Origin of the sequence: Sphingobium sp. LMA1-1-1.1, from assembly GCF_040676365.1 — a bacterium.
Classification (GTDB): domain Bacteria; phylum Pseudomonadota; class Alphaproteobacteria; order Sphingomonadales; family Sphingomonadaceae; genus Sphingobium.
In genome coordinates this window covers 630,618-686,326 of record NZ_JBEGHS010000012.1, presented here as the reverse complement: position 1 = coordinate 686,326, position 55,709 = coordinate 630,618, and the positions used below count along the sequence as shown (strand labels likewise).

Genomic DNA, 55,709 nt, shown 5'->3' with positions numbered 1-55,709 from the left:
GGCCGACGCCGATGCAGAGCGGCAGCCGATCGTCGTCACGGCGCCCGGCGGCGCGATCGATGCCGATGATGCGTTGCACCTGACCGGCGCGGACATCGGCCGCGCGGGGGCGCCCGACCTGCTGGGCGCACTGACCCGGTCGATCGCGGGCGTGACCCTGCAGGATGCGCAGGGCAATCCGTGGCAGCCCAATCTGGTCTATCGCGGCTTTACCGCTTCCCCCTTGCAGGGGCAGGCGCAGGGGCTGGCGGTCTATCTGGACGGGGCGCGCTTCAACCAGCCCTTTGGCGATACCGTCGCCTTCGATCTGTTGCCGGAGGCGGCGATTCGCGGCGTCACCCTGCTTGACAGCAGCGCTGTCTACGGGCTGAACGCGCTGGGCGGGGCGATGGTGATCGACACCAGGACGGGCGCCAGCGATCCGGGGCTGGAGGCGAGCCTGACCGGCGGCCATTTCGGGTCGCGGGAGGCGAGCGTCGCGGGCGGCCTGAAGAGGGGCGATTTCAGTGCCTTCGGCGCGTTCCAGTACCGCCATGAGGACGGCTGGCGCGACCATTCGCCCTCCACCCTCTATAATGGCTATGCCGACCTGGGCTTCGACACCGCGACGGGCGGGCTGCATCTGAAGTGGATCGGCGCCGACACGGACCTGGCGGGCAATGGCGTCGCGCCGGTCGAATTGCTGGCGGCGGACCGGCGGGCGGTCTTCACCTGGCCCGACAATGCCAGAGCGCGCTATGGCCGGGTCAGCCTGCACCCCTGGGTCGCGTTGGGGGAGGGGACGCGGATCGAGGGCACGTTCTATGCCCAGCGGTTGAAGCTGCGCACCGTGAATGGCGATGCCGCCGACATGGAGGTGTGCGAGGACGAGGATCGCGCCGGGCTGCTCTGCCTGGAGACCGTGGGCGGGACGGAAGAGGCGCTGCTGACCGATGGCGACGGGCGGCCGATTGCCGATGTCCGGGGCGGCGAGGGCTATGGCGTGCTCAACCGTGGCCGGCTCGACAGCCGGGCGATGGGCGCGCTGGTCCAGATGATCGACGAGCGGGCGTTGCCGGGCGGGCGCAATCACCTTGCCATTGGGCTGAGCTATGACACGAGCCGCAGCCGCTTTGGCGCGTCGACCGAACTGGGCGCGCTGACGGAGGATCGCAGCGTCCAGGGGCTGGGGCCGTCCATCGTGCAGGAGGACGGCGCCATCGGGCCGGTCGGCCTGGTCGCGCATGCCAGCTATTGGGGGCTGTTCGCGCAGGACCGGCTGCCGCTGACCCCCCGGCTCTCGGCGGAGATCGGGCTGCGCTACAATCATGTCGCGATCGCGATGCGCGACCGGATCGGCACGGCGCTCAACGGCGATCATCGGTTCGAGCGGCTGAACCCCGGTCTGGAGTTCGATTACCGGCTGTCGCAGGAACTGGACCTGCGCGTCGGCTATGCCGAGAGCAACCGCGCGCCCACGCCCGCCGAACTGTCCTGCGCCGATGAGCATGCGCCGTGCAGCCTCGCCAATTTCTTCATTGCCGATCCGCCGTTGAAGCAGGTCGTCGCCAAAAGCTGGGAAGCGGGCGCGGGCGGGCGGGGCCGGTGGGGCGGGTTCCGGCTGGAATGGCTGTTGTCCGCCTATCGCACGCGCAACCGCGACGACATTCAATTTGTCGCGTCCGACATTCGCGGGCGCGCCTGGTTCCGCAATATCGGCGCCACCCGGCGGCAGGGCGTGGAGTTCACCCTGAAGGCCGTGCGCGGCGGCTTTTCCGGGGCCCTCAGCTATGCCTTCACCGACGCGACCTACCGGCATGAGCTGGCGCTTTCCAGTCCCGCCAATCCCGCGGCGGACGAGGACGGCGTGATCCTTGTCCGGCCCGGAGACCGGCTGCCCGGCATTCCCCGCCACAGTGCGACGCTGTCGCTGGACTATGCCGGGCGGGGCTGGTCGGCCGGCGGCGACCTGATCGCGCGGACGGGACAATATCTGGTGGGTGACGAGGGCAATGACCAGCCGCCGCTGAAGGGCTATGCGCTGGTCAATCTGCGCGCCGGGGTCGATATCCTGCCGGGCGTGACGCTGTTCGGCGAGTTGCGCAATGCGCTGGACTGCAAATATGCGACCTTCGGCACGTTCAGCGACATCGGGGAGGTGGCGATGGCGCAAGCGCCGCATGCGTCCGATCCGCGCGCCTATGGGCCGGGCGCGCCGCGCCGCTGGTATGCGGGGGTGAAGGCTCGATTCTAGAGCCAACCGGCTTGGATCGCCGGCTAATCGCGCCAGATCAGGCTGGCTGGTCGATGCGGGGCAGCAGCCGCGCCTCCAGCCCCGGATAGAGGTGGGAGACGCTGCGTTGCAGTTCGTATCGTGCCGCCGCCATGGTCGCGAAGCGTGGGGGGATTGGCAGTTCGCCCGCCTCCACCATGTCGAGGCCCGATTGCACCGCCCGCGTCAGCGCGTCCTCCAGCCAGTCGATCCAGTCGCGGGTCTGGGCAATGGCGGCCCTGCCGCCCGGATCGAACGGGCCATGGCCGGGGACCAGGCCGTCATGCGGTTCGCTCGCCAGCCGGTCGAGACTGGCGCGCCAGCGGGGAAGGTCGGCGGTCGGCGTGCTGGGTGCGCGATCGTGAAAGACGAGGTCGCCGCCGATCAGCAGGCCGCTTCGTTCGTCCAGCAGCGCCAGGTCCGCGCCGCTGTGGCCGGAAAGCGCCAGCAGCCGCAAGCCGCGCCCGCCGAAATCATCGCGCCCTGTCGTGATCGGCAGGCCGGGAAGGACCAGTTCGGTGCCGCGCATCCAGTCGTTCAGCAACCGGTACATCGCGTCTGAATAGCCGCGTCCCTCGCGGGCGAGCGCTTCGATCGTGCCGGGCAGCGCCGCAACGATCCCGGGATCGAAGGCGGCGATGCCCATGCCGTGATCGGGGTGCAGATGGGTGACATAGACGCGGACCACCCTCTGGCCGGTCAGTTCCTCCGCCACCTTGCGCAGCGCCTGCCCATAGGAGAGCGACGGGCCGCAATCGCACAGCACCGTCCCCGCCGGCGTGGCGATGATCGCGATATTGGCGATGGCGCCGCCATTGGCCGGATCGATCGGGGCGTCCGCGCCGTGGATCATCCATATTCCGTCCGCGACGGCGACGGGATCGATCGCATAGCGGCCGCGCGCCTGCGCGGGCAAGGCGGCGAGCGCCATGCCGCCGGTGATCAGTCCGCGCCGGGTGAGCATCATCGCGGCGGGGGCGACTGGCGCGCGACGGACAGTGCCGCGTGATAATCGCGTCCGTTGGTGTCGCGGGCATCGACCGTCAGCATGTCGCCCGCCGCGGCATGAGGGACCAGGGTGATGGCCGGGTCTTCCGCGACCGAAGCCCAGATCTCCATCCGGCCCAGTTCGCGGCCGGCGCCGTCGCGCACGGTCAGCTGTTCCAGATGATAGGTGGGAATGGCATCGACCAGCCCGGTATCCATCGGGTGCCGGAAGCTGATGCGCAGGCGGCTGGCCGGGGTTGGCCCGGCGACGGGCCAGGCTTCGCCCCTGATTTCGCCCAGATGTTCGGCCCAGTCGCCCTTGACGCGGCTGACCGGCGGCGTCGAGCAGCCGCCGCCCGCCGCGTCGATCCAGCCGCCCGACACCAGCCATTCGCCGCTCGCCAACTGCACCGCGCCGCGCACGGGCGTGCGCTGGTCCAGCTTGATCCGGGTGGCGAGATAGGCGTCGCTGTCCGTCGGGTGATAGTCGATGGCGATGGGGATCGGGTTGAGGTCTGCCATCAGCACGATGCGTCGGACGCCGGCAATGGCGCGGGCGTCGATGGCCACCGGGAAGCTGCGCTGATTTTCCGCGATCTGGGGAAAGCCGACCTTCACCCGCGGGTCGAAGCGGACCGGATCGTCGCCGAACAGCAGCTTCGCATGCGCTTCCCACATCGGCGATTCGAGCGGATCGGCAGGCACGGATGCGTCTGCGCGCGCCGCCAGCGCGAGCAGGGCCAGGGTCATGGCTGCGTATCTTCGCCCTTTCACGTCCTTCTCCCTTGGTGCAGATCTACAGGCTGGCGCAATGCGCTACCATTGGCCCTTGGGTCGGATGGGGAGGGCCGGGAATGAGGATGACTGTATGGGGCGCCGCATTGCTGCTTTGCGCGGCGCCGGTGGGGGCGGAGCCATTGTTCGGCCCCGACGGATATCGCATCGCCGCCTATCGCGCGCCGGTCGCCCGCCCGCCCGACGGGGTTGGCCGGATCGCCCCGGCCGCCGCCGCGGCCCTGCGGCCGGGGCGGGACGCGCTGTTCATCGATGTCCTGCCGGCCGAGGGCGGGCATAGGGAGCGCGACGGGCGCTGGCGGCTGGCGGAGCAGCATGAAAGCGTTCCGGGCGCGCACTGGTTTCCCGAAGCGGGCAGGGGCGTGCCGGAGCCCGGCATCGCGGCCTGGTTCGCAGGTGGCGTGCGGCGGCTGACGGGTGGACGGCGGGATCGCATGCTCCTGGTCTTCTGCCGGGCCGATTGCTGGATGAGCTGGAACGCCGCGCGGCGGCTGCGCGCCATGGGCTATCGCAATGTCTGGTGGCTGGCGGAGGGGACGGACGGCTGGCGCGACCTGGGACAGCCATTGGCGCGGGCGGTGCCGGAGGGAGGCGTCGTGCGCGCGAGCGCTCCGTCCTAGATCAGGCGCGGGTCGTGCCCCGATTTTGTCGTGGCATGCTTTGGTCTGCTCAAGCTCTAGGACCAATGGCCCATTGCGAGGATCCGCCGCGCTGCGCCATCTTTTGCCCAAGCATGTTTGCATGGGAGAGAGAGCCTTGACCGACATTCGCATCACCCTGGGCGCTGTTGGCGCCGTCGCGCTGCTGGCGCTGGCGCCGCTTTCGGCGCAGGCCAGGGACATCATCGTCCATATGAAGAACCAGGGCGCGGATGGCGCCATGGTGTTCGAGCCGTCCTTCGTGAAGGCGGCTGTGGGCGACACCATCCGTTTCCAGCCAAGCAATCCCAGCCATAATGCCGAAACCATGGCGAACATGCTGCCGGCCGGCGCGACCCCGATGAAGGGCGCGATGAACAAGGAGGCAGTGCTGACCGTCACCAAGCCGGGCCTCTACGGCATCAAGTGCATGCCGCATTATTCGATGGGCATGGTCGCCCTGGTGCAGGTGGGCAAGGTAACCCCGGCCGATCTCGCCGCCGCCAAGGCGGTGAAGTTGCCGCCCTTCGCCGCCAAGCGGATGACCGCCGCGCTTGCCAAGGTGAAGTGAGATCCGCCGATGCTGACCACGGCCCCCCTTGTCTATCCCGTGCCGCCGCTCTGGTCGGCGGAGGCGAAGGTCGATGCCGCCGCCTATGCCGCGGGCTATCGCCGATCGATCGATGACGCTGACGCCTATTGGCTGGAGCAGGCGCGGCGGCTGGACTGGCTGCGCGAACCCACCCGCGCCGACGAGAGCAGCTTTGCGGAGCGGAATTTCGGCATAAGCTGGTTCAGCGACGGCATGCTCAACGTGTCGGCCAATTGCCTGGACCGCCATCTGGAGACGCGCGGGGACCAGGTGGCGATCATCTGGGAACCCGACGATCCGGAGGAACCGGCGCGGCGCTTCACCTATCGGCAATTGCATGCGGAGGTGTGTCGCTTCGCCAATGTGCTGAAGGCGGCGGGCGTGGGCCGCGGCGACCGGGTGACGCTCTACCTGCCGATGATTCCGGAGGCCGCCTTCGCCATGCTCGCCTGCGCGCGGATCGGGGCGATCCATTCCGTCGTGTTCGGCGGCTTTTCGCCCGAGGCGCTGGCGGGGCGGATCACCGATTGCGACAGCCGGATCGTCATCACCGCCGATGAGGGGCGGCGCGGCGGCAGGACCGTGCCGCTCAAGCGCAATGTCGACGCGGCGGCGGTTCTGGCGCCGGGGCTGGAGCGCGTGATCGTCGTCCGGGCGACCGGCGGCGATGTTGCAATGGATGCTGGGCGCGACGCCTATTATGACGAGCTGGCCGCCACCGTTTCCGTCGATTGTCCGGCCGAGGCGATGGCGGCGGAAGACCCGCTGTTCCTGCTCTATACCTCCGGATCGACGGGCAAGCCCAAGGGCGTGCTGCATTCGACCGGGGGCTATCTGCTCTGGGCGGCGATGACATTCGACCTGAGCTTCGACCATCGGCCGGGCGAAGTCTTCTGGTCATCCGCCGATGTCGGCTGGGTCACGGGGCACAGCTATATCGTCTATGGGCCGCTGGCCAATGGCGGCACCACGCTGATGTTCGAGGGGGTGCCGAACTGGCCGACGCCCAGCCGCATCTGGGAAGTGGTCGACCGGCATCAGGTGGCGACGCTCTACACCGCGCCGACGGCGCTGCGTTCGCTGATGAAGGAAGGCGACGATTTCGTGACCCGCACCAGCCGCACGTCGCTGCGCCTGCTGGGGACGGTGGGCGAGCCGATCAATCCCGAGGCCTGGCGCTGGTATCATGAGGTGGTAGGCGAGGGGCGCTGCCCCATCGTCGACACCTGGTGGCAGACCGAGACGGGCGGGCACATGATCACGCCGTTGCCGGGCGCGACGGACCTGAAGCCGGGTGCGGCGGCCAGGCCCTTTTTCGGGGTGGAACCCCTGCTGGTCGACGGCAATGGCGTCGCCGTGGACGGCGAAGGGGAGGGCAATCTCTGCATCGCGCGGAGCTGGCCGGGGCAGGCGCGCACTGTCTGGGGCGACCATGAGCGCTTCTTCCAGACCTATTTCACCACCTATCCAGGGCTGTACTTCACCGGCGACGGTTGCCGGCGCGACGCGGACGGAGACTATTGGATCACGGGCCGGGTGGACGACGTCATCAACGTGTCCGGGCACCGCATGGGCACGGCGGAGGTCGAGAGCGCGCTGGTGCTGCACGAAGCGGTGGCCGAGGCGGCGGTCGTGGGCTTTCCGCACGACATCAAGGGCCAGGGCATCTACGCCTATGTGACGCTCAACAGCGGCGAGGAAGCGAGCGACGCGCTGCGCCAGACGCTGGTCAAATGGGTGCGCAGCGAGATCGGGCCGATCGCGACGCCCGACGTGATCCAGTTCGCCCCCGGCCTGCCCAAGACCCGGTCGGGCAAGATCATGCGCCGCATCCTGCGCAAGATCGCGGAGGGTGAAGTGTCCCCGCAGGCGCTGGGAGACATTAGTACACTTGCCGATCCGGCCATCGTGCAGGAGCTGGTCGAAAGCCGCGCCGCATAGAGCAGCGATGGGGCGGGAAGAGGCATGTCCTTCCCGCCGCCGCAGCAGGGTTAAGAAATGGTTGATGACCATCGGTGGCAGGCGAGCGCTAAGCCGTTGATCATAATCGCTTTGTGATCGACCCCGTCCAATGATAGAAAGCTGCGCGGTTTCGATGCAGAAGGTTGTCGATGGACAGGAAACTGGCAAGCGAACGGGGTGCGGAGCAAAAGGCGCTAGCGGCCCGATGGAGCATAGCCGCCGAAGCCATGGAAGCGCTGGCCGGTGCTCGGTCCCTGGAGGCCATCACCCATGTCCTGCGAGCCTTCGCGCGTCGCGCGGTCGGGGCGGACGGCATTGCGGTCGTCCTGCGCGACGAGGACGAGTGTCACTATATCGCGGAAGATTCGATGGAGCCGCTTTGGGCGGGCCAGCGCTTTCCCGCGGCGAGCTGCGTATCGGGCTGGGCGATGGAGAATCACCGGACCGCGGTGATCCCGGACATATTCGACGATCCCCGCGTGCCGGTGGAGGCCTATCGCACCACATTCGTGCGGTCCATGGTGATGGTGCCGATCGGCCGCGTCGAGCCCATAGCCGCTCTGGGCGCCTATTGGTCGGAATTCGCGCAGCCCACAGAAAATGAGATCGCGCTGCTGGAGGCCCTGGCCCGCGCGGCGTCCACCGCGCTGGAAAATGGGCGGCTGTTCGCATCGCTGGAAGCGCTGAACGATCAGCTGGAACGCCGCGTCAGGGAACGCACCACGGAACTGGAGCGGTCGCAGGACAGCCTGCGCCAGGTCCAGAAGCTGGACATGCTGGGCCAGTTGACCGGCCATGTCGCCCATGATTTCAACAATCTGCTGATGCCGATCGTCGGCGGGCTGGACCTGATCCTGTCGGGCAAGCGGACCCCGGAGTCGATCGAGCGGCACGCGACCATCGCGATGCAGGCGGCGGAAAGCGCCCAGACGCTGGTGCAGCGGCTCCTGACCTTTGCCCGCCGCCAGCCCCTGACCGCAAAGGCGGTAGACCTGTCAACCCTGCTCGATGGCATGCAGGCCCTGCTGGCCAGCACGCTGGGCCCGCGGATCGCGCTGTCGCTCGATCTGCAACCGATGCTGCCCGCCGTGCGCGCCGATGCCCACCAGCTTGAGGTCGCGCTGCTCAATCTGGCGGTCAACGCGCGCGATGCCATGCTCGATGGCGGCGCCTTCAGCATAAAGGCGGAGGCCCGGAAGAGCCGCCTGCCCGCCGCTCTGGCGCCGCCTGGTCCCTATGTCTGCCTGACCGTCAGCGATACCGGCACCGGCATGACGCCGTCGGTCCGGGCTGCGGCGATGGAACCCTTTTTCACCACCAAGCCTTCCGGCCACGGTACGGGACTGGGCCTGTCCATGGTCCATGGCCTTGCCACCCAGCTTGGCGGCACAGTGGAGATCGACAGCGCCGTGGGCGAGGGTACGAGCGTCAGGCTCTGGCTGCCGGTCGAGCAGGCCCCTGTCGCGAAAGCCGAACCGCCCGCGGTCGGGGAAGAACCCAAAGCGCGATCGGGCAAGGTGCTGCTGGTGGATGATAATGACCTTGTCCGGAACAGCACACGGGCGATGCTGGTCGACATGGGCTATGAGGTGATCGACACCGACCGCGCCGAACATGCCCTCACGATGATCGAATCAGGCGACCGGCCGGACATCCTGATCACCGACCATATCATGCCGGGCATGACGGGAGTGGAACTGGCGCTGCGCCTGCGTGCCGATCATCCGAAGATCGCGCTGCTGATCATATCGGGTTATGAGGGGGTGGACCTGATCGCGCCCGACATCACCCGCCTGTCAAAGCCGTTCCGGCATCAACATCTGCAGGCCTGCATCTCCGCCGCGCGCGCGCAGACCGCCTGATCCGGGTATATGACGGCTCCCGCCGGGCTGCCTGTTCCGGTCAGGCCGCCTGGGCGATGTCGACCGTGTAATGCGCGCTTGTCCTTTCGGCGACGTCGTCTTCTGTCACGCCCGGAGCGAGCTGGACGAGGCGGAAGGGGCTGTCATGGTCGGGCCGCTGGAAGACGCAGAGGTCGGTGACGATCATGTCGACCACATTCCTGCCGGTCAGCGGCAGGGTGCAGGCCGGGATGAACTTGGGGCTGCCATCCTTGGACGTGTGTTCCATGACGACGATGATCTTCTTGACGCCCGCGACCAGGTCCATCGCGCCGCCCATGCCCTTGATCATCTTGCCGGGGATCATCCAGTTGGCGATGTCGCCATTTTCCGCAACCTCCATCGCGCCCAGAACGGTGAGGTCGATATGCCCGCCCCGGATCATCGCGAAGCTGTCCGCGCTGGAGAAATAGCAGCTCTGCGGCAATTCGCTGATCGTCTGCTTGCCCGCATTGATGAGGTCGGCATCCTCCTCCCCCTCATAGGGAAAGGGGCCGATGCCCAGCATGCCGTTCTCCGACTGCAGCGTCACTTCCACGCCGGCGGGGATATGGTTGGCCACCAGCGTCGGTATGCCGATCCCCAGGTTCACGTAGAAACCGTCGCGCAGTTCCTGCGCCGCGCGCGCGGCCATTTCATCTCTGCTCCAGGGCATCAGACGGCCTCCCTCTGGCGGACGGTGCGGAATTCGATCTTCTTGTCATAGGGCGCGCCCACGATCATGCGCTTGACGTAAATGCCGGGCAGATGGATCGCGTCCGGGTCAAGCGCGCCGGTGGGCACCACCTCCTCCACTTCGGCAACGCAGATCTTCGCCGCCGTCGCCATGGGCTGGTTGAAGTTGCGCGCCGTCTTGCGGAAGATGAGGTTGCCGCTCTCGTCGGCCTTCCAGCCCTTGATGATCGCCACATCGGCAAAAATCCCGCGCTCCAGGATATAATCCTGCCCGTCGAAGACCTTGACCTCCTTGCCCTCGGCCACCGCCGTGCCGACGCCGGTCTTGGTATAGAAGCCCGGAATGCCCGCGCCGCCCGCCCGGCACCGTTCCGCCAGCGTCCCCTGCGGGCAGAATTCCACCTCCAGCTCGCCGGCCAGATATTGCCGCTCGAACTCCTTGTTCTCCCCCACATAGCTGGAGATCATCTTCTTCACCTGCCGCGTGCGCAGCAGCTTGCCCAGACCCTCCCCGTCAATCCCCGCATTGTTCGAGGCAATCGTCAGGTCCTTGACCCCGCTGTCGCGGATCGCGTCGATCAGCCGTTCCGGTATCCCGCACAGCCCAAATCCGCCCGCGCACAAATGCATCCCGTCAAAGAGAAGCCCCTCCAACGCGCGCGCAGCATCGGGGTAAAGCTTCTTGACCATGAGCAAGCCTCTCCTTCGCGGCCTGTTCTGGCGCAGGTGAATTATCATTTCCAATGATTTGTTTTTTGGAATAATAATAAGTGATGTCTATCAATCGCATCGGTCTATTTCATCTGGAAACCCTGTTGTGGATCGACCGGCTCGGCACCTTTGCGGCGGCGGCGGAGCGGCTCAACACCACGCAGCCGGCCATTTCCGCGCGGGTGCGGGAATTGGAAGCGCATCTGGGCGCGCGCCTCTTTCGCCGGGAGGGCCGGACCATGTCCTTCACCCCCGCCGGACGCCAGCTCGTGCGCGATTGCGCGCCGCTCTGGAGTGACCTGCAGAGCGTGCTGCTGCGTTGCGGCGGATTGGCCGAGGCGAGCGGCGTGGTCCGCATCGGTACGGGCGAGATTGCGGCGGCAAGCTGCCTTCCGGACTTTGTGGCGCGACTGAAGGCGCAGATGCCGCATGTCAGCCTGGAGCTGGACATCGACCTGACCGCCAATCTGATCCAGCAATTGCTGGTCGGGCGCGCCGACATCGCCTTCGCGGCCGGGCCGGTGGCGCATCCTGCGCTGCAGTCGAGTCCCATTGGCGGCGTACGGCTCGTCTGGCTTGCCAGTCCGGCGATCGCCGCGTCATTTCGCAACAGCGGAGGGGACCGTACCATTCCGATCTGGTCGCTGGCCAGCCATTCCCCGATCTATGGGCGGATGCGGGACGCGATCGCCGCCTCCCGAATCGCCCACAAATCGCTCAACCTGTGCAACAATGCCCGGATGATGATCGACATCGCCAAGGCGGGCGGCGGCATCGGCATCTTTCCAGAACCTATGGCGCGCGCCGACATGATGAACGGGGCTCTGGTGGAACTGGGCGACATGCCGGACCTGGCGCCGATCGAATTCCATGTCGCCAGACGGGTGTCCGACAATGATCCGGTGGTCGCCGCGATTTTCGAGCAGGCCAGCGCCCTGAGACTGGGGCAGGGTGGGGCAGAGGCGGGCGCGCCGCGGCCCTGGGGCGGGTTTCGATCTGATTGAATCAGATCGCCGCTCTGGATTCCTTGTTTTCCCCGATTTCTTGACCAACGATCGGTTCCGATCGCTTGGAAATCGCTCTAGGAACCGAGTGCCTGATTGGGATCGACGGTTCTGATGGCCCCGGACGTCGCCCCGGTTTCGGGCGGGACGGCGATCGCGGGTTGGGCCGGCGCCGTGCCAGTACCCAGAGACAGCTCCTTGTCCACATAGACCTCGAACTTCGTGCCGGCCGGTAGCTTGACATCCTTGCCGTGCACGAGGACCGCGAGCGGGAGGAAGACGATGCCCGCGCCGACGGCGCCCAGGGTGCCGGACTTGCCCTGCGCATTGCGCTGGCCACGCACGGGCACATCCGTTCCGCCCGCCTTGACGGTGCTGACCTTGATGTCGAGCTTGCCGGAGCGGCCGAGCAGGCCATTGTCCCTGACCCGGCTGACTTCCCCGACTGCCGGGCTGCCCGCAGGGATGAGCGTGACGCCGCCGATGGTCACGGGCCTGGCCACCGCCAGCTCGACCCGCTCCCCGACGCGGGCGGATTTGGAGGATATTTCCTGACGCGTCTCCAGTTGGATCGCCATGCCTTCGGGAAGGATCATCGACTGGGCCAGGGCTGGGCCGGGGGCGGCAGCCAGCAGCAGGGCGGCGGCGCTCCATGAGCCGCTCCAGCGCGTCGGCGACAGGCCAGTCATCGGGTCATCCTCTCCGCTTCGGGCACGGGCTATGCAGTCCATGGCAATTTACGCCTGCCGGGCCGCGGCTTCAAGGAATGAGTCCCGACCCCGGAGCGCGACCTGCCTCTGATCTATCGCAGCGCGCTCTGGCCGGCAGCGGATGCGCCTTGTTCGGATGGCTCGAACGCCTGCGCCAGCGGGCCTGCCATGGCGAGGACGGTCAGTTCCCCGTCCATCAGCATCCGGCCCGCCTGCTTGCGCTGCACCTTGCCGCTGGTCGTCCGGGGGATCGTACTGGCGGACACCAGCACCAGATCGGTGACGGCCAGTTCCAGCCGTTCCATGGCCATGGCGCGCAGCCGGCCAGCCATCTCCTGCACCTTCTCGTCGGACAGGGCGCGGGCGTCGTCGCGCTTCATTTCCGCGATCAGGACGATGTGCTGGGTATCGCCCATCTCGATCTCCACGGCGGCGGCGCTCGCCTGGCCTACCGTTCCGGAGAGTTCCGACCAGATCTGCTCGACGTCGCTGGGCGCATGGTTGCGGCCGCGGACGATGATCAGGTCCTTGAGACGGCTGACGATGAAGAATCCTTCGGCCGTTGCAAAGCCGAGATCGCCGGTGCGCAGGAACGGGGCCCCTTCGTCCAGCCGGCCGAAGCTTGCCTCCGTCGCGGCGGGGTTGTCGATATAGCCGGCGGTGATGTGCGGTCCGCGCAGCCAGATTTCGCCCACCGCGCCGTCGGGGAGCGCTGCGCCGGTCGCAGGATCGACGATCCGCGCCTCCGCCCCCGCCATGGCGGGGCCGCAGCAGGCGAGCTCCAGCACGCCTTCCCTGTCCTTGCTTTCCTCCGCCCGTCCCGCCGCCAGAGCGCGGCTGTCATAGCTTTTGACGATCGGGTCGCTTTGCGGCGGGACCGCGATGGTCACGAGGGTGGATTCGGCCAGGCCGTAGCAGGGCAGGAAGGCGCGTTTGTCGAAGCCCGCATCGGCAAAGCATTCGGCAAAGCGGTCGAGCGTGCCGGGCCGGACCCGTTCCGCGCCGTTGAACGCGACGCGCCAGCCCGACAGGTCGAGATCGTCCGGCATGCCCCGGCGCGTGGCGAAATCGACGCAGAGGTCGTAGCCGAAATTCGGGCCGCCGCTGGTATGCGCGCCGTAGCGGGTGATGAGCTGAAGCCAGAACATCGGCCGGTTGATGAACGCGGCGGGCGAGGTGATCACGCAGGTGGAGCCCAGGAACAGCGGCTGCAGGATATTACCGAACAGGCCCTGGTCGTGATAATGCGGCACCCAGCCGACGAAATGGGAATCCTGGTCATGGCCGAAGGCGACCTGGATCATCGCCTCATTGGCGATGATGTTGCCATGGCTGATCATCACCCCCTTGGGATTGGACGTGGTGCCGGAGGTGAACTGCAGTACGGCAAGCTGGTCGGGCCGGAGCGTCAGTGCCGCAAAGGGGTGCGGTTCGGCCGCGAGCGCGGCAAATTCCAGATAGCGCACCGGGCCGACGGCGAGGGCGGCGGACAGTTCGTCCCCGAACAGCGCGGCCATGCTGTCGTCCAGCAGGATGCAGTCGGGCCGGATGTCGCCCAGCATGTTCAGGATATTCTGGAGCCTTGCTTTGCGCCGGCCGACCGGGGCGAGCGGAATGGCGACGCCGCCGGCCGCAAGGCAGGCGAGCAGCGCGAGTGCGAAATCAGTACCCGCCGAGAAGAGGAGGGCGATCCGCCGACCCGCCAGCCCCCGGGCCGACAGGGCGCCGGCAAGCTGCGTGATCCGCGTCGCCAACTCGGCATAGGTCAGGCTGCTCTGCGCGCCGTCGCCCTGGTCGAATATCAGCGCCGTCCGATCCGGAATGCTGTTGCCATGATCGAGGACGATGTCGACGATCGACCGGCTGAAGTCTATCTGCATTTCTTTATGCGAACCCGATATTCTGGTCATTCCGCGGCGAAGGCTATCCGAAGCAGGCCGATCTTGCGCATGCGGAAACCGGCTGCCGACATGCGCAGATAGCGGGAATATTTCTCGACCGGATGGACCGCGGGATCGACCACGCCGCCGCGCACCGCGCCGCGCAGCCGGTTGCTCCACATCTCGCAGGTGCGCGCATAGTCCAGCCCGTCGTCGCGCAGCCTTTCCATGCGGAACAGCCCCTTGGATGCGACGACGATATCCTCCAGCGTCGGCAGTTCCGCGGCCGGGAAGATCTCGTTCGAAATGAAGGGATTGGCATCCTCCGGCGACATCCTGCCATAGGCGATGGTCTGGAGCGAGAGGCGGCCCTTGCCCTCCATCCAGTCGCGGCAGGCCTGGAAGAATTCACGGTACACGCCGCGACGCTCCTCCACGCTCTGCTGCGGATGGGCGAAATGTTCGAACGCGCCGACGGAGATGATCGCGTCGAACGGCCGGTCGGGGCAATAGTCGTGCCAGTTGGAAAGGACCGCGCTGATGCCGGGATCGCCCAATTGCTCGATATAGGCGAGTTGTTCCTCGCTCAGCGTCAGGCCGACGCATTCGCTGACGCCATGGGTGCTGCGCAGGTTACGCATCATGCCGCCCCAGCCACAGCCGACGTCCAATATGCGCATGCCTTCGCCCGCGCCGACCGATTCCGCATGATAGTCGAGCTTGCGCTGCTGCGCCTCCTCCAGCGGGGCGTCCTTTGGCAGGCCGTCCCACATCGCGCTGGAATAGGTCATGCTGGGGTCGAGCCACGCCGAATAGAAATCGTTGCCGACATCATAATGGTGGCGGATGGCGGCGGCCGAGCCGCCATATTCGATCTGTTCGTCCTGGATCATTGCGGGGCGCCGCCCTGCTGCATCGCCATGTCGCCGACCGCCGCGGCGATGCCCGTCGCCGCGTCGCGGATCGATTCCGCCTCGAACAGCAGTTCCAGCGGCAGTTCGTCGGGCAGGTTCAGCCAGTTTTCCAGCTCCACCATCAGCGAGATCGCCTTGGCGGAATCAATCCCGAAACTGTCGAAAGGCGCATCGGGCGAGATGGCGGCCGGCGCCACATTCACAATTTCGGCGATGTGCGCGACGATCCAGCTTTCGATTTCCTCTGCCGATGCCTGTCGAATAAGGTCGGAATTCATCAATGTCCCCTTGAAGCCGAACGGGATGCCCCGAACCTGCCATAATAGACGTCCGCCCCGGTCGTGGCGGACGGATGTGTGCCGGACTCGATCTCCGGCTGGGCGGCGATCTTCTGCAGTTCCGGATGCTCGCGCGTCAGCCGGGCCGCCGCGACATGCACATTGTCTTCACCTGGAAGCAGCTTGTCGATCAAGATGTGCGAGGGCCGGGGCAGGCCCCACATCTGGCGCATCTCATCGAGCGCCGCCTGCGACACTTCCACCTCATAGGCGACGGCCTCCCCCTGGCCATAGTCCGTGGCGGAGCCGAGCAGGGTCAGTTTCCAGCCGACGCCATAGCAGAAGCTGAGCATGCGCACGTCGGTGAAGCCCACGCAGCGGTCGATCCCGGCCTCATAGGCAAGCTCCAGCGGCGCGATCATGCAGGCGGCCTTGCGCCGCAGATTGTGACGGCGCATGCCCCGCTCGACGCAGAACCCGCGGCTCAGTTCCCAGGTGCGCCCATCGTCGATCGGACGGATGCCAGCCGGCAGGACATGCGAAAAATGGTCGAGCAGCATGGAACAGTCGTCCGTGGGGCGGAAGCGCAGCCCCATGACGACCTGGTTTTCCGCCGAAAACCCTATGATGTTGCTCGCGCGCGCATCATCATATTCGTCATATTCCAATCCGTCCTTGACCGTGAGATCCCAGCCAAGCTGGTTAACGAACACCTCCGCGCGGGCCTGGTGCAAATCTCTGATCTCTTCCTGGTAAAGGGCGGAATTGTCCTTCGAAATCAGATGAATCAAATCCGTTGGTCCCCCGCAAGCAGCGGCAGCGCCTCTAGCATATTATACGCGGCAGGTCATCGGAAAGTTGCGCTGCGCAATCCATCCGAGCGCAAGGAATTCGGATGCTTTCAGGCGCCCTGCTTCTGCCGGGCGCGCTGCACATGGACCTTTATCGCCTGCACGGAGCGGTCGAGCGCTTCTGCAATGTCTAGGTCGCACCATCCGGCCTGCCGCCGGTCGAGGCAGAAAATTTCCGTCTCCGTCAGGTCTGTGGCGGCCGGATCATCCCGCGCGTCGAGCAGGGCGATGCCCCTGCACAGATAGAGCGTCGCCATGGCGTGCAGGTTCGCATGCTCCTGCGGGCTTTCGAGCATGCTGAGCAGGCGGATCTCCACCTCATAGGGCCGCTCGTCCCATCCGGTGATCGGGAAACAGAGCCGGGGAAGGGCATCGGGCTGCGCGATGGGGCCGCGCCAGCCGGCCTCCCCGAACAGGCCGGTTTCCCCGAACAGGAAGCGCCTGCCGCCGTCGCTGACGTCGTAGCAGGCATGGCTGGCGGCCTGAAGGCCCAGCGCCTGGCTGAAGCGGGTCACGAGGCTGTCGATGCTGAGCATGCCGTCGACCCCGGCGATGAAATCGGCGGCGGTCGTCGAGCTTCCGGCGCGAAGCTGGGTGCTGGGGATATATTCGCTCATGGTTCCTCGCGCAGGCTATGCCTGTCGTCATGCAGCGCCAGGTCTTAAAGGCGGGTTAAGCCTGCTCCCCCGCGCCGTGCTTCTTCTTTGCGGCAGGGCGAGCCCTGGGCGGGATGTCGGTCGACCGGCGCTTGACATGGCGACGGAAAGGCAAAAGGTCGGCCACAGACCGGACATCAACGATGGGGACAACATGCTGCCGACATACCGAACCGAACCTTCCGCGGATGATGCGGTCGATGCATGGCTGGCGTCGCATGGACAGGATGAGGGCGCGCCGGCCATCGCGGGCGACACGAGTCGTCCGGAACTCTATTCCCAGGCGCGTTGGGAACTGCTGTTCCGGCAGATGCGCGAGGCGGCGCCACTGAATCGGGTGGAGGGCACGGCCTATGGCGATTATTGGAACGTTTGTTCCCACTCGCTGATCATGGAGGTGGAAGGGAAGCCGGACCTGTTTTCCTCCTCCTGGAAATATGGCGGCATCACCATTGCCGACCCCGCGCCGGGCGAGGAATTCCAGCTTCCGATGTTCATCGCCATGGATGAACCGGAACACAGCGCGCAGCGGAAGACCGTGGCGCCCGCCTTTACGCCCGCGCATATCGCCGAACTGGCGGTGAAGCTGCGCGCGCATACCGCAACGGTGCTGGACAGCCTGCCCGTGGGCAGTCGTTTCGATTGGGTGGAGAAGGTTTCGATCGAGCTTGCCACCAGCATGCTGGCGACGATCCTGGGCTTTCCGTGGGAAGACCGCCATCTGTTGACGTTCTGGTCCGACTGGGCTGGGCATATGGAAGCGGCCCGCATAGCCGAACTGTTCCAGGTGCGGCGCGAGATGCTGACGGAGATGGCGACCTATTTCCACCTGTTGTGGGAACAGCGCCGGGCCAGTCCGGAGGGGACCGACCTGCTGGGCATGATGATCCGCAGCGACAGCATGTCGGAAATGGGGCCCATGGAATTCATCGGCAATCTGGCCCTGCTGATCGTCGGCGGCAATGACACCAGCCGGACCAGCATGTCGGCCGCCATATTGGGGCTGGACCGCTTTCCCGATGAGCGGGCGAAGCTGATCGCGGACGAGAGCCTGTTGCCCAACGCCGTCCAGGAGATCATCCGCTGGCACACGCCCATCGCGCATATGCGGCGGACGGCGACGGCGGATTGCGAACTGGCGGGGCAGAGGATCGCCGCGGGCGACAAGCTGGCGCTGTGGTATATTTCCGCCAATCGCGACGAAGCCGTCTTTCCGGACGCTGATCGGCTGGACCTGTCGCGCGCCAATGCCAGGCGCCATCTTTCCTTCGGGCATGGCATTCATCGTTGCGTGGGCGCCCGCCTGGCGGAATTGCAGCTTCGGATCCTTCTGGAGGAATTGATGAAGCGGCGACTGCAAGTGAATGTGGTTGGCGAGCTGCGCCGCGTTCACGCCAATTTCGTGAATGGTTTCCGGCAGATGGAGGTCGAACTGACGTCCTATTGAACACTGCTCGAACATTGCCGCGCGCGTCCGATCCGGAGAAGGATGGGGATGGCGTTTAACCTGCAATTTACCAAGCCCGGTTACAGGAAAGGATCATCAAGAATATAACGGATCGTGGGCCATGCATATTTGGGGTTATAAGGGGTGTTGGAAGCGGCTGCTTCTCACGTCGGCTGTGTTTGCGATGGCGCCGCCCGGCGCTGCATGGGCGCAGGCCGTTCCTGACGCCGACATATTGGTGACAGCGCGCAAGGTGCCTGAACCGCTGCTCAAGGCGCCCCTCTCCGTCACCAGCGTTTCGGGCGACACGATCGTCGCCGCCGGCCTGCAAAGCATTACCGACCTGACCCGCTTCGCGCCCAATGTCGATATCAGCGGCGGCATTGCGGGCCAGTTGCAGGGGCAGATTTCCATTCGCGGCATTTCCACGCTCGTCCGCAATATCGGGCTGGAAACCGGCGTGGGCATCTATGTCGACGGGGTCTATGTCGGCCGGCCGGAAAATTTCGTCCAGCATCTGCTGGACATCGATCGGGTCGAGATCGCCCGCGGGCCGCAGGCCACGGAATATGGCAAGAACACCATAGCCGGCGTGATCAATGTCCAGACCATCCAGCCGGACGCCGATCCGGGCCTGTCCGTCCGGTTGGACGCGGGCAATTACGACTATCGCCGCGGCGAAGCCGTGCTGGGCGCGCGCCTTGACGACCGCTTTTCGGTGCGCGGGGCGGTCGCCTATGCGCGGCAGGACGGTTTCTACCGGCATCTGTCGGGCGGTCAGGATGCCGGGTCGACCGACCTGTTGACTTGGCGCCTTTCGGCCAAATTCGCGCCGACCGACCAGTTGTCTTTCATTGCGCGCTGGGACGGCCTGCGCGACCGGGGCGTGCCGGCCTTTTTCCAGGCGGATGCGCTGGCGGGCTATCCGGCCGACTTTCCCTCGCGGCAGCCGCTGCATATCAACAACAACCGACCCAACCGGCTGCATCGCGACAGCCAGGGACTTTCGTTGACGGCCGAATGGACGTCCGACACGATGTCGCTGACGTCGATCACGGCCTATCGCGATTCTTCCTATGAAGCGTCGCTGGACGACGATCAGGAACAGGTGGACTTCGTCTCGGCCGACAATTTCAGCGATGATTCGCATTTCTTCAGCCAGGAATTGCGGCTGGCCGGCGGGACGGGGAAGCTACACTATCTGGTCGGCGCCTATTATTTCGACCAGATGGTGCGGACCGACCGGGGACTGGGACTGGGCGCCGACACCGGCGTTCCCGGCAACCCCGTGCTGACCACCATGGGCAGCGTGAAGACGGAGAGCGGTGCGCTGTTCGGGAGGCTCGATTATGCGCTGACCGATCGTCTCTCCCTGTCGGCGGGCCTGCGTTATACGCGGGAGAAGAAGCGCGCCCATTTCGTGCAGGATGACGTTTCCGGCATATTCCCGCTGCTGGGATTCCCCGCGCTGACCTTTGACGGGCATTCGACCGACAATGATCTGTCGCCGAGCGCAACCCTGTCCTATGAGATTGCCCCGGACGCCAATCTTTACGGCCGCTTTTCCAGGGGCTTCAAGAGTGCGGCCTATAATGTCGACATCGCTTCGTCGTTGAGCGGCCTGACCGCCACCCCGGAAAAGGCGACCAGCTATGAGGTCGGCTTCAAGGCGCTGACCTTTGGCAAGCGGTTGCGGCTGAACCTGGCGGCGTTCGTGACGGATTATGAACGGCTGCAGGTCTCGCAGGTGCTGGGCACCGGGCTGGCGCTGACCAATGCCGGACGCGCCCAGATCCAGGGGGTGGAGGGAGAGATGGCCCTTCAAATCTCCTCCCGTCTGCGGATCGAGGGGAATGCGGCGGTGCTCGATGCGCATTACAAGCGGTTCGACAATTGCGGCGTGCCTGCGTCGGTCGGTGGCGGCAGCATGGACTGTTCGGGCAAGGACCTGGTGCTGGCGCCGCATTTTTCGGCATATGGCGCGGTCACCTATGAGGTGCCGGTCGCGTTCGGGACGATCTTCACCCGCGCCGACATGGATTACCGCTCGACCGTCTATTTCGAACCGACCAATTCCGACAGCTTCAAGTCCGGTCCGCGTACCCTGGCCAATCTTCGTCTCGGGCTTCGCCACGACAATTGGGAGGTCGCTGCCTGGGTCAAGAACCTGACCGACAAGATCTACAAGACCTATGCCGACGATCGATCCGGTTTGGGCGTTTTTCGCACGGCCGCCTATGGTGCGCCCCGCACCTACGGCATCAGCCTTTCTTCGACATTTTGAGCATGCTGGCCGCCGGTGCATGAGGGCCGGTCATTAATCAAATCTTAGCCAGCAGATGGTGAATCATTTGCAACGCCCCTGGCGTCGGAACAGCAGGAGTATAATGGCGGACCACATTTCATCGCGGTCACCTGACGAATGGAAAGGCAGGCAAGACCCGATGGATGGCGACCAGAAAATTCTGGCGTCGGCTGGCGTTCTGCGGTGCGTGGTGGATGGCGATGGCCGGCTTCACCCTGATCCCGCCGCTGCGCATCATTTTGGCCTGGCGCCATCGCAACCCCTTTTTAACTGGCTTCGTGGGGTTCGGGGCGCCCTCCGCAAGCCGATCTTTGAGATTATCCGCGTCGTTCGCCAGGAGCAGCAAGCCGAAGCGACTCTTACGTTGCACGGCGGTGCCGGCGACCTCAGGCATATCCGCGTTCTTGCGCAGGCCCGGCATCGGGGGCCGGATCGGCCAGTCGTCGATCTGGTGGCGGTCGACGTGACGTCGGAGCATGCGGAAATCGACCTGCTCCGGCGCAGCATGGAAAATCTGCGGCTGATCGTCGAATATAATCCGCAACTGCCCTGGATAGCCGATGCGGAGGGGCGGATCATCGATTTCACCGATCGGTGGCTGGAGAATACCGGACTTGAGCGGGATGAGGCGGCAGGTTCCGGTTGGCTTTCCGCCACCCATCCCGACGATGTCGAGCCGGTGACGCAACGCGTCGCCCATTCCCATGCGACCGGCGAGCCGTTCGACGTGCGCGTTCGGCTGATGGTCAACGACCAGTATCGCTGGATGCGGGCCCAGGCCTATCCCCGGCGGGACGATGAAGGCCGGATCATCCGCTGGTATGGCTATACCGAGGATATCCACGAAAGCGTGCTGATCGAGGAGCAGATACGCTGGAATGCCGACCATGATTCGCTGACGGAGCTGCCCAACCGCGCGATGTTCAACGCCTGCCTGGACAAGGCGCTGGGAAGGGCGCTGACCGATTTCAAGAAGGTCGGCGTGTTCCTGCTGGACATCGACAATTTCAAGGACGTCAACGACCTGATGGGCCATCATGCCGGTGATGACCTGCTGAAGAGCTTTGCCGCGCGCCTGAAGGCGATCTTCGCCGGCGAGGGAGTGGTGGCGCGTCTGGGCGGCGACGAATTCGCCATATTGATCGAGAATGCCGACAACCGGCAGCAACTGGCAGATCTTGCCGATCGCGCGCTCACCATCCGCGAGACGCTGTTCGCGGCGGGACGTTCGCTGGAATGCCGGGTCAGCGTCGGCGTCGCCGCATTCCCGGAGGACGGGCGCGTGGCGACCGAATTGCTGCGTCATGCCGACCTGGCGCTGTACCGCGCCAAGTCGCTGGGGCGCGGGCGGGTGCAGATGTTCGAGCAGTCGTTGCTGGAGGACATGCAGGAACGGGTGGCGATGATCAACCGGGCCAGGACCGCTGTGCGCGACGGCACTATCATAAGCTATTATCAGCCCAAGGTGTCGTTGCAGACCGGCGAGCTGGTCGGATTTGAAGCGCTGCTGCGGTGGCGCGACAGTTGCGGCACCATCCGGTCGCCGGCCGAGATCTACGCGGCTTTCGACGATCATGACGTGGCCGACATGATCGGCCAGACGATGACCAGCCAGGTCTTTTCCGACATGGCCGCCTGGCGCGCGCGCGGCCTGGCCGTGGGGCATGTCGCCATCAATGTCTCGTCCGCCGAATTGCGGCGGGAGCGCTTTGCCGGACGATTGATCGAGACGATGGAGCGATTTTCGATCGCGCCCGATTCGATCGAGATCGAGATCACGGAGGGCGTGTTCCTGGGCGCCGGATCGGACGCGGTCCGCCGTTCCATCGACGAACTGCACATGTGCAACATCCCGCTGGCGCTCGACGATTTCGGGACCGGCTTCGCTTCGCTCACCCATTTGCGGTCCCTGCCGGTCAGCACGCTGAAGATCGACCGATCTTTCGTCAGCGGGGTCACCGCGCGCGAGAGCGACGGCGCCATCGTATCCGCGCTGATCACGCTGGGCCGGGCGCTCAACATGAAGGTGGTGGCCGAAGGTGTGGAAGAGGCGGACCAGTCGATCAGGCTGCGCGAGATGGGCTGCGATTATGCCCAGGGTTTCTATTTCAGCCGCCCCGCCCCTTCGGAGACCATTCCCGCGTTGATCCAGTCATGGAGCGAAAACAGCGCCGTCATCAGCCTGAACCGGCGGGCGGTCCCCCGGTCTTCACTGGGAAGAGGGGGCGAAGGCTGGGCGGGATCGCGGATCGCCTGAGAGACGGCGCGGCAACCTCCGATCATGCCGGCTAGAGCGATTTCCAAGCGATCGGAACCGATCGCTGGTCAAGAAATCGCGGAAAACAAGGAATCCAGAGCGGCGATCTGAATGAGCAGAAACGCTCCGGTCTTTTGATGCCGCATTTTCCGAGCCGCCGACCGTAAAACGGTCAACTTGAAAATGCTCTAACCGTTGACGATGGTGCCGCCATTGGGGTGCAGCACCTGGCCCGACATGTAGCTGGCGTCGTCGCAGGCGAGGAAGAGGAAGGCGGGGGCGACCTCATTGGGCTGGCCGGGCCTGCCCATGGGCGTGCTCTCCCCGAAATGCGCCAGTTTTTCCGGACTGGCCCCGCCGCTGGGGTTGAGCGGGGTCCAGATCGGCCCCGGCGCGACGGCGTTCACCCTGATGCCGTCGCCCACCAGATTTTCCGACAGGGACCGGGTGAAGGCAGTGATCGCTCCCTTCGTGCTCGAATAGTCGAGCAGTTCCTTCGATCCCTGATACATGGTGACGGAGGTACAGTTGACGATCGCCGCCCCGCGCTTCAGGTGCGGCCGCACCGCCTGCGTCAGGAAGAACATGGCGAAGATGTTGGTCTGAAAGGTCCGGCGCAGCTGTTCCTCGCTGATGTCGGTGATATCGCTGTCGGGATGCTGTTCGCCCGCATTGTTGACGAGAATGTCGATCCGGCCGAGCTCCTTCACCACCTGCGCCACCGCCCGCTGGCAGAAGTCCCGGTCGCCCAGGTCGCCCGCCACGGCCAGCGCCCGCCGTCCCTCCGCGCGGACGATCGCCGCGGTCCGGGCCGCATCGTCATGTTCGCAGAGATAGAATATGGCGACATCGGCGCCTTCGCGGGCGTAGAGAGCGGCAACCGCCCGCCCGATACCGCTGTCGGCGCCGGTGACGATCGCCACCTTGCCCTCCAGACGGCCGGAGCCGGGGTAGCGGGGTTCCCATTCGGGCCTGGGTTCCAGCCGGCTTTCATGACCGGGCAGGCCATCTTCGTGGATCATCTCCTGGATTTCGGGCATTGCAAATCTCCTCTGCCCGAAGAACTCATCCCCCGCCGGGGAGTTCATTGGCCGGAACCCGATTCGCCGTGCGAATGGGGCAGATGGAGATAGGCGATGGTTGTGAAAGCTCTGGCTCTCAATTCTACCCGGAAGGCGGTGGAGGGGCGGTCGAGCTCTACCGATGCGATGATTGCGGACGACGTGGCGCGTGCGGCGCGCCTGTTCCAGTTCGCCCCCTATCCGGGCTGAACGTTCGTGGAGAAGGGTGGTCGCGCCGCGCATGTCCGGGAAAATATCGTCCTTTATGGCGCGCTGCTGGCCAATGTCGGGATAGCAGTCGCCAAATTCATCGCCTCCGCGCTGACCGGCTCCTCCTCCATGCTGACGGAGGGGGTGCATTCGCTGGTCGACAGCGGCAACCAGCTGCTGCTGCTTCATGGTCAGTCCAAGGCGAAGCGGCCGGCCGATGCGGCCCATCCCTTCGGCTATGGGCGCGAACTGTATTTCTGGGCTTTCGTCGTCGCGATCCTGATCTTCGCGGTTGGTGCGGGCGTATCGGTCTATGAGGGCTGGCTGCATGTCGCGCGGCCGGAGCCGCTGCGCGATCCGGCCGTCAATTACGCGGTCCTGGCCATCGCCTTCCTGCTGGAGGGCACGTCCTGGACCATCGCCGTGCGCGAATTCGGGCGCAGCCGGGGGCCGAGCAGCTGGTGGCAGTCGATCCGCCGGTCGAAGGATCCGGCGGGTTTTATCGTCCTGTTCGAAGACAGCGCCGCTCTCATCGGTCTGGTCGTGGCGGCGATCGGCGTCTGGGCGAGCCATTATTTCGGCGATGCCCGACTGGACGGCGTCGCCTCCATCATCATCGGGCTGGTGCTGGGCGGGGTGGCGGTCCTGCTGGCGCGGGAGGCAAAGGGCCTGCTGATCGGGGAGAGCGCTGACCGAGCGATCATCGACACCGTGCGGCTGCTGCTCGACCGGCGGCCGGAGATCACCGCCGTCAATCACATCCGCACCATCCACACCGCGCCCGATGCCGTCTTCGTGGCGATCAGCGCCGATTTCGACGACGACCTGCTCATGGGCCGGGCCGAAAGCCTGATCGAGGAGATGGAGAGCGAGTTGAAGCGCGCCATCCCCGAACTCACCTCCATCTACATCCGTCCGGAAAAGCGGGAGGATGCGGTCATTCAGCCGCCTGCGCGGTAAGACGCTGCACCCGCCAGCGCCGGTTGTTCATGTCCACGGCGCGCCAACTGGCCCCTTGACCATTTGACGATGATCACCATCAAATGCCGGTCTGTCGATCCGGAACCGAGGCCTGCATGCTGTCCGCCATCCTCGCGCGCCATATGGGTGCGCGGCAAATCCATTATGGCTGGGCGGTGCTGGCCGCGACCTTCCTCACCATGCTGGTCGTCGCGGGCGCGGTAGGCGCGCCCGGCGTGTTCATCATCCCGCTGCAGAAGGAATTCGGCTGGAGCGCGGCGGATATTTCCGGGGCGCTGGCCATACGCTTCGTCCTGTTCGGCTGCATGGGGCCGTTTGCCGCCGCCTTCATGAACCGCTTCGGCGTGCGGCGGATGATGCTGATCTCGCTGTCGATCGTCATCGGCGGGCTGCTGCTGTCGATGGGCATGACCCAATTGTGGCAACTGGTCCTGCTATGGGGCGTGGTCATCGGCATAGGCACGGGCCTTACCGCCATGGTGCTGGGCGCCACCGTCGCCACGCGCTGGTTCACCCATCGGCGGGGGCTGGTCATGGGACTGCTGTCCGCCAGCACCGCGACGGGCCAACTGGCCTTCCTGCCGCTGCTTGCCGCGTTGACGGAGCGTTTCGGCTGGCGGGCCGCCATCCTGCTGGTGTGCGGAGCGATCCTGCTGGCGGCGCTGGCCGTGCTGCTGCTGATGCGGGATCGTCCCTCCGACCTCGGCCTGCCGCCCTATGGCGAGAGCGAGGTCCATCCCGTGCCAGCTCAGCCAGCCGGTTTCGGCGCCCTGCTGATCAGCCCGCTTCGCATATTGGCCGACGCCGCGCGGGTGCCGAGCTTCTGGATATTGTTCTTCACCTTCTACATATGCGGCGCCAGCACCAACGGGCTGGTCCAGACGCATTTCATCGCGCTGTGCGGGGATTATGGGCTGGCGGCGGTGGGCGCGGCGTCGATGCTGGCGATGATGGGGCTGTTCGACTTTGCAGGTACGCTCGCGTCGGGCTGGCTGTCGGACCGGTTCGACAATCGCTGGCTGCTGTGCTGTTATTACGGGCTGCGGGGGCTGTCGCTGCTCTATTTGCCGTTCAGCGATTTCTCGCTTTACAGCCTGTCGATCTTCGCGGCCTTCTACGGTCTGGACTGGGTTGCGACCGTGCCGCCGACCGTCAAGCTGACGGCGCAGCGTTTTGGGCCGGAACGGGCCAATGTCGTGTTCGGCTGGATCTTCGCCGGTCACCAGCTGGGCGCCGCGAGTGCGGCGCTGGCGGGCGGTCTTTCCCGGACGGTCTGGCAAAGCTATATGCCCGCCTTCGTCGCGGCGGGGATATTGTGCCTGATCGGCGCTGGGTTGGTGCTGTTCATCAATCGTGGGCGGGGCAAGGCCTTCGCCCTCGCCTGACCGGCTGGTGGAGAAGGTTGAATGTTGCAAGGGAAGATCGCTCTCGTCACCGGGGCCGGGCGCGGCCTGGGACGCGAAATCGCGCTGGGCCTTGCGGGGGCGGGCGCGCATGTCCTGCTCCATGGCCGACGGGCGGCGCAGCTTCAGGACACGGCCGCCGCCATCGCCGCCGCAGGCGGGACGGGCGAGCCGCTGATCTTCGACCTGGAGGATGGGGAGGCGCTTCGGGCGGCGCTCGGTCGCCGCGGCCCGATCGACATATTGGTCAACAATGCCGGCCATCGCGACCGCCGGCCGATCGGAGAGCTGGACAGGCTCGCGGTACGGCGGATGCTGGAAGTCAATCTGGTCGCGCCCTTCGATCTTGTCCGGGTAGTGGCTGGCGACATGAGGGAAGGCGGGCGGATCGTCAACGTCACCTCCATCGCGGGCCAGATCGCCCGATCGGGTGATGCCGCCTACACCATGGCGAAGGGCGGGCTGGACGCGCTGACGCGGGCTCTGGCGGCGGAACTGGGCGTTCGCGGCATCACGGTGAATGCCGTCGCGCCTGGCTATTTCGCGACGGACGCCAATGAGGAGATGATCGCCGATCCGGGCGTTGCGGATCATCTGGCGCGGCGAACGTCGCTGGGGCGATGGGGACGGCCGGAGGAGATTGTCGGCCCGGTGCTGTTCCTGGTGTCGGACGCGGCATCCTATGTGACCGGGCAGGTGCTGGCGGTGGACGGTGGATATACCGCCCATTTCTGAACGGCAGCGCAGCGCGCAATCTCACAGGAACAAACCCTAGGCAGCCAGGCCCCGCATGCGCAGCAGGGCGTCGACCTCCGGTGCGCGGCCGGCAAAGGCCCGGAAATTGTCCGCCGCAGGGCGGCTGGCCCCAGCCGCGAGGATTTCGCGGCGGAAAGCGGTCGCGCCGCCGCCGGGGATGTCGGCATGGGCGAAAATCTCGAAGGCGTCGGCCGACAGGAGTTCGGCCCAGAGATAGGAATAATAGCCCGCCGCATAACCGCCCGCGAAGATATGGCTGAAGGCATGGGCGAAGCGGTTCCATTCCGGCGGATGGATCACGGCGACCGCCTGGCGCACCTGATCGAGCATGGCGTTGACCCGCGCGCCCTGCGCCGGATCATAGTCGCGGTGGAGCAGCAGGTCGAAGGTCGCGAATTCAATCTGGCGCAAAATGGCAAGGCCTGCCTGGAACTGCCGCGCCGCCAGCAGCCGGTCGAACATCGCCTGCGGCAGCGGTTCCCCGCTGTCGACATGGCCGGACAGCTCGATCAGCGTGTCCCTGTCCCAGGCGAAATTTTCCATGAACTGGCTGGGCAGTTCCACCGCGTCCCATTCCACGCCGCTGATGCCGCCGATGGAGGGCAGGTCGACCTCTGTGAGCAGATGATGCAGCACATGGCCGAATTCATGGAATAGCGTCACCACGTCGTTATGCGTCAGCAGCGAAGGCCGGTCGCCCGCCGGTGGCGCGAAATTAGTGGTGAGATAGGCGATGGGAAGGTGCAGCTGATCGGCGTCGCGGAAGCGCGAACGGCAAACGTCCATCCATGCGCCGCCCCGCTTGCCCGCGCGCGCGAACAGGTCGAGATAGACGCCCGCTACCACGCTGTCGTCCGCGTCCAGCACATCATAGAACAGCACGTCCGGATGCCAGGTCGACACGCCCTGGCGCGCGACCAGGCGGACGTTGAACAGCCGGCCGATCAGCGCCTGCGTTCCCGCAAGCACGCGGGGCAGGGGGAAATAGGCCTTCAGCGCCTCCTGATCGACGCCGTGCAGGGTGCGGCGCATCGCTTCGGCGACATAGGAAAGATCCCAGGGCCGCACATCTTCCAGCCCCAGATGGTCGGCGGCGAAGGCGCGCGCGTCGGCCAGTTCACGCTCCCCGACCGGCCGTGCCCGCCGGGCGAGATCGGTCAGGAAGGCCAGCGCCTCGTTAGCGTCGGCGGCCATCTTGGTTTCCAGCGAATGGGCGGCGGAATCGGCAAAGCCCAATATCTGCGCCGCCTCATGGCGCAGCGCCATGATCGCGTCGATCCGTTCGCTGTTGTCGTGGCTGCTGTCCTCTGCCTGGTCGGAGGCGCGGGTGTTGTAGGCGCGATAGACCCGTTCCCGCAGCGCCCGGTCCCTGGCGTGATAGAGGATGGCGAGCACGCTGGGCTGGCGCAGGGTGATGAGCCAGCCCGGCAGCCCGCGTTCCTGCGCATAGGCGGCGAGGGTCGCCCTGTCGCTGTCCGGCACCCCTTCGAGCGCCGCTTCGTCGGTGACATGCTCGCTCCAGGCTTCGGTCGCATCGAGCACGGCATTGCCGAATTTGGTGCTGAGGTCGCTCAAGGAGACGCCGATGTCGAGGAAGCGTTGCCGCGCTTGCCCCTCCAGCGCGACGCCCGTCAGGCGGAAGCCGCGCAGGGCAAGATCGACGGCGCGGCGGGCGGCGGGCGGCAGGCCGGCGAAATTGGGGCGGGCGGCCAGCCGGGCAACGGCATCGTGATGTGCCCGGTTCTGCCCCGCCTCCATCAGATAGGCGGTCATCAGTGCCTGGGCGGCGGCATGCGCTTCCCGCAATTCGGGCGTATCCGCCACGGAGGAGAGGTGCCCGATCGGGGACCAGACCCGCGACAACAGGAAATCGGCACGCTCGGCGGCGAGGATGACCGCTTCGAAATCATCCTTCCCGCTGGCGGTGATCCCTTCGACGGCGGCGCGGTGGGCTGCGATCGCCTCCTCCATGGCGGGGACGACATGGGCAGGCTGGACGGCGGCGAAATCGGGCAGGTCGCTGTCGGCAAGAAGGGGATTGGCGGTGGTCATGGCTACTCGTGGACTGCTGGCCCCCGTGGGAGGAGGAACAGCCTCTAATTGGGCGCGCGCGCGCCACTGTTCAAGCATTTCCCATCAGGCGAGCGTCACATAGATTTCCGCCTCGATGATCCAGTCGGCGCCGATCTGCCGCCATTTGGCGCTGTAGCTTCCCGATGCCAGGACATGGTCCGAACCGGCGGTCACGCCCTGCCACCGGCCATGTTCCATCGCGATGGGTTCGACCGGCGAGACGATGATATTTTCCGGCGTGCGGGTGTAGACGGCGCGCTTTGCGGCCGCGAATTCCCGCTTCCAGGCCTGGAGCTGCGCCTTGCGGCCGGAGATGACCGCGCTGTCCGATCCGGTGACGAGCATGGTCTGGGGCGCAAGCAGGGGGCCGATGGCGTTCAGGTCCGCTTCTGCCAGGGCGCGGTTGAAGTCGGCGCGGCGCAGGCGAATGGCAAGTTCGGGGGAGGACGTCATCGGGCTTCTTTAGGATTTTTGAGCAGGAATGGCCAATGGCTGCCGTCAGGCACGCCGTGCTTCCGGGAGGCCGAGAGGCGGCAAACCGGCGAAAACGTCGCTCAAATCCGCATCTGGTTCAACAGTCCCAGCGTTGCGGCATAATAGTCCTGATCAGCGGTGGCGGCCGGCAGGTTGCGGTCCAGCAGGCGTCCTGCGATCGCGGTGGCGCCCGCGGACAGGGCATAGGGGGCCGTTTCGCCGGTCACAACATTCACCCAGGCCGGCAACGGCTTGCCGGCGCGGTTGAGCGCGGACCAGTAGCGCGCGATGGTGTCGCATGCGCTGCGTCGGCCGCTCATCAGGCAATAGAGCGGCACGCGAATGCCCTCGAAGCCGAAGACCGGATCGCGGCCCTCCGCCGGTTCGACCACGCCCTTCCCCTTGATGTCGAGCCAGTCGGCGGGCAGGCCCGACGGGCCGAAGCGCGCGGCCTTCAGGATCTTGAGGCCGTCGGAAGCCAGCGGACCCCAGAAACGGGGTTCCAGCCGGACGAAGCTGTCGATCGCCGGCCACACATAATAGGATGGGTTGATGACCACTCGGTCCGGCCTGGCAAAACCGACCAGGCCCGGCAGCAGCAGGGAGAAGCCGTGACGCTGCACGATCAGCTTCTGCGCGATCGCGCCGCGGATGGCCGCTGACTGATGCAGATAATCCGCCTTCCCCCAGCGGCGGCCGGCCATCAGCAGCGCCCAGGCGATCAGCAGGTCGCCATCGGTCGCATTGTTGGGATCGGCCACCGGATCGGCGCGGCCGGGGGTGAAGCGCCAGCTGTGCAGCGCCACGTCCTTGCGCAACAGGGTCTGGGCGGTCCAGCGCGCCATGCCGTCGAAGGCGGCACCGTCGCCCGCCGCCTGCGCCAGCACCATGCCATAGCCCTGACCCTCGCTATGGCTGACGCCGCCATTGCCATTGTCGACGATCCTGCCTTCGGGCGCCAGGAAGCGGGCCTTGTAGCCCTGCCAGAGCGCGGGATCGAGCATCAGGCCATCAGCGGATCTGGAAGATTTGGCACGGGCGCAACCGGTCGTCAGCGCGAAGGCGAGGACGGTCAGGACCGTCCGCCGTTCAAATCCCATGGCGCAGTTCGATATGTCCGTCCTGGTTGCGCGAAATCCTGGTGCTGAGCCGTTCGCCGCTGCCCATCTGCCGAAACCATGCGTCATAGGCTCCTTCCAGGATGAAGGGGGCGACTTTTGCCCAGATTCCCTCGGCATCGCCCTCCAGCCTTTCGGGCAGGCCATGGTGGAAGATGTCGATTCCTTCATCGTCCAGTTCGAAACGGACGCTGCCCCAATGCAGCCTGTCCCAGACCATGTTGCCGTGCTGTGTCAGCCTGTCCATGTTCCTGGCATTGTCGATCGGATGGCTTTTCGCGAGGCGGGCGCCGATGGCCCGGAAAAATCCCTGCATCTGCTCCGCCGTGGCGGCGGAGGCGATTTCGGCGAGCATCAGGCTGACGAAGCGCTGCGCAGCCTCCCCGCTGGAGGCGAGCATGGCGATGTCCTGATCACCCGCGACCGGGAAGTCCTTTACGAACAACATCAATTGCCTCCGATATTCTGCTTGAGCCCGATAAGTGTCTTGAATTCCTTATATTCACCGAAAGTGTTTATATTCAGTTCCCCGCCCAGCCGGGTATTCGGGCTGACCCGGTAGGAAATCGCGCCGGTCGCCGACAGGCCGAAGCCCGTCTTGCTGATGCTGTCATAGCGGGAGCGGACGTCGCTGTTCTGGCTCTTGAGGAAATCCAGAACGCCCTGCGCGCCCGGCTCCGTCGGATAGACCGGCTCGCCCTGTTGATCATAGCTTTGATAGCCCGGCGCGACGCTGGCCTGGATGCTCATCGGGCCGTCATTCGTCCAATAGCGGATCGGGAAATTGACGCTGAGGAAGCTTTGCGGGCTGAAATAACCGCCATGGCCATAGGTGAAATAATTCTGGTTGTTGTCGTAATTCTGGTAATTGACGTTGAAGCCGACGGAAACGCCCGAGCGCGCATTCTGCCATGCGCGCAAATAGCCGCCGGCGTTGATCTCCACACTGTCATTGTCGCGCACTGCCGTGCCGTCATAATGATAGAAGGAACCGTCGGCATAGACGCCATTGCCGTTGCGGTCATAGGACAGGGACAATCCGCCGCCGCTCTTCATGACCGCGCCCCAGAAGGCGCCGGTGCGAGGATCCTCCGTGCCGGCATAGGCAATGATGCTGTCCGTCACGGGCTTGCGGTCGGCCCAGATGCGGGCGGTCGCGTTGGTCGACAGGCGCGGCGTCACCTCGATCCTGCCGGTGACATGTTCCTTGGGGAAACCGAGCGGCGTGACGCCTGCTTCCAGCGTCAGCAGCTTGCTGACATAGCTGGCGGTGACGGCGACGCCGGACTGGTGCTGCGTTTCGGCATTTGTCAGCACAGATGGCTGCTCGTCCACGATCCCCTGCGCTTCGGGCGTGGCGTTGGTGCCGAAGCGGGCGAGGCCGGAGCCTGTCGGGCGGCCCGCATCCAGCACGACTGCCGTCGCCTTGACGCCGACCCGGCCCCCGGCGAAGGGCGTGGAGACGGAGGCGCTGCCTGTCATTTCGCGCAATTTGCTGAGGCCCGTCTCGCCGGAGCGGGAGCGGAAGCCGGTGTCGACGTCGACGCGCGGGCCGCTTTCGTCGGCCGATTCCTGCAATTGCTGGTCGATCTCCGCCAGTACCGGATCGGCGGGGACGTTCGTCATGCCATTGCCCTGAACGCCGTAGACCGGATCGCCATAGACGGGGTTGCCGTAGACCGGGTTGCCGTAAGAGGGCGCTGGTGCCGCCATGCCGGGGAAGCCGGTCGGGGCGGCATAGCCTGGCGCGGTTGGGTAGGCGGGCGCGGCAGCGGGCAAGGGATAGGGTGATGCCGCCGGCTGCTGCGGGGCGAAGCCCATGGGCGGCGCATAGGGCGCCGATATGGCCGTGGGATTGCTGCCGAGTGCGAATGGATTGACCGGCTGCGGCGCGGCCATGGCGCGGAAGGGGTTGGCCGACTGGGGCGCCGCCGCAAAGGGATTGCCGTTCGCCATCATGGTGTCGGGCGCCATGCCTGTCTCACGCATGTAGAGCGCCTTGGCGGTCTTGAGGTAACGCGCCGCATCGCCGTCATTGCCGCGGGTACGGGCCATGCGCGCCGCCGCCATATAGACCCGGTAATCGGCCGGGTGCATCTGGATCGCCTGCTGGGTGACGGCGCGCGCCGTATCCATGTCGCCCGACGCGCTGGCCGTGTCGATCAGGCCCACCATGGCGTCGCGATCGGACGGCTTCTGCGCCAGCAGCATGCGGAAGGTCTGCGCCGCCTGCGCGTTGAGGCCGCCTGATTGGTACAGCCGCGCCAGGGCGGAGAGGATTTCCTCATTGCCCGGCGCCTCGTTCCATGCCGCCTGCAACATGTCGAAGGCCGGGGCGAACTGACCCGCCTGCCGCATTCGGTCCGCCTGCGCGGCGGCGAGCGCCGCCTTCAGATTGCCGAGGCTGCGTTGACCCTGAAGCGACGGGCCGGCCAGTGCCGACGCCTTTTGCACGGCGCTCATGGCCAGGCCGTCCTGCCCGGTCTGCGCCAGGACCCGCACCGCGGCGTCATAGGCGCCCGCATCATTGGCGGGGGCGTCCAGAGCCTGGGCCGCCAACTGGCTTGCGCCGCGCGCGTCGCCCAGTTCCAGCATGCCCTGGGCCAGCGCGCCCATGCGGTCGGCGAAAATGCCCCGCATCTCCGACGCTTGGCGCAGCATGGCGAGACCCTGTCCCTGCGCGCCCCTGGCCCCTGCGGCCTTCGCCTGGACTATGGTGGCGGATATGCCCAGGCCGGCGATGAAATTGCGCATCTCCCCCGTGCGCTGCCCTTCCGGAATGCGCGCGGCGACAGCCTGCGCATCGCCGGTGCGGCCCGCACGGTCCAGGATCAGCGCAGCGGCGTAGAGCGGCTCGGCCTTGTCCGAATAGGAAAGCTGGCGGACGAGCGCGTCCTGCTCCGCCACGCGGCCCTGCTGCTGGAGCAGGCCGGCGAGATCATAGGCGACCCATGGGTCGTCGGGCGCACTGCCCATGGCAGCGCGCAGCAATTGTTCGGCGCGCGCTGCGTCACCGCTGTCCAGCGCGGCGCGTGCCTCGTTGCGGGTGGCGCTGGCCTGGGCGATGGCGGCGCCTGAGCCGGCGGCCCCGCCGGACTTGCCCAATTGCCGGTAGAGTTCGGCCGCCTCATTATAGCGGCCCTGCCGTTCATAGACGCTGGCCAATACCGATATGGCAGGCCCCTTGTCGCGGACGTTCGACTGGGTGAGCGTGGTGGCGAGTTGCACCGCGCGCGCCAGATCGCCCTTGTCTAGCGCCGTTCGGGCCGAGTCGAGATCGGCATAGAAGCGGGCGGACTGCAATGCCTCGGCCCATTTGCCTGCGCTGCCCGTGCGGGAGGCGCGGGCCAGCAGATCGCGGGCCTGTGCAAATTCGGACTTGCGCAAACGTACGATGCCCATGCCGCCCAGCGCGTCGGCGTCGTTGGGATTGGCGGAAAGCGCCGTGCGGAAGCGGGCGGCCGCGGTGTCGAGTTGTCCAGCCTCCAGCGCCCGGAAGCCGGCGGCGCGGGCATCGCCGCCCCGGTCGCTGCGGGTCGGGCGGGCCGGGCCGGATGGTGCGGCGGCCGCCTGCGCGGGTGCGGCGGGGCGAGCGGCCTGTGCGGGCTGCGGCTTGGCTGCGGCTTTGGGTTGGGGCGCATTGCCGGCAAGGCCGCGCCGTGCCTCCGCATTGGCGGGGTCAATGGCCAGCACCCGGTTATAGGCCTGTCGCGCCAGGTCGCCGCGTCCCTTGGACTGCCAATAGCGAGCCTGCTTCAGCAGCGGGGCGACACCCTGCACCTCCGCATGCGCCAGGGGCATGGTCGTGATGGCGAGCAGAGGCAGGCCGAGGATCGAGATCGTCTTCTTCATGATCATTTCACCGCTTCGAGGCGCTTGGCTTCCTGCCGTTTGAACAGCAGATAGACCGGGGCGGAGATGAGGAAGGCGACCAGCAGGCCGCCCAGGGCGATCAGGAAGGGCCGCTGGCTCATCCAAAAGGCGATCTTCATCCAGACCGGCAGCGATCCGACCCAATAGCCGTTGCCCACCGCAAAGCTGGCCATGCTTTCGCCGTCCACCACGGAAAGGTCGCCCTGGACCTGGGCGTTGATCTTGGTGTCGTTAAGGCCGTTGACCAGAGCGGGCAGCGCTTCGGGATCGCTGGCCAGCAGCGCGACGACGCTGCGGTCGGCGTCGAAGGGCGACCGGAAGCCGACGATGCCGCTGAAGCTGTCGGTCCCGGAGAAGAAGCCGTCGACGGTGGCGCTGTCGCTGCGCTCATAAGGGGAGAAGAGGTCGAAGACCCGCTCCACCGGCGTGCGTTCGGTGACGCGCAGCCGGCCATCCTGGTAGAAGACGGGCGCGCCGGCGAAGAGCGATTCCGACTGGGCGATCTGGACCGGGCCGATTACCAGAATATCCTTGCCCGCCATGCGGGCGGCATCGATCGAACGGGTGACGCTGGTCCGGATCGCCGGCGTTCCGGTGGCGTCGCCAAAGCGACCCATGACGTTCAGGAAGGCCTCCACCACGCCGGGCGTCGGATCGCCGGGCAGCAGGACGACCGTTTCCGCCATGTCCGGCCGCACGGTAAAGGGATAACCCCCGCCCGCGAAGCTCGCGAGGTTGGGCATGTGCAGCGCATGATAGGCGTGACTGAGGTCGATCGAGCTTTCCGGCAATATGCTCACGCGCACATTGTCGGGCAGCATGCCCTCGCAGCGCTGCTTGGACTGGACCAGCAGGTTGTAGTCGAACACAAGCGAGTTCTGGCCGAACAGGTCATAGCGAGGCAGGATGACGTCGGCGCGCGACGTGTATGCCGTGGGTCGCCCGCCGCCGAACCATTTGTCCCACCAATGTTCGCCGGTCAGCGGCAAGGTGGTCAGATATTGGCCGTTCATCGACAGGTCGAGGCGCGAGCGGGACTTGTCGAGCCAGGGAGCGGAGGGATAGCGGTAGCGCAGGTCGAGCTTGGCCCCCTGGCGCGGCCAGAAGAACAGGTCGGGCGCGACGTGGAAACCGGCGCTGAGCGGGCCGGGCGGCAGGCCGATGCCCTGCAGGGCGTAGCGCGGCACGATCTCGCCCAGGCGCACGGGCCGGTCGGTCCGCAGCCAGCGTGGCGCGGAATAGCGGGGGAAGGAAGGCAGGCGCACGCCGTCCAGCGACGCACTCGCCCCGCCGAGCATGCCGCGCCCGATGGCGAGCGCTGCCGCAGCCTGCTTCAGCTGCTTTTCGTCGCTGCCGCTGACGACCAGCAACTGGCCCTCGCTGTCCACCGGGTTGGTGATGATGGTCGCGGCGGGGCCGGCGGGAAGGTTGATGCCGGGGATGCGGCGGCCCGGCGTCACGAACAGCACGGCGTTGCCGGCGGGGATCTGGCCAAAGCTAGGCTTGAAGGAATAGCCGCGATAGCTGGCCATGCCGCCGAACCAGGACGCGGTGCTGGCTGCGGCCTCCAGCTCGCCATTGGTCGGCTTGCCCGCGAAGACGAAGGGCAGTTTCAGCGCCACATTGTCGTTACGGTCGAAAAAGGGCGCGGGCAGGCGCGCAAGATCGGGCTTCAGCGGCAGCGACTGGGTGGTGATGTTCAGCACCGACCGCGTGTTGCTGACATTGGCCCAGAGCGAACTGTGGAAGGGGTCTTCGCAGTCGCGGGTATAATGTCCGATAAAGCGCAGATTGAGCGAATTGTCGCCCGGCAGGAACAGCGCCGGATTGATCGGCACCGTCACCGTCTGCGCCGTGCCGTCCGAAGGCCGGAGCGGCAGGGCATTGACCACCTCTCCGTTCAGCAGGACGACGATCTGGCTGAGGTCGCCGAGCAGCGAGGGGGAGAAGTTGAAGGCCAGGGTCAGCGAGGCACCGGTCACGACCTGGTTGCTGCGCAGGCCGAAGGGAATGCCATATTCGCCGCGTGTTCCGGCAAGGCGAATGGGGTTTTTGACCTGCAGGTCCTTGAGCAGCAATCGTTGCTGCCTGCCGCTGGATGAAGCGATGGGAGCGGCCACGGCGGGCGCACTGGCCGGCGCGGCTGGAACCGCGTTGGCGGATGTGGTGGCGAGCGCGCCGGCGGCCGCGGCGGCGGCCATGGCGCGCATCGCCTTCTTGCGGCGGCGCGGCAGGCGCCAAATGTCGATGATCGTGTCGATGCCCACGCTGAAGATATCCTTGATGGATTTGAAGCCGGCGACCGGCGCCAGCGGCTTGTCCGATTGCCACGCATCGGCGCGGCCCATGACGGCGCGCACCAGATGACGGGCGTGCACCATGTCGAGCGGCTGGAAGCGCAGCTTTGCCCGGCCATTGTCCATGCGAACGGTGTCGACCGGAATGGTCAGCGTCTCGTCACCCATCGGCAGCGAGATGTCCGTGACCTGGCGTCCCTGCAGCGCGAAACCCTCCGGCAGATCCGCCGCCAGACCGCCCAGCGAAATGTCGACGGTCGTGCCGTCGACGACATAGCCGTCGTCGAAATAGAGCGTGACCGGCATTTGCGCGGTGATGCGGATATTCTCGCGCACCTGACGCTGTTCGCGCGCGACGGAAATGGCCGCGATCAGGATCAGCAGGCTGAAGCTGGCCCAAGCGGTGTTGAGCAGCACCGTGTCCCACTGCGCGTCGAACAGGAGCGGGAAATTCAGCTTGATGAAGCCGAAGACCACGCCGAACATCAGCAGCAGGGCGGTGATGACATGCGGCCGCACGGTTGTGCCGTCGAAATAGGTCTGGTCCAGCAGGCCGCCCTTGTCGGTCACGTTGAACTTGCCCTTGCGCGGGTTCAGCAGCGTGAACAGCGTCGGCTTCACCAGGTGGAAGGCGAGCAGCGTTTCGTAGATTTCCCCCCAGAAGGGCCGGCGGTCGCCGCCCTGGATACGTTCGCTGGACATGGTGGAGATGAACAGATGCGGCAGCGCATAGGCGAAGATCAGTGCGGCCGAGGCATGGATGATGTTCTGTCCGCCGATCAGATAGGCGAGCGGGGAGGTCAGGAACACGATGCGCGGCAGCGGAAACTGAAAATGCAGCATCGCGTTCAGGTAGCAAAGCCGCTGATGCCAGTTGAGGCCCGGTCCGAACAGCGGATTGTCGATCCGCATGATCTGCGTCATGCCGCGCGCCCAGCGGATGCGCTGGCCGACATGCAGCACCAGCCGCTCGGTCGCGAGGCCGGCCGACAGGCGGACGCCGATATAGGCGGTGTTCCAGCCCATGCGCTGCAGCTTGAGCGCGGTATGGGCGTCCTCCGTCACCGTCTCGCCGGCAAAGCCGTTGGTCTGCTCCAGCGCGGATCGGCGGATGACCGCGCATGACCCGCAGAAGAAGGTGGCGTTCCACAGGTCGTTGCCCTTTTGCACCGCGCCGTAGAACAGATCGCCTTCGCCAGGCAGTTCCTTCACATTGCCCAGATTCCGCTGCACCGGATCGGGCGAATAGAAATGGTGCGGCGTCTGCATCAGCGCGAGCCGCGCATCCTTCTGGAACCAGCCGACCGTCATCTGCAGGAAGGCGCGGGTGGGAACGTGGTCGCAGTCAAAGATCGCGATCAGTTCGCCGTCCGTCTTCTTCATCGCGGCGTTGAGATTGCCTGCCTTGGCATGCAGATTGTCCGCCCGGGTCAGATAACCGCAGCCTGCCTGGCGCGCAAAGGCCCGGAATTCGGGGCGCCGGCCGTCGTCGAGGATATAGACGTGGAACCGGTCGCGCGGATAGTCCATGTCCATCGCGGCGAAGACCGTGTTCTGGACGATCGCCAGGCTCTCATTATATGTCGGGACATAGACGTCGATGACCGGCCATTGATCAGGTTCGCCCTCGATCTCCACGACCGGGCGGTCGAGCGGCCAGCTTGTCTGCAAAAGGCCCAGGACCAGGATGACCCAGGCATAGAGTTCCGCCAGATAGAGGCCCGTGCCCAGCAGGGCCGCGGGCAGGCTGTCGAAGTCCAGCGTGTGGGTCGTGCGCCAGAACAGATAGCGGGTCGACACCAGTAGCGACAATATGCCGATGGCGATGGTCGACCGCTTCCCGGGCGAACGGTTGAACAGGATCACGCCCGCCATGGTCGTCAGCGCGAAGATCCACTGCGACTCCAAATCGAGCGGGACCGTGACGACGGCGATGATGACGGCGGCCACGAAGAGCCCCACCGCAAGCCTGAACAGGGCCTGCGGCGCGAAATGGGAAGGGAGGGACATCAGGCGTCTCCTGTAACCTCGATGTTCGCCTCTCCCGTGGCAGGTGTCAGTCCGATGCGCTCTTCTACCGCGTCCGCGAACAGGCGCAGGTCCTGCAGCGCGGCGCTGGTCGGCGCATATTTGCTGATGAGTTCAAACCGCGCGAGCGCTTCATTGACGGCCTCGTCGCGGCGGATGGTGGCGAGCAACTGGTCCCCGAACAGGTCGCGGACGAAGCTGTGGCTGTGGCGCGACAGCTTCTGCCTGTCGTCGAGCTGGTTCAGGACGAAGACAGTGCGGTCGAGCTTCATTGCCGGGGCCGTCTCGCTGAGCCGGTTGAGCGTGGCGAGCGAAGCGGCGGTGGGCAGCAGCGGGCAGATGTGCAGTGCGCAGCGTGGCGTCAGCAGTTCCAGCAGATGCCGGTCCTCCGACGCGACGTCCACGATCCACACATGGCCGGAATCGAAGATCCGGTCCAGTTCGCTCTCCACGCGCGCCGCAAATGCAGCGGAACGGCTCTGGCCATGGCCCTGCAGGACGCTGACGCCGAACGCGACGAGCGGTTCGCCGCCGCCTGCGCCCCATTCCGGCACGGCCTGCGCCGGCATGAAGCCGAAATGCATCTTCAGCGAATCCTGGAAGGTGCAGTCCAGCGCATTCACCTCATAGCCCTTGCCTGCAAGGTGCAGGGCAAGCTGGGCGGTCAGGAAGGTGGTGCCGGTGCCACCCTTGGGCGATTGAACCAGGATGACGGTCATCAATCCAACTCCGAGAAGCGGTTGAAGAATTCCCGGAGGTCGACATCGCTTTTCGGCGCGGGCCGGTGTTGGGACTTGCCATATTGGGCAAAGATCTGACCGGGTTCGGGCGAAGATTGCGGTGCCCGCCGTACAGGGGCCGGCTTTTCGTCCTGCCGGGCCTGCCAGACAGGCAGGGGCGCTGCTTCATCGCCGACAATCTTGCTGTCGCCCAGCACGGCGGCGAAGATAGGCCATAATTCGGTTTCGGAGAATCTGTCCTCAAAGTCGCGATAGGCGAAGTCCTTGCGGTTCAGCTTCTCCAGCAGTTTGCGAGCGTCGCGGCGCATTGGCCCCCCAAAATGCGTAAAACAAAAGTTGATTGTTACTTATATCTAATTCACTATATCTTTCTTAATAGAATGACAGCGCAATGCGACAAAAATTTCAAACTTGATGTGTATCAAGCTGAGACGCTGGGCTGTCCTGGTGTTTCGTTTCTGTACAGCAGCTCTCATCCGCTCGTGCGCGGCCAGCGCTATACTGGCCCTTACTCTTCGGACGACTGATCGTTCAGCAGGACGCATCGGCCTCGCGTCAGGGTGGAGAGTCCCCAGGCATTTTGACGCATGGTCGGGTGATCGCTAGGGAGGCGTCATGATCGTGCTGCTATCCCCCGCCAAGACGCTTGATTTCGAAAGCGCATTGCCACCTCTGCCCGCCACGAGGGCGCATTTTGTCGAGGAGGCCCATAGTCTTGCCAGATCGGCCGCGAGGCTGTCGCAAAAGCGACTGTCGGAATTGATGCATATTTCGCCGCGCCTGGCAAAGCTCAATGCGGAGCGATTTCGCGATTTCCCTGAGCAGCCCGAGCGGCAGGCCCTGTTCGCTTTCGCCGGCGACGTCTATGCGGGCTTTGAAGCGCAGACGCTGGACGAAGCGGGTGTCGCCTTTGCGCAGGACCATGTCCGGATGCTGTCGGGCCTTTATGGCCTGCTGCGGCCGCTGGATGCCATCAGGCCCTATCGGCTGGAAATGGGAACGCGCTGGGCGCCGCGCCACAGGAAGCTGACCGACTGGTGGGGTGGCCGCATCGCCGACCTGCTGCGCATGCAGGTGGCGGAGGAAGGATCAGGCGTGGTGCTGAACCTGGCCAGCCAGGAATATTTCGCGGCGGTGGAAGGAAAGCTGGCGGGCATCCGGGTCATCGATGTCGATTTTCGTGAGCCCGGTCCCGAGGGGCCTCGTTTCGTCAGTTTCAATGCGAAGCGGGCTCGGGGCATGATGGCGCGCTGGATGTGCGAGCATCATATCGGCGACGTCGATGCGATGCAGGGTTTCGACAGCGACGGCTATCGCTTCGATCCAGAGGAAAGCACGCCCGATCGCTGGCGTTTCGTTCGGAAGTGATGGGGCGGACGTAACGGAGCCGAAGTAACGGGTCTTGCGTCGTCATCGCGACAGGCATTGAATACCGGGCCTGTGGTTGCGGGAACGCTGGTGTCAGCCATATGGTGAAGTCGTGGCGGCGGGAAGCAAGAACTTCACATCTTGCTTCCCGCCCATGATCAGGACTTGGCGGCTGTTGTCTCAGCGGCCTTTCCATCGCTTCCCAGATGCGAGTTCGCCGCTTCCAGCGCTGCCTTCAATGATTTGGGCTTGGCAGGGGTGGCCTTCTTAGCAACGCTCTTTTCCTGACTGGATGCCTTGGGGGACGTAGCAGTCTTGCCATTCTCCTTGTCGCTTTTCGGCGCGGCGATCGACAGGCGCTTGCGCGACTGCTTGCTGGCGGACGCAGGGGCGGCGCGACTGCCACGGTTCGAAATGACCGGTGCGGGCGCGTCGGCCTTGTCCTTTTTCGGGGTTGCAGCTTTCGGAGTTGCAGCCTTTGCCGGGGCTTTGGGCGCTGCCGCCTTTGTGCCGGGAGAAGGGGCCGGGCTTGCGGCAGCGACCGGTGCCTGTGGAGAGGCGGCGCTTGCGGCAACGGCTGGCCTGCGGCCGAGGCCCGTCTTTTCCGCGACGGCGCGCCGGGTTTGCGAATAGCTTTGGGCGACCAGCGGATAGCTGCTCGGCAGCTTGTAGCGCTCACGATATTGTTCCGGGGTCAGGCCATGAGCGGCCAGATGGCGCTTCAAGGTCTTGTAGGGTCTGCCGTCGATGAGGCTGAGGATATGGTCAGGCGAGGCGAGGCTCTTGCGCACAGAAACCGCAGGCGTGAAGCTCTGGGCAGCGGGTTCGGCAATGGCCGCGGCCGCGTCTTCCGTCAGCGCCGTCCGGGTGGTCCTGATCAGATCGGCGAGGCTTTCGCTCGAAACGCTGTTTCTGGAGACATAGGCGCTAAGCAATTGGACGGTGAGGGCAGTGATATCGTTCTTGTCTTCTTCAGCCATGTGAGCGGACCCGTTTCGTGAGGATGTCAGCGCTATTTGCGGAAATCAACGCGGATTGTAAACGCCGCATTTCCAGTAATCGTCTGCAATATTCGTGCTTGCGCCCAGTCAATCAATTCTCGGAAAGTCGATCCCGTTCCGCGATCGTCGAATTTGCTGTGCGGAAATGGGTTTGATCACTGGTTTTCGACGGCACCCATCCTGGGCATGAAATGACAGTCGCGCCAGTTCCGGTCGCCCTTCGGCACGAACGACACATAGTCACCGTCTATGATGAGCGCGGCCGTCGGGCCGCGATAATATCTGCCCAGCGACAAGGTCCCGCGTTCCAGCGTGAGTCGTCCCTCCGTCCAGATGATCGTTGCCCGGGCATCATCGACATGGAGGGTAAAGCGCCGTCCGGCGGCACATTGCACCTCCATGCCCCGGGCCGCGCCCTGCGCGCTGGCGGGCGCGGCGGCGAGCAAGGCCACGCAGATCATGGCCACGGGCATGAGGGCGGCGGGCATGAGGGTGGCGAAGAAAGAGCCGGAGGTCATTGCCGGAGCCTTGTTGAGACGAACTCTCCTGCTAACTCGCCGCGGATTCGTCGGTTCCTGCGGCAAGGGCATTGGCGATCATTGCGGCCAGCGTTTCTTCCGCCCGCTGCTTGACGGCTGCATCCTTGGACAGCAGGTCGTGCCGTATCCATTGGGGTACCCGGCCGACAATAGTCGTGATGAGATTCGTCAACTTCTCGTCCATGGCTTCGCTATGCGGACACCGCCTGCCTGGGGCAACTGCAAAAGAGTCATCCAGATCAAGCCGCCCCTTCCGCGTTCACGCCTCGCGCCAATGGCCCTGCGCGATGCCGTCCAGCGCCCAGTCGCCAATATTCCAGCGGACCAGCCGCAAGGTGGGATAGCCGACAGCCGCCGTCATTCGCCTGACCTGCCGGTTGCGTCCTTCGCGGATCGTCAGTCTTATCCAGCAGTCGGGAACGCTCTTTCGGAACCGGACGGGCGGATCGCGGGGCCAGAGGGGGGGCGCGTCGATGCGTTCGACCTCAGCGGGGAGGGTTAGGCCATCCTTCAGGCGCACGCCACGCCGCAGCGCCGCCAGCGCGGCCTCGTCCGGATCGCCCTCCACCTGTACCAGATAGGTCTTGGGCATCTTGAAGCGCGGATCGGCTATCCGCGCCTGAAGGCGGCCGTCGTCGGTCAGCAGCAACAATCCCTCGCTGTCGAGGTCGAGCCGCCCTGCAGGATAAAGGCCGGGACGGTCGATATAGGCGGCGAGCGTGGGACGGGGTGGTCCCGTCCTTTCATCGGTGAACTGGCAGAGCACGCCATAGGGCTTGTTGAACAGGATGAGTGCCATGACGGATCAGTCCGCGTCGAACGCCAGGCTGCCCAGGTCGATCAACGCCGCGACCAGCATGATCACGGGCGGGGAGGCAGCCAGCCTGGCGTCCACGACCATGGTCGGCTCCCTGCACAGCCCTTCGGCCAGCCGCGCCGTGTCCCCGTCGCAGTCGAAGTCATGGCCGTCCACGAACAGCAGCAGTTCCGGTTCGCCTTGCCGGATGAAGGAAAAACGGCTGGCGGGATTGCGGCTGAGCGGAACGCCTTGGGCCAGGAGGGCGCGCACCGTCTGTTCGTCGGTCGGTTCGTCCGGCCGCCAGTCCATGTCGGCCGACTTGGGCAGGCTGTTATATAGGCCGAACCAGCGGGCGAAGGCGCTGCGGTCGGAGAGAGCCTCCAGCACCATGGCATGCATCCGGTCGAGGGCTGACGCGGCGATCTCGCCGGCATTGGGCTGGCGGCGGAGGTCGGGATCGGCGTAGCGATCCTCGTCCGCCATGTCGTCGGCCTGATGCCGGCACCAGTTTTCGACCAGCTCGGCGCGGGATGGCGCGCGAAAGCCGATGGAATAGGTCATGCAGTTCCCGCCGATCGCCACGCCGTCATGGGCGAAGCAGGGCGGAACATAGAGAATGTCGCCCGGTTCGAGGATATAGTCGTCCGTCGCCTCGAAATCGGGGATCAGGCGCAGGTCGTCATGCGGCAGCAGCGGTGTCAAGGAATCGCATCGCGGGCCGACGCGCCAGCGCCTTCTTCCCAGGCCCTGCACCAGGAACACGTCATATTGGTCGAAATGCGGCCCGACGCCGCCTCCGTCGGTCGCGTAGCTGACCATCACATCGTCGATGCGCCAATCGGGTATGAAGCGAAAGGGTTGGATCATCGCCGCGACATCGGGCACATGATGATCGACCGCCTGCACCAGCAGCGTCCAGGCGCCGTCGAGTTCCGTAAAACGATCCTCCGGCAACGGGCCGCTTTCCATGGCGAGTCGATCCGTCCGCCGGGTGATGAGGCGCGAATCGATGCCCTCCTCGCAGGAAAGCCCGGCCAGATCGTCGGGATCGAGCGGATTGCGCCACGCGCTCCACGGGTTGCGGATCAGCAGCGGACGCTTCTGCCAATAGTCGCGCAGGAACAGGTCGATGTCGAAATGGGCGAGGTGCATGCCCCGCCCATGCGCCGTCCGGCGGCTGCTGTCAAAAGGCGCCCTCGAGCGGCGCCCCGGCGCCGTTCAGATGGCCCAGTTGAGATAGAAGTCCTTGAGCGCATGCGCATCATGGAGGGCATTGTGCGGCATCCGGCTGTTGGATGCGGCGCTGAACCCCGCGCCGTTGATGAGTTCGAGGCGCAGCCCGTCCAGCCTGATCATCTCGGCGGGACCGGTTACGAGAAGGGCGCAGAAATGGGCCAGGTCATCGGGCCAGTCAGCGATGATCACGGGATCGCGGTCATGAGCCAGATAGGCCTCCAGATGCTGGGCCGCCTCCACCCGGTTCAACTGATGGTCGACGCCCGGGGGCACGAAGCGCAGATAGGGAATCACATTCTTTTCCACCCAGGGGTGGATTTCGGCCGGCAGGGGAAGCGAGACGTAGAAATCCTGGTCTCCGATTTCGGGGACGAGCGCCAGGCTGATCAGGGCGCCGCCAAAGCCGTTGAATTCTGTATCGAGGAAATATCGCATCTCGCTCCTTTGACGCCGCGCCGCATTGCCGTAAAGCCCCCGCTGGCGACGAAACGCCGGGAGCAGATGATATGCAGGCACGCGAATTCATAGGATCGGCGCAGGTTCCCGGTGGCGAGGAACTGACCCTCTATCGGCGGGGCGGGGATTTCATGATCGTGCTCGACCGCAACGAGCTGATGAGCAGCCGGATGAGCGGATCGGAGGAGGCGCTGGCCAATCTCAGTTGCGAGCGGCTGCGCGGCCGGGCGCGTCCGCATCTGCTGATCGGCGGTTATGGCATGGGGTTCACGTTGCGGGCGGCGCTGGCGGCCCTGGACGACACGGGAAGCGTGACAGTGGCGGAACTGGTGCCGGAGATCATCCAATGGGCGCGCGGGCCGATGGTGGAACTGGCCGCAGGGTGCCTGGACGATCCGCGCGTGCGTCTGGTCCAGGCGGATGTGGCCGATGTGATCGGCGCGGCGCGCGGCGTGTACGACGCCATATTGCTCGACGTCGATAACGGGCCGGATGGGCTTGTGCGTCAGGCGAATGACCGCCTCTATTCGGCGCAGGGCATCGCGGCCGCCATCGCCGCGCTGAAGCCGGGCGGCATATTGGCGATCTGGTCCGCTGCTCCCGACGCAAGCTTCGCCCGCCGCCTTTCCCGCGCCGGCCTGGCCGTGGAGGAGGTCGCCGTGCGCGCCCGCAGCAACGGCAAGGGACCAAGGCATGTCATCTGGTTCGCCACGAAGGGCCCGCGAAGCTGACGCCTGGCTGATCGCCGGCGGGTGTTCGACCAGTGATCGGTTCCTATCGCTTGGAAAATCGCTCTAGCTGGAGGTGGGCTGTCACAATGCAGGTGGCGGACTTCGCAGCGCAGCTTGTGTGCAAGGAAAAACTCTGTCGCGGCCTGGCTCAGCGCTTTCTGGAAAGGGCTGAGCCACCCGCCGCATCAGATCGGCAGAACTGAAGGCGGGCGACCGTCCGGACCGGGAGCCGCCCGCTTTCCGGGAGCAGGCCTGCTCCCGAAGGCGTTCGCCAAGTGGCCTCAATCGCCGATGCCGGCCAGCAATTGGTCGAGCTGCGCCAATTGTTCCGGCAATGTCGCTGCCGAACCTTGCAGCGCTTCTTCCAGCGCCGCGGCGGATGGATAGATTTCGTGGAAGCGCAATAATGTCTTTCCGCCCTGATCCTCGAAAGTCACGGTCGTGATCGCACCCTCTTCGCCTTCATCATTGGTCCAGACGATGCGTTCGTTCGGCACTACTTCGAGATATTTGCCGTAGAAGGCCATGCTGTCCGAACCGCCGGTGCCGAATTCCAGGCGATATTTGCCGCCCGTGCGGACGTCCATGTCGCATGAGAGGAGCGAAATGCCCGATGCGGATCTGGGCATCCACCAGCGCTGGAACAATTCGGGCTGGCTCCACGCCTGGTAGACCATGCTGGGCGGCGCGTCGAACAGCCGCGTCACGAGGAGTTCGCGAGTCCCCTTGCGTTCGACGGTCGTGCGGTTTTGCTCATTCATCCCTTCTCTCCTGCTTCATTTCGTCGATGATGGCGTCCAGGGCGTCGAAGCGGGCCTCGAAGAGCTTGCGACAGGACTCGATCCATTCGGCCTCCGCGCTGAGGTCGCATTTTCCAAGCGCGCATTTGCGGACCCGTCCGATCTTCCGCGTGACGACGAGTCCCGCCCGTTCCAGCACCTGGACATGCTTCTTCATGCCCGTCAGCGTCATCTGGAACTGGTCGGCAAGGCTGGTGATGGACGCGTCGCCCCGGCCAAGCCGCTCCACGATTCCCCGGCGGGTCGCATCGGCCAGCGCCGCAAAGGAGAGATCGAGGGGAGGTGTTAAAAACTGAACCATATAGTTCAGTATCTACGCGATTCGCGCGGAAACCGCAACTGGTTGCGATCCTGCTGCTTCAGCGGTACTGATTGTCCCTGGGATCGAGATTGCGGATGGAGCCCGTGAGTGCGGAATGGCTTCCCGCCCGCAACATGCGCGCGACGGTCACGACCCCTTCGGGCGACCAGGTCCGGCGCACGACTTCAAGCAGCGGCGTGCCGGCGTCGATGTCCAGCAACGCCATTTCGCGCTGGGATCCTGTGACGGCGCGCAGGACCTCCGTTCCCTGGCGATTGGGTTTGACGAGCATGAGGCGGGAAAACATCGTCTGGCTCGTCAGATCCATCTCCATCGCGTCCGGAAGGAATCGCGGCGCGATCAGCCGGTCTTCCAGCTCTATCGGCCGATCGTCTTCATGATGAAGGACAATGGCATGGAACAGCATCTCCCGCGGAGCCATGTTGAACGCCGCAGCTTCCTCAGGCGACGACTCCCGCAATTCGCGACGCAGCACCTGGGCCTTGTGGCGCCCGCCACGGCGCGTGATCTCCTTGATGATGTCATGGTGGCGATATTCCGTTACATATTCGCTCGGTCCGGCGACGAAGGTGCCGGACCCTGCCCTTCGAATGAGGAATCCGCGCGCCGCCAGGTCGCGCAACGCGTGATGAACCGTCATGCGGCTGACCCTGAACAGGTCGGTCAGGGCCTGCTCGGACGGAATGCGATCCCCGGCCTGCCACTCGCCGCTCATGATCCGGCTGGTGACATGGGCGATGATCTGACCGCGCATTCCCGATGAAAGCTCTGTCCTGTCCATCGCATGGTCCTAGAGCATCGCGGGGCAGAGTGGGAACCGCTTTTGCGCTTGCGAGGGTGCGTCAACAACTGCTTGGCGGGCCCGGGAAAATCTGTATATACATTTTGTGCGGGCGCAACGGTTCTGTGCCGGCAGGATTCCACCATCGTCAGGACGATCAAGATGAAATTCATATCCGAGGAAATGTCAGCGTCGCTCATCTCGCACGAAATGGCGTATCAGGCTGCGCGTGAGGCATTCATCGCCGTCGGACGCGACGCCGTCATCTTTCCTGCGGTGTTGGCTCATGGCTCTGCGCCCACGAACCGGATGTCGATCAAGTCTGCGTCGACTTCGACCTTTGCAGGCCTGAAAGTGGGTTCGTTCTGGCCAGGCAATGCCGAACAGGGACTTCCCCGGCACAATTCGCTGATATTGATGTTTGATCAGGATGTCGGCCGGATCGAATGGGTGATCGAGGCGGGGAAGGTGAACGCCTATCGCACGGCTGCTGGGGATGCCGTTGCCGCGGACGCGCTCGCCCGGGAAGATTCGTCGATCCTGTCCGTTTTCGGGGCCGGCAATCAGGCTTTTTACGAGTGCGTTGCCCTCGCGCGCATCCGCCCGATCAAGCAGGTCCTGGTGGTGGCGCGGGACGAGGCGAAGGGGGATGCCTTCGTCGACCTGCTGGCGAAGGCAGGATTGGACGCAGAGCGCGCCGATGCGGAAACCGCTTGCCGGCGGGCCGATATCGTCGTGACCGCGACGCCTTCGCGCGCGCCCCTGTTCGACGCGGACTGGATCAGGCCCGGCACCCATGTCGCCAGCATGGGGTCGGATGCGGCTGGCAAGCAGGAGCTTCCGCCGGCCCTGTTCGAGCGGGCTTCGCTGTTCTGCGACCTGGTGCCGCAGGCTGTGGTAATGGGTGACCTTCAGCATTTTGAGGGCGATCATCGCCTGATCACCCCCATCGGCGACGTCCTGAGCGGACAGGCGCAGGGCCGCACCTCTGCCGAACAGATCACGCTTTTCGACAGTTCGGGAATTGCATTGCAGGATTTGACGATTGCCCAACATCTGATAGCGGCGCGCAACAGGTCCGCGATCCCCGCTGAACTTTCAGACGGCGGCTGAACCGCTTTCGTCGCGGCAGATGATGCCGATTCCGACAGGCGCAGGATCAGCCTATGCCAATGCCAGGGGCAATTATGGCGTCTTTGACAAAGTCATATCCATAGAATGCCCGGCAGGCACATCGCATTCATGAATTCCCTGCGGCCGACTGGATGGTTTTCAAGGCGCGGCACCGCCCTGCGGCGCGATGTCCGGGCCAGATAGGCGGCAGTCCTGAAGGGAAATGGCATGACCAATCCTCACGACCTTTCAGGAGCTTTCGGATTATGAGCATCGTTATCGACCGGCAGGTTGACGCCGTCATCGACATGCGCGCCTATGCGGCTGGCGCGACACCTTCCGGCGACTGGTTTCAGGGCCGTTCGGAACCTGCCTTTTCCGATGCGGCGGTGGAGGTTGCCGCTTTCGCGCTGCGCGGCGAAGGGCAGGTCGACAGGCTTTTGACCGACGAATGCGTCCTCGTCCTTCAGGGGCGCCTCGAAATCGAGAGCGGGGCCGGCACGCTGGTGGTCGAGGCGGACAATGGCGCGGTGCTGCCGGTCGGCAGCAGCTTCCGTTGGCGCGCATCGGACGATCTTCTGGCCATCATCTACGCCGCGCCGACCCAGGCCGCCGGCAATGTTTCGGAACCGGTGCTGATCGACAAGAATGCGGTACTGGCGCCCTCGAACCCGCCGGCGTCGGAAAATCTGCTTGGCCCGGTTCCGACCTGCCGCTCCCATTCGGACTATATTTCCGCCAACAGGGAGTTTGCCTGCGGCATCTGGGATTCGACGCCCTATCATCGCCGTCTCATTCCCTATCGGCAGGTCGAACTGATGCTGCTGCTCGACGGGAAGGTGACCTTCACCGACGACAAGGGCAGCGTGACTTTCCAGAAGGGTGATGTGTTCATGTTCGTCCGGGGCGATGGCTGCGCCTGGCTGAGCGAGGAATATGTCAGGAAGCTCTATTCGATCCAGCGTCCGGTCGCCTGAGGCGGAACGAAAAGTGGCAGGGCGCGAACCGCTCCGTCAGGCAGCACGCGCCCTTTTCCGGATGGCATCCCGGTCACGGCATCATCTGTCGAGCCAAATGCATCGCACCGCAGGACAGCTTCGCCTTATCGAGACATTCAGGAGATTTTGCCAGCAGTAACGGGCTTAATGACGGTTGCCAGCATGCCGCAGACGTGCAGCATAATCGACCAGGGGTGCGGATGATCCTCGTCGCGGATCGTGCGCGGAAATGAAAATGGGTGAACGTTCCAGATGACGATATCTGCCTCTTCCTCAGCCCGGCCGACGGCGGGCGACGCGATTCCGCTGGAGGCTCGTCACCTTGCCCAGGCGCATGCCCTGTCGCAGGCTCTCGATTGGCCCTATCGCATCGAGGATTGGGCCTTCGCCCTCCAGTTGGGCCGGGGCTTTGCGGTCGAGGCTGATGGCGAACTTGTCGGCACCGCGCTGTGGTGGCCCTATGGCGCCGACCATGGTTCCGCCGGGATGATCATCGTCGCGGACAAGGCGCAGCGGCAGGGGATCGGCGCGAAATTGATGGATGCGCTGCTGGCCGATGCGAAAGGGCGCACGGTCATTTTGAATTCGACGCTGGAGGGCGAGGCGCTGTACCGCCGGCTGGGCTTCACGCCCTATGATGCGGTGTACCAGCATCAGGCGATATTGGCGCAGGCGCCCGAGATCGGACCGTCGGAGCTGCTTCGCGCCGCCGGTCCGGAGGATCGGGCTGCGCTGATAGCGCTCGACAGGGAAGCTTCCGGCATGGACCGCGCGGCATTGCTGGACGGGCTCTCCGCGATCGCCGACATGCGGCTGATTGTGCGGGACAGCCGCGTGGCGGGCTATGGCTGCGTGCGCCGCTGGGGTCGTGGCCATGTGATCGGACCGGTCGTTGCCCGCGACGCGACGGATGCGCGCGCGCTGATCGCCGCGCTTGCCGCAAGGCATGTCGGCGACTTCGTCCGGATTGATGTCACGGAAAGCTGCGGCCTCTCCCCCTGGCTGGAAAGCATCGGCCTGCCGCGGGTACATCAGGTCCTGTCCATGTCGCTTGGCGAGCCGCCCCAGGGCGGACCGGAAGCGCGCCTCTACGCCCTTTCCAATCAATCGCTCGGCTGATCCGCGCCATGACCTCAGCAAGGTGGATATCATGACCCAGAATTCCTTCCCCATTGGCGATGCCCCGATCGCCGAAAGCCTGGAGACGATCGAGACTCCGGCCCTTGTCCTGGACGTGTCGAAGGTCGACAGGAATGTCGCGCGGCTGCGCGCGCGCCTTGCCTCGCTGGGCGTCGCTTTCCGTCCGCATGTGAAGAGTGCCAAGTCGATCGATGTGGCCCGGCGACTGTTCCCGGACGGGCGCGGACCGATTACCGTCTCGACCCTGGCGGAGGCGGAATATTTCGCCGAAGGCGGCTTTACCGACATCACCTATGCCGTCGGCCTTGGCCCCGACAAGATACAGCGCGCGCGCGACCTAGTGGCACGGGGCGTCGACCTGTCCGTCCTGATCGATTCCATCGAACAGGCGCAGGTGCTGGTCGATGCGGCGCGGGACGGCAAGGCCATGCCGGCTGTCCTCATCGAAATCGACTGTGACGGGCACAGGGGCGGCCTGCTGCCCGACGATTCCATGCTGCTCGTCATCGCCGATGCACTGCGGGCGGGGGGTGTCGATCTGCGCGGCGTGCTGACCCATGCGGGCGAATCCTATGGCGCGCGCGGCGGCGTCGGCCTGCCGGAAGCGGCCGAGGGCGAGAGGGCGGCGGCGGTGGCGGCGGCACAGCTTTTGCGCGAAGCCGGGCACCCGGTGCCCGTCGTCAGTGTCGGATCGACGCCGACGGCCCATTTCGCCCGGAATCTGGAGGGCGTGACGGAAGTGCGCGCCGGAGTGTTCATGTTCTTCGATCTCGTCATGCATGGCATCGGGGTATGCGGGATCGACGATATCGCGCTTTCCGTGGTGGCGACCGTGATCGGCCATCGCCGGGAGAAGGGGTGGATCCTGACCGACGCAGGCTGGATGGCTATGTCGCGGGACCGCGGCACGCAGAAGCATCCCGTCGATCAGGGCTATGGCCTGGTCTGCGATATTGACGGCAGGCCCTTCAACGACCTCATCATCGAGGATGCGAGCCAGGAACATGGCATCATCAAGGTACGGCCGGGCAGCGACGCGCCGCTTCCCGATCTTGCCATCGGCACGCGCGTCCGGGTGCTGCCCAACCATGCCTGCGCCACCGGCGCGCAGCACGATTGCTACAAGGTGGTGGCGAATGGCGGCCGCGACATCGCCATAACCTGGCCGCGCATGCGGGGCTGGTAAAGACTGTGATCGCTGTTCCTTGCAATGGATAGACGCGCATGAAGATGACTTCTTACTGGCTCGATACGGCAACCCCCTTCGCATCGGGTGCGCAGGGCGGCCCCCAGGGTACCGCCGACGTCGCGGTGGTGGGCGCGGGTTTCACCGGCCTCTCCGCCGCGCTTGCGCTGGCCAGGAAGGGGGTGAAGGTCGTCGTGCTGGAGGCGGATCGCGTCGCCGGCGCGGCCTCCGGCCGCAACGGGGGCATGTGCAACAACGGGTTCGCGCAGGATTATGCCGGCATGTGCGCGCGCCTTGGCACGGAACGCGCGAACATGCTCTATCGCGCCTTCGACGCCGGGGTGGACCTGGTCGAGACGATCGTTGCCCGGGAAGGGATAGACTGCCATTTCGGCCGCGTGGGCAAGCTGAAGCTGGCCGCCAAGCCGGAACATTATGACAAGATCGCCCGGTCGCAGGAATTGCTGGCCCGCGAGGTGGACCCACAGACCCGTATGGTGCCGCGTTCGGAGATGCGCGCGGAAATCGGGTCCGACCGTTATTTCGGGGGCATGCTCTACGAAAAGAGCGCGAACATGCACATGGGCATGTTCGGCCAGGGACTGGCGGAGGCGGCGGCGCGGCATGGCGCGATCATCCATGAACATAATCCGCTGGTCCGCATCAGGCGGACCGCCGGCCAGGCGCATGAGCTGACGACGCCGCACGGAAGCGTGCGCGCCAGCCAGGTGCTGCTGGCCACGGGTACATCGGCGACCGGCCCGCTGGGCTGGTTCCGGCGGCGGATCGTGCCGGTGGGCGCCTATCTGATCGCCACCGAGCCCCTGTCGACCGAACAGCTCGACCGGCTGACCCCCCGTCGCCGCAACACCACCGACACGCGTCATTTCGTCAATTATTTCCGCACTTCGCCGGACAACCGGCTCATCTTCGGTGGCCGCGCGCGGTTTTCAGGACGCAGCGACCCCAGCGCCGACGCGAAGAGCGGGATCATCCTGCGTCGTTCGATGGTGGAGGTCTTTCCGGAACTGGCGGATGCGCGGATCGACTATTGCTGGGGCGGCATGGTCGACATGACCCGCGACCGGCTGCCCCGCGCGGGCGAGCGTGACGGGTTGTTCTATTCCATGGGCTATAGCGGCCACGGCACGCACATGGCGACCTATATGGGCGCGATCATGGCGGAGGTGCTTGACGGCCGTGCCGATCTGAACCCCTGGCGCGATTTCGACTGGCCCGCCATCCCCGGCCATTTCGGCAAGCCGTGGTTCCTGCCGTTCGTGGGCGCCTATTATCGCTTCAAGGACCTGGTGGAATGACGACGAACCTGGCCGAAATCATGGGGTCCGTCGTGGACAATATGGGTTGCGCCTATATTGACGGTGCTTGGGTCGAGCTCCCTGGCGCGCAGACGCTGCCGGTGATCGATCCGTCGAGCGGCGAAAGCATCGCCGAAGTGGCGGCAGGGACGTCGGTTGACCTCGATCGCGCCGTTGCCGCCGCGCGCCGCGCTTTTCCGGCCTTTGCCGCTTCCCCGGTGGAGGCGCGCATCGCGCTGCTGGAGCGGATCCATGCATTGATCCTCGAACGCGCCGAGCCGCTGGCGCGGATATTGACGCTGGAAATGGGCGCGGCGATCGGTCATGCGCGGGCGGCGCATGTCCCGCTGGCGGCCGCGCATGTCCAGGCGGCGATCGACGTGCTGCGCGACTATGACTTTCTGACGATGCGCGGCAGCACCGCCATCGTGCGCGAGCCGATCGGCGTCTGCGCGCTCATCACGCCCTGGAACTGGCCGCTCTACCAGATTACGGCAAAGGTCGCGCCGGCACTGGCGGCGGGATGCACATTGGTGTTGAAGCCCAGCGAACTGTCGCCCCTGAGCGCGATGATGTTCGCCCAGATCGTGCATGACGCGGGCGCGCCCGCCGGCGTGTTCAACCTGGTCAACGGGACGGGACCGGAGGTCGGTGCCGCCATGGCCGCGCACCCGGATGTGGACATGATCTCGATCACCGGGTCCAACCGGGCGGGCGTTTTGGTGGCGCAGGCCGCCGCGCCCACGGTCAAGCGGGTGACGCAGGAACTGGGCGGGAAATCGCCCAATATCCTGCTGCCCGACGCGGATTTCGAACGGGTGGTTCCACTCGGCGTGATGGCCGCCTTTCGCAATGTCGGCCAGTCATGCAGCGCGCCCACGCGCATGATCGTTCCCCGCGACCGCCTGGCCGAGGTGGAGGCGATCGCGCGCGCCACGGCGGAATCCATCGTCGTCGGCCCTCCGGGGGAGGAGGCGACCGTGATGGGTCCGATCGCGAACCGGGCGCAGTTCCATCGCGTGCAGACGATGATCGCCGCGGGCCTGGACGATGGCGCGCGGCTGGTCTGCGGCGGCGCCGGTCAGCCGGAGGGGCTGGAGCAGGGCTTTTTCGTCCGCCCCACGATCTTTTCCGACGTGACCTGCGCCATGCGCATAGCCCAGGAAGAGATATTTGGACCGGTACTCGTCATCATGCCCTATGATGATGTCGATGAGGCGGTGGACATGGCCAATGACAGCATGTTCGGCCTTGGCGGCCATGTTCAGGGCAAGGACATGGAACAGGCGCGCAGCATCGCCCGGCGCATCCGCACCGGCCAGGTGCACCTCAACCATCCCGCCTGGGACCCGCACGCGCCGTTCGGGGGCTACAAGCGATCCGGCAATGGACGCGAATATGGCGCCTTCGGCTTCGAGGAATATCTTGAGGTCAAGTCCATCCTCGGCTTCGCCTGACCTTTCGGCTTACTGGAGACTTCATCATGCCCGCGCCGATGCGTTTCATCCAATCCTCGCCAACCCTGCCTGCGGAGGCCGATGCAGTCATCATCGGCGGCGGCATCATCGGCACCTTCGCGGCCTATTATCTGGCGCAGCGCGGCCTGAAGGTCGCGCTGGTCGAGAAGGGCGTCGTGGGCGGTGAGCAATCGAGCCGCAATTGGGGCTGGTGCCGGCAGCAGAACCGCGATGAGCGCGAACTGCCGCTTGCGACCAAGGCGCTCGACCTTTGGGAACAATTCGGCATTGAGAGCGGTGAGGAGACCGGGTTCCGCCGTTGCGGGCTGTTCTACGTCAGCAACGACGAGTCCGAGATAGAGACCTGGGCGCGCTGGGGCGAATATGCCCGCTCGATCGGCGTAAAGACGCGAATGCTCAACAGCCAGGAAGCGACTGAAAGGGGCCAGTTCACGAAGCAGGTCTGGAAGGGCGGCGTGCACTCGCAGATGGACGGCATCGCCGATCCGGGCCTGGCCGTTCCCGCGGTGGCGCGCGCGGTAATGGCCCTGGGCGGCACGGTGCACCAGGCCTGCGCGGCCCGCGGGATCGAGACGACCGGCGGCGCGGTGAGCGGCGTCGTGACTGAACGGGGT

The 55,709-nt window shown here is 65.4% G+C and carries 51 protein-coding genes (2 of these 51 cut by a window edge); 22 read left to right on the top strand and 29 right to left on the bottom strand.

The annotated features are described in order from the left end of the window. Positions 1 to 2,233 carry the 3' portion of a TonB-dependent receptor gene (locus MRBLMA1_RS10535; protein WP_363736646.1) on the top strand. Its footprint begins 83 nt before the window's first position, so the window shows 2,233 of its 2,316 coding nt (coding positions 84–2,316); the start codon falls outside the window, past its left edge; the stop codon is at positions 2,231 to 2,233. Between the two features lie 37 nt (positions 2,234 to 2,270). On the opposite strand, the gene MRBLMA1_RS10530 is transcribed toward MRBLMA1_RS10535, so the two are convergent. Continuing rightward, positions 2,271 to 3,218, bottom strand: coding sequence for a quinoprotein relay system zinc metallohydrolase 1 (locus MRBLMA1_RS10530; protein ID WP_363736644.1), 948 nt, complete (start codon positions 3,216 to 3,218; stop codon positions 2,271 to 2,273). Beyond that, the gene (locus MRBLMA1_RS10525; protein WP_363736642.1) at positions 3,215 to 3,988 is read right to left on the bottom strand and encodes a quinoprotein dehydrogenase-associated SoxYZ-like carrier; all 774 of its coding nucleotides are present in this window, start codon (positions 3,986 to 3,988) and stop codon (positions 3,215 to 3,217) included. Before MRBLMA1_RS10525 ends, MRBLMA1_RS10530 begins: the two co-directional genes overlap by 4 nt. A gap of 104 nt (positions 3,989 to 4,092) precedes the next feature. On the opposite strand from MRBLMA1_RS10525, the gene MRBLMA1_RS10520 reads away from it, so the two are divergent. From MRBLMA1_RS10520 to MRBLMA1_RS10505, 4 genes are all read left to right on the top strand, one after another. Next, on the top strand, positions 4,093 to 4,653 hold the full coding sequence (locus tag MRBLMA1_RS10520) for a rhodanese-like domain-containing protein (protein WP_363736640.1): 561 nt from the start codon (positions 4,093 to 4,095) through the stop codon (positions 4,651 to 4,653). Between the two features lie 136 nt (positions 4,654 to 4,789). Next, the gene (locus tag MRBLMA1_RS10515; RefSeq protein WP_363736638.1) at positions 4,790 to 5,242 is read left to right on the top strand and encodes a pseudoazurin; all 453 of its coding nucleotides are present in this window, start codon (positions 4,790 to 4,792) and stop codon (positions 5,240 to 5,242) included. A 9-nt stretch (positions 5,243 to 5,251) separates the two neighbouring features. After that, the gene (acs, locus tag MRBLMA1_RS10510; RefSeq protein WP_363736636.1) at positions 5,252 to 7,204 is read left to right on the top strand and encodes an acetate--CoA ligase; all 1,953 of its coding nucleotides are present in this window, start codon (positions 5,252 to 5,254) and stop codon (positions 7,202 to 7,204) included. Positions 7,205 to 7,374: 170 nt separating this feature from the next. Next, positions 7,375 to 9,087, top strand: a complete 1,713-nt coding sequence (locus tag MRBLMA1_RS10505; RefSeq protein WP_363736634.1) for a GAF domain-containing hybrid sensor histidine kinase/response regulator — start codon at positions 7,375 to 7,377, stop codon at positions 9,085 to 9,087. A 40-nt stretch (positions 9,088 to 9,127) separates the two neighbouring features. Here MRBLMA1_RS10505 and MRBLMA1_RS10500 read toward each other — a convergent pair whose 3' ends face one another. Both MRBLMA1_RS10500 and MRBLMA1_RS10495 read right to left on the bottom strand, forming a co-directional pair. Continuing rightward, complete coding sequence (locus MRBLMA1_RS10500) at positions 9,128 to 9,781, bottom strand: CoA transferase subunit B (RefSeq protein ID WP_363736632.1); 654 nt, start codon at positions 9,779 to 9,781, stop codon at positions 9,128 to 9,130. After that, a complete protein-coding gene (locus MRBLMA1_RS10495) occupies positions 9,781 to 10,491 on the bottom strand; it encodes a CoA transferase subunit A (RefSeq protein WP_363736630.1) in 711 nt (236 codons plus the stop codon). Before MRBLMA1_RS10495 ends, MRBLMA1_RS10500 begins: the two co-directional genes overlap by 1 nt. Positions 10,492 to 10,574: 83 nt before the next feature. Between MRBLMA1_RS10495 and MRBLMA1_RS10490 the strand changes: the two genes are divergently transcribed. After that, the gene (locus MRBLMA1_RS10490; RefSeq protein WP_363736628.1) at positions 10,575 to 11,516 is read left to right on the top strand and encodes a LysR family transcriptional regulator; all 942 of its coding nucleotides are present in this window, start codon (positions 10,575 to 10,577) and stop codon (positions 11,514 to 11,516) included. A gap of 77 nt (positions 11,517 to 11,593) precedes the next feature. On the opposite strand, the gene MRBLMA1_RS10485 is transcribed toward MRBLMA1_RS10490, so the two are convergent. From MRBLMA1_RS10485 to MRBLMA1_RS10460, 6 genes are all read right to left on the bottom strand, one after another. Then, a complete protein-coding gene (locus MRBLMA1_RS10485) occupies positions 11,594 to 12,205 on the bottom strand; it encodes a hypothetical protein (RefSeq protein ID WP_363736627.1) in 612 nt (203 codons plus the stop codon). A 113-nt stretch (positions 12,206 to 12,318) separates the two neighbouring features. Continuing rightward, a complete protein-coding gene (locus MRBLMA1_RS10480; RefSeq protein WP_363736626.1) occupies positions 12,319 to 14,106 on the bottom strand; it encodes a fatty acyl-AMP ligase in 1,788 nt (595 codons plus the stop codon). A 26-nt stretch (positions 14,107 to 14,132) separates the two neighbouring features. Then, positions 14,133 to 14,999: a cyclopropane-fatty-acyl-phospholipid synthase family protein gene (locus MRBLMA1_RS10475; protein WP_363736625.1), complete on the bottom strand. Its 867-nt coding sequence runs from the start codon at positions 14,997 to 14,999 to the stop codon at positions 14,133 to 14,135. After that, positions 14,996 to 15,298: an acyl carrier protein gene (locus MRBLMA1_RS10470; protein ID WP_133651563.1), complete on the bottom strand. Its 303-nt coding sequence runs from the start codon at positions 15,296 to 15,298 to the stop codon at positions 14,996 to 14,998. Before MRBLMA1_RS10470 ends, MRBLMA1_RS10475 begins: the two co-directional genes overlap by 4 nt. After that, positions 15,298 to 16,089, bottom strand: coding sequence for an acyl-homoserine-lactone synthase (locus MRBLMA1_RS10465; RefSeq protein ID WP_363736623.1), 792 nt, complete (start codon positions 16,087 to 16,089; stop codon positions 15,298 to 15,300). The genes MRBLMA1_RS10470 and MRBLMA1_RS10465 overlap by 1 nt, the downstream gene beginning before the upstream one ends. A gap of 110 nt (positions 16,090 to 16,199) precedes the next feature. Further along, the gene (locus MRBLMA1_RS10460; RefSeq protein WP_363736622.1) at positions 16,200 to 16,766 is read right to left on the bottom strand and encodes a helix-turn-helix transcriptional regulator; all 567 of its coding nucleotides are present in this window, start codon (positions 16,764 to 16,766) and stop codon (positions 16,200 to 16,202) included. 136 nt (positions 16,767 to 16,902) lie between these two features. Between MRBLMA1_RS10460 and MRBLMA1_RS10455 the strand changes: the two genes are divergently transcribed. Next, on the top strand, positions 16,903 to 18,252 hold the full coding sequence (locus tag MRBLMA1_RS10455; protein ID WP_363736621.1) for a cytochrome P450: 1,350 nt from the start codon (positions 16,903 to 16,905) through the stop codon (positions 18,250 to 18,252). Positions 18,253 to 18,436: 184 nt separating this feature from the next. After that, positions 18,437 to 20,536: a TonB-dependent receptor gene (locus MRBLMA1_RS10450; RefSeq protein ID WP_363736620.1), complete on the top strand. Its 2,100-nt coding sequence runs from the start codon at positions 18,437 to 18,439 to the stop codon at positions 20,534 to 20,536. A gap of 127 nt (positions 20,537 to 20,663) precedes the next feature. On the opposite strand, the gene MRBLMA1_RS10445 is transcribed toward MRBLMA1_RS10450, so the two are convergent. Beyond that, a complete protein-coding gene (locus MRBLMA1_RS10445; protein WP_363736619.1) occupies positions 20,664 to 20,951 on the bottom strand; it encodes a hypothetical protein in 288 nt (95 codons plus the stop codon). On the opposite strand from MRBLMA1_RS10445, the gene MRBLMA1_RS10440 reads away from it, so the two are divergent. Next, entirely contained in the window at positions 20,922 to 22,814 is a 1,893-nt protein-coding gene (locus MRBLMA1_RS10440; RefSeq protein ID WP_363736618.1) for a putative bifunctional diguanylate cyclase/phosphodiesterase, read from the top strand. The two genes, MRBLMA1_RS10445 and MRBLMA1_RS10440, sit on opposite strands and share 30 nt — an antisense overlap. Before the next feature lie 188 nt (positions 22,815 to 23,002). On the opposite strand, the gene MRBLMA1_RS10435 is transcribed toward MRBLMA1_RS10440, so the two are convergent. Further along, positions 23,003 to 23,854, bottom strand: coding sequence for an SDR family oxidoreductase (locus tag MRBLMA1_RS10435; RefSeq protein ID WP_363736617.1), 852 nt, complete (start codon positions 23,852 to 23,854; stop codon positions 23,003 to 23,005). Positions 23,855 to 23,950: 96 nt separating this feature from the next. On the opposite strand from MRBLMA1_RS10435, the gene MRBLMA1_RS10430 reads away from it, so the two are divergent. The 4 genes from MRBLMA1_RS10430 to MRBLMA1_RS10415 all read left to right on the top strand — a co-directional run bounded on the left by MRBLMA1_RS10430 (position 23,951) and on the right by MRBLMA1_RS10415 (position 27,204). Continuing rightward, positions 23,951 to 24,085, top strand: coding sequence for a hypothetical protein (locus MRBLMA1_RS10430; protein WP_363736616.1), 135 nt, complete (start codon positions 23,951 to 23,953; stop codon positions 24,083 to 24,085). A 6-nt stretch (positions 24,086 to 24,091) separates the two neighbouring features. Continuing rightward, positions 24,092 to 25,045 (top strand): cation diffusion facilitator family transporter, encoded by a 954-nt coding sequence (locus tag MRBLMA1_RS10425; RefSeq protein ID WP_363736614.1) that lies wholly within the window; start codon positions 24,092 to 24,094, stop codon positions 25,043 to 25,045. A 116-nt stretch (positions 25,046 to 25,161) separates the two neighbouring features. Then, positions 25,162 to 26,451 carry an MFS transporter gene (locus MRBLMA1_RS10420; protein ID WP_363736613.1) on the top strand — a complete coding sequence of 430 codons (1,290 nt, stop codon included), beginning with the start codon at positions 25,162 to 25,164 and terminating at the stop codon, positions 26,449 to 26,451. 21 nt (positions 26,452 to 26,472) lie between these two features. After that, a complete protein-coding gene (locus tag MRBLMA1_RS10415) occupies positions 26,473 to 27,204 on the top strand; it encodes an SDR family oxidoreductase (RefSeq protein WP_363736611.1) in 732 nt (243 codons plus the stop codon). A 36-nt stretch (positions 27,205 to 27,240) separates the two neighbouring features. On the opposite strand, the gene MRBLMA1_RS10410 is transcribed toward MRBLMA1_RS10415, so the two are convergent. The 8 genes from MRBLMA1_RS10410 to MRBLMA1_RS10375 form a co-directional block, all read right to left on the bottom strand. Next, on the bottom strand, positions 27,241 to 29,277 hold the full coding sequence (locus MRBLMA1_RS10410) for a M3 family metallopeptidase (RefSeq protein WP_363736609.1): 2,037 nt from the start codon (positions 29,275 to 29,277) through the stop codon (positions 27,241 to 27,243). An 84-nt stretch (positions 29,278 to 29,361) separates the two neighbouring features. After that, positions 29,362 to 29,751: a nuclear transport factor 2 family protein gene (locus MRBLMA1_RS10405; RefSeq protein ID WP_363736607.1), complete on the bottom strand. Its 390-nt coding sequence runs from the start codon at positions 29,749 to 29,751 to the stop codon at positions 29,362 to 29,364. Positions 29,752 to 29,852: 101 nt separating this feature from the next. Beyond that, positions 29,853 to 30,872: a glycosyl hydrolase family 8 gene (locus tag MRBLMA1_RS10400; protein WP_363736605.1), complete on the bottom strand. Its 1,020-nt coding sequence runs from the start codon at positions 30,870 to 30,872 to the stop codon at positions 29,853 to 29,855. Beyond that, the gene (bcsD, locus tag MRBLMA1_RS10395; RefSeq protein ID WP_363736603.1) at positions 30,862 to 31,338 is read right to left on the bottom strand and encodes a cellulose biosynthesis protein BcsD; all 477 of its coding nucleotides are present in this window, start codon (positions 31,336 to 31,338) and stop codon (positions 30,862 to 30,864) included. Before bcsD ends, MRBLMA1_RS10400 begins: the two co-directional genes overlap by 11 nt. After that, entirely contained in the window at positions 31,338 to 34,742 is a 3,405-nt protein-coding gene (locus MRBLMA1_RS10390) for a cellulose biosynthesis protein BcsC (protein ID WP_363736601.1), read from the bottom strand. The genes bcsD and MRBLMA1_RS10390 overlap by 1 nt, the downstream gene beginning before the upstream one ends. Positions 34,743 to 34,744: 2 nt before the next feature. Beyond that, positions 34,745 to 39,070, bottom strand: coding sequence for a UDP-forming cellulose synthase catalytic subunit (bcsA, locus tag MRBLMA1_RS10385; protein WP_363736599.1), 4,326 nt, complete (start codon positions 39,068 to 39,070; stop codon positions 34,745 to 34,747). Continuing rightward, a complete protein-coding gene (locus MRBLMA1_RS10380; RefSeq protein ID WP_363736598.1) occupies positions 39,070 to 39,807 on the bottom strand; it encodes a cellulose synthase operon protein YhjQ/BcsQ in 738 nt (245 codons plus the stop codon). Before MRBLMA1_RS10380 ends, bcsA begins: the two co-directional genes overlap by 1 nt. Beyond that, positions 39,807 to 40,136 carry a hypothetical protein gene (locus MRBLMA1_RS10375; RefSeq protein WP_363736597.1) on the bottom strand — a complete coding sequence of 110 codons (330 nt, stop codon included), beginning with the start codon at positions 40,134 to 40,136 and terminating at the stop codon, positions 39,807 to 39,809. The genes MRBLMA1_RS10380 and MRBLMA1_RS10375 overlap by 1 nt, the downstream gene beginning before the upstream one ends. 307 nt (positions 40,137 to 40,443) lie before the next feature. Here MRBLMA1_RS10375 and yaaA point away from each other — a divergent pair, with 307 nt between their 5' ends. Further along, on the top strand, positions 40,444 to 41,196 hold the full coding sequence (yaaA, locus tag MRBLMA1_RS10370; RefSeq protein ID WP_363736596.1) for a peroxide stress protein YaaA: 753 nt from the start codon (positions 40,444 to 40,446) through the stop codon (positions 41,194 to 41,196). Positions 41,197 to 41,354: 158 nt separating this feature from the next. Here yaaA and MRBLMA1_RS10365 read toward each other — a convergent pair whose 3' ends face one another. The 6 genes from MRBLMA1_RS10365 to MRBLMA1_RS10340 all read right to left on the bottom strand — a co-directional run bounded on the left by MRBLMA1_RS10365 (position 41,355) and on the right by MRBLMA1_RS10340 (position 45,206). Then, on the bottom strand, positions 41,355 to 42,176 hold the full coding sequence (locus MRBLMA1_RS10365; RefSeq protein ID WP_363736594.1) for a MucR family transcriptional regulator: 822 nt from the start codon (positions 42,174 to 42,176) through the stop codon (positions 41,355 to 41,357). A 176-nt stretch (positions 42,177 to 42,352) separates the two neighbouring features. Beyond that, complete coding sequence (locus MRBLMA1_RS10360; protein ID WP_363736593.1) at positions 42,353 to 42,715, bottom strand: hypothetical protein; 363 nt, start codon at positions 42,713 to 42,715, stop codon at positions 42,353 to 42,355. Positions 42,716 to 42,746: 31 nt separating this feature from the next. After that, positions 42,747 to 42,920 (bottom strand): hypothetical protein, encoded by a 174-nt coding sequence (locus tag MRBLMA1_RS10355; RefSeq protein WP_363736592.1) that lies wholly within the window; start codon positions 42,918 to 42,920, stop codon positions 42,747 to 42,749. A gap of 75 nt (positions 42,921 to 42,995) precedes the next feature. After that, positions 42,996 to 43,535, bottom strand: coding sequence for a pseudouridine synthase (locus MRBLMA1_RS10350; protein WP_363736591.1), 540 nt, complete (start codon positions 43,533 to 43,535; stop codon positions 42,996 to 42,998). Positions 43,536 to 43,541: 6 nt separating this feature from the next. Further along, a complete protein-coding gene (locus MRBLMA1_RS10345) occupies positions 43,542 to 44,687 on the bottom strand; it encodes a cupin domain-containing protein (RefSeq protein ID WP_363736590.1) in 1,146 nt (381 codons plus the stop codon). A gap of 66 nt (positions 44,688 to 44,753) precedes the next feature. Next, complete coding sequence (locus tag MRBLMA1_RS10340; protein ID WP_133651540.1) at positions 44,754 to 45,206, bottom strand: hypothetical protein; 453 nt, start codon at positions 45,204 to 45,206, stop codon at positions 44,754 to 44,756. Positions 45,207 to 45,277: 71 nt separating this feature from the next. On the opposite strand from MRBLMA1_RS10340, the gene MRBLMA1_RS10335 reads away from it, so the two are divergent. Then, on the top strand, positions 45,278 to 45,958 hold the full coding sequence (locus MRBLMA1_RS10335; RefSeq protein WP_363736589.1) for a spermidine synthase: 681 nt from the start codon (positions 45,278 to 45,280) through the stop codon (positions 45,956 to 45,958). A gap of 281 nt (positions 45,959 to 46,239) precedes the next feature. Here the strand turns inward: MRBLMA1_RS10335 and MRBLMA1_RS10330 are convergent, their stop codons facing one another. From MRBLMA1_RS10330 to MRBLMA1_RS10320, 3 genes are read right to left on the bottom strand one after another with little or no spacing between them, the layout of a single operon-like run. Then, positions 46,240 to 46,719 (bottom strand): SRPBCC family protein, encoded by a 480-nt coding sequence (locus MRBLMA1_RS10330; RefSeq protein WP_363736588.1) that lies wholly within the window; start codon positions 46,717 to 46,719, stop codon positions 46,240 to 46,242. Then, positions 46,712 to 47,059, bottom strand: a complete 348-nt coding sequence (locus tag MRBLMA1_RS10325; RefSeq protein ID WP_363736587.1) for an ArsR/SmtB family transcription factor — start codon at positions 47,057 to 47,059, stop codon at positions 46,712 to 46,714. Before MRBLMA1_RS10325 ends, MRBLMA1_RS10330 begins: the two co-directional genes overlap by 8 nt. A 58-nt stretch (positions 47,060 to 47,117) precedes the next feature. Further along, positions 47,118 to 47,861 (bottom strand): UTRA domain-containing protein, encoded by a 744-nt coding sequence (locus tag MRBLMA1_RS10320; RefSeq protein ID WP_363736586.1) that lies wholly within the window; start codon positions 47,859 to 47,861, stop codon positions 47,118 to 47,120. A gap of 162 nt (positions 47,862 to 48,023) precedes the next feature. Here MRBLMA1_RS10320 and MRBLMA1_RS10315 point away from each other — a divergent pair, with 162 nt between their 5' ends. From MRBLMA1_RS10315 to MRBLMA1_RS10285, 7 genes are all read left to right on the top strand, one after another. Continuing rightward, a complete protein-coding gene (locus tag MRBLMA1_RS10315; RefSeq protein ID WP_363736584.1) occupies positions 48,024 to 48,974 on the top strand; it encodes an ornithine cyclodeaminase family protein in 951 nt (316 codons plus the stop codon). Positions 48,975 to 49,240: 266 nt separating this feature from the next. Beyond that, on the top strand, positions 49,241 to 49,951 hold the full coding sequence (locus tag MRBLMA1_RS10310) for a cupin domain-containing protein (RefSeq protein WP_363736583.1): 711 nt from the start codon (positions 49,241 to 49,243) through the stop codon (positions 49,949 to 49,951). Between the two features lie 273 nt (positions 49,952 to 50,224). Then, complete coding sequence (locus MRBLMA1_RS10305) at positions 50,225 to 51,091, top strand: GNAT family N-acetyltransferase (protein WP_363736582.1); 867 nt, start codon at positions 50,225 to 50,227, stop codon at positions 51,089 to 51,091. A 31-nt stretch (positions 51,092 to 51,122) separates the two neighbouring features. Beyond that, complete coding sequence (locus tag MRBLMA1_RS10300) at positions 51,123 to 52,298, top strand: alanine racemase (protein ID WP_363736580.1); 1,176 nt, start codon at positions 51,123 to 51,125, stop codon at positions 52,296 to 52,298. 38 nt (positions 52,299 to 52,336) lie between these two features. Beyond that, positions 52,337 to 53,617: an NAD(P)/FAD-dependent oxidoreductase gene (locus MRBLMA1_RS10295; RefSeq protein ID WP_363736578.1), complete on the top strand. Its 1,281-nt coding sequence runs from the start codon at positions 52,337 to 52,339 to the stop codon at positions 53,615 to 53,617. After that, a complete protein-coding gene (locus tag MRBLMA1_RS10290; RefSeq protein ID WP_414714687.1) occupies positions 53,614 to 55,074 on the top strand; it encodes an aldehyde dehydrogenase family protein in 1,461 nt (486 codons plus the stop codon). Before MRBLMA1_RS10295 ends, MRBLMA1_RS10290 begins: the two co-directional genes overlap by 4 nt. 26 nt (positions 55,075 to 55,100) lie before the next feature. Further along, positions 55,101 to 55,709: the 5' end (the start) of an NAD(P)/FAD-dependent oxidoreductase gene (locus MRBLMA1_RS10285; protein WP_363736576.1), read on the top strand. The gene runs 717 nt beyond the window's last position; only the first 609 of its 1,326 coding nucleotides appear in the window; it begins with the start codon at positions 55,101 to 55,103; its stop codon lies off the right edge, out of view.

What these genes read in the sequence shown, in the direction of transcription:
- MRBLMA1_RS10530 (WP_363736644.1), bottom strand. Translation starts at nt 3,218, where the DNA reads ATGATGCTCACCCGGCGCGGACTGATCACCGGCGGCATGGCGCTCGCC.
- MRBLMA1_RS10525 (WP_363736642.1), bottom strand. Translation starts at nt 3,988, where the DNA reads ATGACCCTGGCCCTGCTCGCGCTGGCGGCGCGCGCAGACGCATCCGTG.
- MRBLMA1_RS10520 (WP_363736640.1), top strand. Translation starts at nt 4,093, where the DNA reads ATGAGGATGACTGTATGGGGCGCCGCATTGCTGCTTTGCGCGGCGCCG.
- acs (WP_363736636.1), top strand. Translation starts at nt 5,252, where the DNA reads ATGCTGACCACGGCCCCCCTTGTCTATCCCGTGCCGCCGCTCTGGTCG.
- MRBLMA1_RS10505 (WP_363736634.1), top strand. Translation starts at nt 7,375, where the DNA reads ATGGACAGGAAACTGGCAAGCGAACGGGGTGCGGAGCAAAAGGCGCTA.
- MRBLMA1_RS10500 (WP_363736632.1), bottom strand. Translation starts at nt 9,781, where the DNA reads ATGCCCTGGAGCAGAGATGAAATGGCCGCGCGCGCGGCGCAGGAACTG.
- MRBLMA1_RS10495 (WP_363736630.1), bottom strand. Translation starts at nt 10,491, where the DNA reads ATGGTCAAGAAGCTTTACCCCGATGCTGCGCGCGCGTTGGAGGGGCTT.
- MRBLMA1_RS10490 (WP_363736628.1), top strand. Translation starts at nt 10,575, where the DNA reads ATGTCTATCAATCGCATCGGTCTATTTCATCTGGAAACCCTGTTGTGG.
- MRBLMA1_RS10485 (WP_363736627.1), bottom strand. Translation starts at nt 12,205, where the DNA reads ATGACTGGCCTGTCGCCGACGCGCTGGAGCGGCTCATGGAGCGCCGCC.
- MRBLMA1_RS10480 (WP_363736626.1), bottom strand. Translation starts at nt 14,106, where the DNA reads ATGCAGATAGACTTCAGCCGGTCGATCGTCGACATCGTCCTCGATCAT.
- MRBLMA1_RS10475 (WP_363736625.1), bottom strand. Translation starts at nt 14,999, where the DNA reads ATGATCCAGGACGAACAGATCGAATATGGCGGCTCGGCCGCCGCCATC.
- MRBLMA1_RS10470 (WP_133651563.1), bottom strand. Translation starts at nt 15,298, where the DNA reads ATGAATTCCGACCTTATTCGACAGGCATCGGCAGAGGAAATCGAAAGC.
- MRBLMA1_RS10460 (WP_363736622.1), bottom strand. Translation starts at nt 16,766, where the DNA reads ATGAGCGAATATATCCCCAGCACCCAGCTTCGCGCCGGAAGCTCGACG.
- MRBLMA1_RS10455 (WP_363736621.1), top strand. Translation starts at nt 16,903, where the DNA reads ATGGCGACGGAAAGGCAAAAGGTCGGCCACAGACCGGACATCAACGAT.
- MRBLMA1_RS10450 (WP_363736620.1), top strand. Translation starts at nt 18,437, where the DNA reads ATGGCGCCGCCCGGCGCTGCATGGGCGCAGGCCGTTCCTGACGCCGAC.
- MRBLMA1_RS10445 (WP_363736619.1), bottom strand. Translation starts at nt 20,951, where the DNA reads ATGCCTGAGGTCGCCGGCACCGCCGTGCAACGTAAGAGTCGCTTCGGC.
- MRBLMA1_RS10435 (WP_363736617.1), bottom strand. Translation starts at nt 23,854, where the DNA reads ATGCCCGAAATCCAGGAGATGATCCACGAAGATGGCCTGCCCGGTCAT.
- MRBLMA1_RS10430 (WP_363736616.1), top strand. Translation starts at nt 23,951, where the DNA reads ATGGTTGTGAAAGCTCTGGCTCTCAATTCTACCCGGAAGGCGGTGGAG.
- MRBLMA1_RS10420 (WP_363736613.1), top strand. Translation starts at nt 25,162, where the DNA reads ATGCTGTCCGCCATCCTCGCGCGCCATATGGGTGCGCGGCAAATCCAT.
- MRBLMA1_RS10415 (WP_363736611.1), top strand. Translation starts at nt 26,473, where the DNA reads ATGTTGCAAGGGAAGATCGCTCTCGTCACCGGGGCCGGGCGCGGCCTG.
- MRBLMA1_RS10410 (WP_363736609.1), bottom strand. Translation starts at nt 29,277, where the DNA reads ATGACCACCGCCAATCCCCTTCTTGCCGACAGCGACCTGCCCGATTTC.
- MRBLMA1_RS10405 (WP_363736607.1), bottom strand. Translation starts at nt 29,751, where the DNA reads ATGACGTCCTCCCCCGAACTTGCCATTCGCCTGCGCCGCGCCGACTTC.
- MRBLMA1_RS10400 (WP_363736605.1), bottom strand. Translation starts at nt 30,872, where the DNA reads ATGGGATTTGAACGGCGGACGGTCCTGACCGTCCTCGCCTTCGCGCTG.
- bcsD (WP_363736603.1), bottom strand. Translation starts at nt 31,338, where the DNA reads ATGTTGTTCGTAAAGGACTTCCCGGTCGCGGGTGATCAGGACATCGCC.
- MRBLMA1_RS10390 (WP_363736601.1), bottom strand. Translation starts at nt 34,742, where the DNA reads ATGAAGAAGACGATCTCGATCCTCGGCCTGCCTCTGCTCGCCATCACG.
- bcsA (WP_363736599.1), bottom strand. Translation starts at nt 39,070, where the DNA reads ATGTCCCTCCCTTCCCATTTCGCGCCGCAGGCCCTGTTCAGGCTTGCG.
- MRBLMA1_RS10380 (WP_363736598.1), bottom strand. Translation starts at nt 39,807, where the DNA reads ATGACCGTCATCCTGGTTCAATCGCCCAAGGGTGGCACCGGCACCACC.
- MRBLMA1_RS10375 (WP_363736597.1), bottom strand. Translation starts at nt 40,136, where the DNA reads ATGCGCCGCGACGCTCGCAAACTGCTGGAGAAGCTGAACCGCAAGGAC.
- yaaA (WP_363736596.1), top strand. Translation starts at nt 40,444, where the DNA reads ATGATCGTGCTGCTATCCCCCGCCAAGACGCTTGATTTCGAAAGCGCA.
- MRBLMA1_RS10365 (WP_363736594.1), bottom strand. Translation starts at nt 42,176, where the DNA reads ATGGCTGAAGAAGACAAGAACGATATCACTGCCCTCACCGTCCAATTG.
- MRBLMA1_RS10360 (WP_363736593.1), bottom strand. Translation starts at nt 42,715, where the DNA reads ATGACCTCCGGCTCTTTCTTCGCCACCCTCATGCCCGCCGCCCTCATG.
- MRBLMA1_RS10355 (WP_363736592.1), bottom strand. Translation starts at nt 42,920, where the DNA reads ATGGACGAGAAGTTGACGAATCTCATCACGACTATTGTCGGCCGGGTA.
- MRBLMA1_RS10350 (WP_363736591.1), bottom strand. Translation starts at nt 43,535, where the DNA reads ATGGCACTCATCCTGTTCAACAAGCCCTATGGCGTGCTCTGCCAGTTC.
- MRBLMA1_RS10345 (WP_363736590.1), bottom strand. Translation starts at nt 44,687, where the DNA reads ATGCACCTCGCCCATTTCGACATCGACCTGTTCCTGCGCGACTATTGG.
- MRBLMA1_RS10340 (WP_133651540.1), bottom strand. Translation starts at nt 45,206, where the DNA reads ATGCGATATTTCCTCGATACAGAATTCAACGGCTTTGGCGGCGCCCTG.
- MRBLMA1_RS10335 (WP_363736589.1), top strand. Translation starts at nt 45,278, where the DNA reads ATGCAGGCACGCGAATTCATAGGATCGGCGCAGGTTCCCGGTGGCGAG.
- MRBLMA1_RS10330 (WP_363736588.1), bottom strand. Translation starts at nt 46,719, where the DNA reads ATGAATGAGCAAAACCGCACGACCGTCGAACGCAAGGGGACTCGCGAA.
- MRBLMA1_RS10325 (WP_363736587.1), bottom strand. Translation starts at nt 47,059, where the DNA reads ATGGTTCAGTTTTTAACACCTCCCCTCGATCTCTCCTTTGCGGCGCTG.
- MRBLMA1_RS10320 (WP_363736586.1), bottom strand. Translation starts at nt 47,861, where the DNA reads ATGGACAGGACAGAGCTTTCATCGGGAATGCGCGGTCAGATCATCGCC.
- MRBLMA1_RS10315 (WP_363736584.1), top strand. Translation starts at nt 48,024, where the DNA reads ATGAAATTCATATCCGAGGAAATGTCAGCGTCGCTCATCTCGCACGAA.
- MRBLMA1_RS10310 (WP_363736583.1), top strand. Translation starts at nt 49,241, where the DNA reads ATGAGCATCGTTATCGACCGGCAGGTTGACGCCGTCATCGACATGCGC.
- MRBLMA1_RS10305 (WP_363736582.1), top strand. Translation starts at nt 50,225, where the DNA reads ATGACGATATCTGCCTCTTCCTCAGCCCGGCCGACGGCGGGCGACGCG.
- MRBLMA1_RS10300 (WP_363736580.1), top strand. Translation starts at nt 51,123, where the DNA reads ATGACCCAGAATTCCTTCCCCATTGGCGATGCCCCGATCGCCGAAAGC.
- MRBLMA1_RS10295 (WP_363736578.1), top strand. Translation starts at nt 52,337, where the DNA reads ATGAAGATGACTTCTTACTGGCTCGATACGGCAACCCCCTTCGCATCG.
- MRBLMA1_RS10290 (WP_414714687.1), top strand. Translation starts at nt 53,614, where the DNA reads ATGACGACGAACCTGGCCGAAATCATGGGGTCCGTCGTGGACAATATG.